General features: G+C 56.4%; 44 protein-coding genes and 1 tRNA gene (1 of these 45 only partly in view). 25 read left to right on the forward strand and 20 right to left on the reverse strand.

Annotation, left to right across the window (positions count from 1 at the left end; genetic code table 11):
• Positions 1 to 708, reverse strand: the beginning of a protein-coding gene (locus ACR0AH_RS16285; protein ID WP_170392843.1) for an ABC transporter substrate-binding protein. 1,032 nt of this gene lie to the left of the window's left edge; only the first 708 of its 1,740 coding nucleotides appear in the window; it begins with the start codon at positions 706 to 708; its stop codon lies beyond the left edge, outside the window.
• Positions 709 to 2,018: 1,310 nt separating this feature from the next.
• Here ACR0AH_RS16285 and ACR0AH_RS16290 point away from each other — a divergent pair.
• Positions 2,019 to 4,931, forward strand: coding sequence for a VWA domain-containing protein (locus ACR0AH_RS16290; protein ID WP_480592798.1), 2,913 nt, complete (start codon positions 2,019 to 2,021; stop codon positions 4,929 to 4,931).
• Positions 4,932 to 5,283: 352 nt separating this feature from the next.
• Here the strand turns inward: ACR0AH_RS16290 and ACR0AH_RS16295 are convergent, their stop codons facing one another.
• Positions 5,284 to 6,219 (reverse strand): LysR family transcriptional regulator, encoded by a 936-nt coding sequence (locus ACR0AH_RS16295; protein ID WP_480592800.1) that lies wholly within the window; start codon positions 6,217 to 6,219, stop codon positions 5,284 to 5,286.
• 319 nt (positions 6,220 to 6,538) lie between these two features.
• On the opposite strand from ACR0AH_RS16295, the gene ACR0AH_RS16300 reads away from it, so the two are divergent.
• The gene (locus tag ACR0AH_RS16300) at positions 6,539 to 7,396 is read left to right on the forward strand and encodes an alpha/beta hydrolase (RefSeq protein ID WP_170733038.1); all 858 of its coding nucleotides are present in this window, start codon (positions 6,539 to 6,541) and stop codon (positions 7,394 to 7,396) included.
• Between the two features lie 98 nt (positions 7,397 to 7,494).
• On the forward strand, positions 7,495 to 8,370 hold the full coding sequence (locus ACR0AH_RS16305; protein ID WP_480592802.1) for a hypothetical protein: 876 nt from the start codon (positions 7,495 to 7,497) through the stop codon (positions 8,368 to 8,370).
• A 101-nt stretch (positions 8,371 to 8,471) separates the two neighbouring features.
• On the opposite strand, the gene ACR0AH_RS16310 is transcribed toward ACR0AH_RS16305, so the two are convergent.
• Both ACR0AH_RS16310 and ACR0AH_RS16315 read right to left on the reverse strand, forming a co-directional pair.
• Positions 8,472 to 8,846 (reverse strand): hypothetical protein, encoded by a 375-nt coding sequence (locus tag ACR0AH_RS16310; RefSeq protein ID WP_480592804.1) that lies wholly within the window; start codon positions 8,844 to 8,846, stop codon positions 8,472 to 8,474.
• Positions 8,847 to 9,435: 589 nt separating this feature from the next.
• A complete protein-coding gene (locus ACR0AH_RS16315; RefSeq protein WP_480592806.1) occupies positions 9,436 to 9,732 on the reverse strand; it encodes a hypothetical protein in 297 nt (98 codons plus the stop codon).
• Positions 9,733 to 9,881: 149 nt separating this feature from the next.
• Between ACR0AH_RS16315 and ACR0AH_RS16320 the strand changes: the two genes are divergently transcribed.
• From ACR0AH_RS16320 to ACR0AH_RS16355, 8 genes are all read left to right on the forward strand, one after another.
• The gene (locus ACR0AH_RS16320) at positions 9,882 to 13,148 is read left to right on the forward strand and encodes an autotransporter domain-containing protein (RefSeq protein ID WP_480592808.1); all 3,267 of its coding nucleotides are present in this window, start codon (positions 9,882 to 9,884) and stop codon (positions 13,146 to 13,148) included.
• Between the two features lie 411 nt (positions 13,149 to 13,559).
• A complete protein-coding gene (locus ACR0AH_RS16325) occupies positions 13,560 to 13,919 on the forward strand; it encodes a DUF3489 domain-containing protein (protein WP_480592830.1) in 360 nt (119 codons plus the stop codon).
• On the forward strand, positions 13,916 to 14,197 hold the full coding sequence (locus ACR0AH_RS16330) for a DUF2924 domain-containing protein (protein WP_480439117.1): 282 nt from the start codon (positions 13,916 to 13,918) through the stop codon (positions 14,195 to 14,197). Before ACR0AH_RS16325 ends, ACR0AH_RS16330 begins: the two co-directional genes overlap by 4 nt.
• Before the next feature lie 283 nt (positions 14,198 to 14,480).
• A complete protein-coding gene (locus ACR0AH_RS16335) occupies positions 14,481 to 14,618 on the forward strand; it encodes a recombinase family protein (protein ID WP_480439213.1) in 138 nt (45 codons plus the stop codon).
• Positions 14,615 to 14,740, forward strand: a complete 126-nt coding sequence (locus ACR0AH_RS16340) for a hypothetical protein (RefSeq protein WP_480439119.1) — start codon at positions 14,615 to 14,617, stop codon at positions 14,738 to 14,740. Before ACR0AH_RS16335 ends, ACR0AH_RS16340 begins: the two co-directional genes overlap by 4 nt.
• 45 nt (positions 14,741 to 14,785) lie before the next feature.
• Positions 14,786 to 14,992: a recombinase family protein gene (locus ACR0AH_RS16345; protein WP_480592832.1), complete on the forward strand. Its 207-nt coding sequence runs from the start codon at positions 14,786 to 14,788 to the stop codon at positions 14,990 to 14,992.
• Between the two features lie 6 nt (positions 14,993 to 14,998).
• On the forward strand, positions 14,999 to 15,259 hold the full coding sequence (locus ACR0AH_RS16350; RefSeq protein WP_480439121.1) for a hypothetical protein: 261 nt from the start codon (positions 14,999 to 15,001) through the stop codon (positions 15,257 to 15,259).
• A 146-nt stretch (positions 15,260 to 15,405) separates the two neighbouring features.
• Complete coding sequence (locus tag ACR0AH_RS16355; protein ID WP_480592811.1) at positions 15,406 to 15,822, forward strand: hypothetical protein; 417 nt, start codon at positions 15,406 to 15,408, stop codon at positions 15,820 to 15,822.
• A gap of 182 nt (positions 15,823 to 16,004) precedes the next feature.
• On the opposite strand, the gene ACR0AH_RS16360 is transcribed toward ACR0AH_RS16355, so the two are convergent.
• Positions 16,005 to 16,079 (reverse strand) — tRNA-Gln (locus ACR0AH_RS16360).
• A gap of 370 nt (positions 16,080 to 16,449) precedes the next feature.
• On the opposite strand from ACR0AH_RS16360, the gene ACR0AH_RS16365 reads away from it, so the two are divergent.
• Positions 16,450 to 16,959: a ferritin gene (locus tag ACR0AH_RS16365; protein ID WP_170401952.1), complete on the forward strand. Its 510-nt coding sequence runs from the start codon at positions 16,450 to 16,452 to the stop codon at positions 16,957 to 16,959.
• Positions 16,960 to 16,986: 27 nt separating this feature from the next.
• On the opposite strand, the gene ACR0AH_RS16370 is transcribed toward ACR0AH_RS16365, so the two are convergent.
• Positions 16,987 to 17,475: an SH3 domain-containing protein gene (locus ACR0AH_RS16370; RefSeq protein ID WP_480439217.1), complete on the reverse strand. Its 489-nt coding sequence runs from the start codon at positions 17,473 to 17,475 to the stop codon at positions 16,987 to 16,989.
• A gap of 169 nt (positions 17,476 to 17,644) precedes the next feature.
• On the opposite strand from ACR0AH_RS16370, the gene ACR0AH_RS16375 reads away from it, so the two are divergent.
• From ACR0AH_RS16375 to ACR0AH_RS16390, 4 genes are all read left to right on the forward strand, one after another.
• On the forward strand, positions 17,645 to 18,631 hold the full coding sequence (locus ACR0AH_RS16375) for a 2-hydroxyacid dehydrogenase (protein ID WP_170392503.1): 987 nt from the start codon (positions 17,645 to 17,647) through the stop codon (positions 18,629 to 18,631).
• 27 nt (positions 18,632 to 18,658) lie between these two features.
• On the forward strand, positions 18,659 to 20,056 hold the full coding sequence (locus ACR0AH_RS16380) for an FAD-linked oxidase C-terminal domain-containing protein (protein WP_170733023.1): 1,398 nt from the start codon (positions 18,659 to 18,661) through the stop codon (positions 20,054 to 20,056).
• Between the two features lie 86 nt (positions 20,057 to 20,142).
• Positions 20,143 to 21,471: a hypothetical protein gene (locus ACR0AH_RS16385; protein ID WP_170609527.1), complete on the forward strand. Its 1,329-nt coding sequence runs from the start codon at positions 20,143 to 20,145 to the stop codon at positions 21,469 to 21,471.
• Positions 21,472 to 21,611: 140 nt separating this feature from the next.
• Entirely contained in the window at positions 21,612 to 24,119 is a 2,508-nt protein-coding gene (locus ACR0AH_RS16390; protein ID WP_170733021.1) for a GcvT family protein, read from the forward strand.
• Positions 24,120 to 24,188: 69 nt separating this feature from the next.
• Here the strand turns inward: ACR0AH_RS16390 and ACR0AH_RS16395 are convergent, their stop codons facing one another.
• The 3 genes from ACR0AH_RS16395 to ACR0AH_RS16405 all read right to left on the reverse strand — a co-directional run bounded on the left by ACR0AH_RS16395 (position 24,189) and on the right by ACR0AH_RS16405 (position 26,314).
• Positions 24,189 to 24,524 carry a carboxymuconolactone decarboxylase family protein gene (locus tag ACR0AH_RS16395; protein ID WP_170594396.1) on the reverse strand — a complete coding sequence of 112 codons (336 nt, stop codon included), beginning with the start codon at positions 24,522 to 24,524 and terminating at the stop codon, positions 24,189 to 24,191.
• 72 nt (positions 24,525 to 24,596) lie between these two features.
• Complete coding sequence (locus tag ACR0AH_RS16400; protein ID WP_170594397.1) at positions 24,597 to 25,250, reverse strand: DUF938 domain-containing protein; 654 nt, start codon at positions 25,248 to 25,250, stop codon at positions 24,597 to 24,599.
• 2 nt (positions 25,251 to 25,252) lie between these two features.
• The gene (locus ACR0AH_RS16405; RefSeq protein ID WP_170733019.1) at positions 25,253 to 26,314 is read right to left on the reverse strand and encodes an NAD(P)/FAD-dependent oxidoreductase; all 1,062 of its coding nucleotides are present in this window, start codon (positions 26,312 to 26,314) and stop codon (positions 25,253 to 25,255) included.
• A 203-nt stretch (positions 26,315 to 26,517) separates the two neighbouring features.
• On the opposite strand from ACR0AH_RS16405, the gene ACR0AH_RS16410 reads away from it, so the two are divergent.
• The gene (locus tag ACR0AH_RS16410; RefSeq protein WP_170595262.1) at positions 26,518 to 26,928 is read left to right on the forward strand and encodes a hypothetical protein; all 411 of its coding nucleotides are present in this window, start codon (positions 26,518 to 26,520) and stop codon (positions 26,926 to 26,928) included.
• Positions 26,929 to 26,931: 3 nt separating this feature from the next.
• A complete protein-coding gene (locus ACR0AH_RS16415; RefSeq protein WP_170392496.1) occupies positions 26,932 to 28,164 on the forward strand; it encodes an HlyD family secretion protein in 1,233 nt (410 codons plus the stop codon).
• 195 nt (positions 28,165 to 28,359) lie between these two features.
• Here ACR0AH_RS16415 and ACR0AH_RS16420 read toward each other — a convergent pair whose 3' ends face one another.
• From ACR0AH_RS16420 to xdhA, 8 genes are all read right to left on the reverse strand, one after another.
• Positions 28,360 to 29,550: a S41 family peptidase gene (locus ACR0AH_RS16420; protein WP_480592814.1), complete on the reverse strand. Its 1,191-nt coding sequence runs from the start codon at positions 29,548 to 29,550 to the stop codon at positions 28,360 to 28,362.
• A gap of 107 nt (positions 29,551 to 29,657) precedes the next feature.
• Entirely contained in the window at positions 29,658 to 30,731 is a 1,074-nt protein-coding gene (locus tag ACR0AH_RS16425; RefSeq protein WP_170733016.1) for a BMP family ABC transporter substrate-binding protein, read from the reverse strand.
• Positions 30,732 to 30,765: 34 nt separating this feature from the next.
• Positions 30,766 to 31,686 carry an ABC transporter permease gene (locus tag ACR0AH_RS16430; RefSeq protein WP_170392493.1) on the reverse strand — a complete coding sequence of 307 codons (921 nt, stop codon included), beginning with the start codon at positions 31,684 to 31,686 and terminating at the stop codon, positions 30,766 to 30,768.
• 1 nt (position 31,687) lies between these two features.
• Positions 31,688 to 32,770: an ABC transporter permease gene (locus tag ACR0AH_RS16435; RefSeq protein ID WP_170392492.1), complete on the reverse strand. Its 1,083-nt coding sequence runs from the start codon at positions 32,768 to 32,770 to the stop codon at positions 31,688 to 31,690.
• 38 nt (positions 32,771 to 32,808) lie between these two features.
• Positions 32,809 to 34,326, reverse strand: a complete 1,518-nt coding sequence (locus ACR0AH_RS16440; protein ID WP_170420509.1) for an ABC transporter ATP-binding protein — start codon at positions 34,324 to 34,326, stop codon at positions 32,809 to 32,811.
• On the reverse strand, positions 34,323 to 35,258 hold the full coding sequence (gene xdhC / locus ACR0AH_RS16445) for a xanthine dehydrogenase accessory protein XdhC (RefSeq protein ID WP_170802012.1): 936 nt from the start codon (positions 35,256 to 35,258) through the stop codon (positions 34,323 to 34,325). Before xdhC ends, ACR0AH_RS16440 begins: the two co-directional genes overlap by 4 nt.
• Positions 35,258 to 37,660, reverse strand: coding sequence for a xanthine dehydrogenase molybdopterin binding subunit (gene xdhB / locus ACR0AH_RS16450; RefSeq protein WP_480592817.1), 2,403 nt, complete (start codon positions 37,658 to 37,660; stop codon positions 35,258 to 35,260). The genes xdhC and xdhB overlap by 1 nt, the downstream gene beginning before the upstream one ends.
• Positions 37,657 to 39,018 carry a xanthine dehydrogenase small subunit gene (gene xdhA, locus ACR0AH_RS16455; RefSeq protein WP_480592819.1) on the reverse strand — a complete coding sequence of 454 codons (1,362 nt, stop codon included), beginning with the start codon at positions 39,016 to 39,018 and terminating at the stop codon, positions 37,657 to 37,659. The genes xdhB and xdhA overlap by 4 nt, the downstream gene beginning before the upstream one ends.
• Positions 39,019 to 39,360: 342 nt before the next feature.
• Between xdhA and dnaE the strand changes: the two genes are divergently transcribed.
• From dnaE to ACR0AH_RS16470, 3 genes are all read left to right on the forward strand, one after another.
• Complete coding sequence (gene dnaE, locus ACR0AH_RS16460; protein ID WP_480592821.1) at positions 39,361 to 42,861, forward strand: DNA polymerase III subunit alpha; 3,501 nt, start codon at positions 39,361 to 39,363, stop codon at positions 42,859 to 42,861.
• Positions 42,862 to 42,947: 86 nt separating this feature from the next.
• Positions 42,948 to 43,160, forward strand: a complete 213-nt coding sequence (locus tag ACR0AH_RS16465) for a YMGG-like glycine zipper-containing protein (RefSeq protein ID WP_170392486.1) — start codon at positions 42,948 to 42,950, stop codon at positions 43,158 to 43,160.
• Positions 43,161 to 43,162: 2 nt separating this feature from the next.
• The gene (locus tag ACR0AH_RS16470) at positions 43,163 to 43,534 is read left to right on the forward strand and encodes a YmgD family protein (RefSeq protein ID WP_170625174.1); all 372 of its coding nucleotides are present in this window, start codon (positions 43,163 to 43,165) and stop codon (positions 43,532 to 43,534) included.
• A 23-nt stretch (positions 43,535 to 43,557) separates the two neighbouring features.
• Here ACR0AH_RS16470 and ACR0AH_RS16475 read toward each other — a convergent pair whose 3' ends face one another.
• Together ACR0AH_RS16475 and ACR0AH_RS16480 are read right to left on the reverse strand one after the other, a co-directional pair.
• Positions 43,558 to 44,244, reverse strand: coding sequence for an imm11 family protein (locus ACR0AH_RS16475; RefSeq protein ID WP_170625175.1), 687 nt, complete (start codon positions 44,242 to 44,244; stop codon positions 43,558 to 43,560).
• Between the two features lie 10 nt (positions 44,245 to 44,254).
• Entirely contained in the window at positions 44,255 to 44,449 is a 195-nt protein-coding gene (locus ACR0AH_RS16480) for a SlyX family protein (protein ID WP_170392484.1), read from the reverse strand.
• Positions 44,450 to 44,574: 125 nt separating this feature from the next.
• Between ACR0AH_RS16480 and hisS the strand changes: the two genes are divergently transcribed.
• From hisS to hisG, 3 genes are read left to right on the forward strand one after another with little or no spacing between them, the layout of a single operon-like run.
• Positions 44,575 to 46,062, forward strand: a complete 1,488-nt coding sequence (hisS, locus tag ACR0AH_RS16485; protein WP_480592823.1) for a histidine--tRNA ligase — start codon at positions 44,575 to 44,577, stop codon at positions 46,060 to 46,062.
• A gap of 3 nt (positions 46,063 to 46,065) precedes the next feature.
• The gene (locus ACR0AH_RS16490) at positions 46,066 to 47,154 is read left to right on the forward strand and encodes an ATP phosphoribosyltransferase regulatory subunit (protein ID WP_480587988.1); all 1,089 of its coding nucleotides are present in this window, start codon (positions 46,066 to 46,068) and stop codon (positions 47,152 to 47,154) included.
• Positions 47,151 to 47,840, forward strand: coding sequence for an ATP phosphoribosyltransferase (gene hisG / locus ACR0AH_RS16495; RefSeq protein WP_170401909.1), 690 nt, complete (start codon positions 47,151 to 47,153; stop codon positions 47,838 to 47,840). Before ACR0AH_RS16490 ends, hisG begins: the two co-directional genes overlap by 4 nt.
• Here the strand turns inward: hisG and ACR0AH_RS16500 are convergent.
• Positions 47,837 to 48,268: a DUF1489 family protein gene (locus ACR0AH_RS16500; RefSeq protein WP_170392480.1), complete on the reverse strand. Its 432-nt coding sequence runs from the start codon at positions 48,266 to 48,268 to the stop codon at positions 47,837 to 47,839. The two genes, hisG and ACR0AH_RS16500, sit on opposite strands and share 4 nt — an antisense overlap.
• 129 nt (positions 48,269 to 48,397) lie before the next feature.
• Between ACR0AH_RS16500 and ACR0AH_RS16505 the strand changes: the two genes are divergently transcribed.
• Positions 48,398 to 50,680: an adenosylcobalamin-dependent ribonucleoside-diphosphate reductase gene (locus ACR0AH_RS16505; RefSeq protein WP_170733008.1), complete on the forward strand. Its 2,283-nt coding sequence runs from the start codon at positions 48,398 to 48,400 to the stop codon at positions 50,678 to 50,680.
• Positions 50,681 to 51,079 lie beyond the last annotated feature (399 nt).

Consider the following 51,079-nt stretch of genomic DNA (forward strand, 5'->3'; position numbering starts at 1 on the left):
GCCATCGACTTCTTTCACGTCATTGGTGAAGAACTCGGCGATGTCTTCGTAGGCCGACCAATTGACCGGAACGCCTAGATCATAGCCGTATTTCTCTTTGAACGCGGCCTTGTTGGCTTCGTCATCGAACCAGTCCTTGCGGAACCAATATAGGTTCGCAAACTGCTGGTCAGGCAATTGATAAAGCTTGCCATCAGGGCCGGTGGTGAACTGAATGCCCATGAAGTCATCCAGATCCAGCGTTGGCGAGGTTGTCGCCGCCCAATCACCTTCCATCATATCGGTCAGCGGATAGGCCAACTGCAGGCGCGAATGTGTCCCGATCAGGTCGCTGTCGTTGACATAGCCATCATACAGATTCCGTCCGGTTTGTAGCTGAGTCTGTACGGCCTGAACCACTTCGCCTTCGCCGAGAATCTGGTGATTGACCTTGATCCCGGTTATTTCCTCGAACGCCTTGGTCAGAACCTCGGATTCATAGGAATGCGTCGGGATACCCTCGGACAGGACATTGATTTCCATGCCCGAGTACGGTTGTGCAGCTTCGATGAACCACTTCATTTCGGACAACTGTTCATCCTTCGACAAGGTCGATGGCTGGAATTCGTCGTCGATCCAACGTTGTGCTGCGGCTTCGTCGGCCCAAGCAGGACCATGCCCCGCAATGACGGCCGCTGCCGCCACGGCGGAAAGTAGATGTCTCCGCATCTGTCTCCTCCCAAAGATTATGTGATCCGGTGCAGACCGGATGGCAAACAGCATCGATGATATTCGGCGCTGCTGTCAAACTAAAATTTTAGTAATAAGAGATAACAAATTTAAGCTCTTGATAAATAATAATAATACCTGCTTGCGGCGTGTTGGAAGTAGAATATACGCTCAAACAAATGGTGTCCGTAGGTGCTGAAAGCATCGCGAAACACCCAATTCTGAAGTGAGCTTAGCGCTTGCTGTTCCAATGCAAATTGGGTGGAACCCAACGCTGAACCAACCATAGCAGTGCTATACCGGATGCGCCGGAAAGGCGTGGAAATGAAACTGCATCTTGGCGATGAGCCGCCCCAGATTGATCAAATACCTGTTCACAGTGTCATCAAAGTGCGTCAGTGGCTGGTGATGATCGTCGATGGCTAACGTTTTCTGAGATTGCAGAAGAAAAAGGCACCTCCAAACGCCGGGTGCGGCATCGTCGACGCCGTCATTGTCAGTCATCACAAACGCCTCGCTTCAAGGCGGGATGGCCAGACCTTCGATCTTGTTCAGAACTACCTCTCGTCGAGGCCAAGTCGGGCAGCATGTCGAGGATCTTTTGCTTGCTGACAACGGGCAGGGGACCGTCCAGCGGGGCCGAAGTTAATTCCGACAGCGGGATGCGGCAAATATTCCTGGTCACTGTACTGTGATCGTGCTGGTAGTCGCGCTTGATCAAATAGACTTAATCGTCAACCTGCGCGTAGCTCAGCTCTTGCTCAGTCATATAAAGGTGGATAACACCTTTCGGTATCTTGGAGTTGAGCTCGAGGAAGCCTTAGCCGTAGTGGAGGCAATTGAAATCTGACGCCTCTGGGTCGCCCTTACAGACGGCCCAAACCTGCCATTGAACACGGCACTCTCGTTACAGTGCGGAATTTCATAAAGCTGACATAGGTCAAGCGTTTGATTGAATCGTCAATGGAAAAGCTCATTGAGCATTTGGGTAGTTTGACAGCGACAGTTAGGACTTGGTTTGAATTCTGCTCACCTGTAGCGAGGCGAGATCGGATTAGGCGGTAAGCCGCCTCGAAAAAGGCCTGAAAAGCATAATAGTAAATGATTGTGCTGCTGCCTCCGTTGAGCGAGTAAGTATCATCTGGTACTATGCCCCATTGTTTTATTTTTTTTGACCGCAGCTGCGCGGGTGAAGTGAAGCTGATTTTCGAAGGTGCATGTCATTTCATATGCACCGGGCCATCTGTGGATTTTGAGTATCAGAGACTTCTTCAGTCCTGCCGCGGCGGCGAAAGCTGACGGAGGACAATATGACTCATGACCTTGGCCGCGTTGTGCCTGTATCCCAGGCCGTAACGGATGCATCCCCCCTCAATCTTGTGCTTGATCCAAGCCCGATCGGAAGTCCGCGATTTGCAATGCTGCATTTCGACAATGTCTCGCTCTCTGGCGGCGCCCGGCTCGAGGTGAACCTTGGCTATACGACGGATGTGTTCTCGTCCGGCGCGCCCAGCGATTTCTGGACACGCCCTGCCGATGCGGCGACGGCTCCGATCGAAATCAGGATCGTCGGTGGCAGCGGTTCGGCGCGCCTGTTGGAATACGGCAGCGGCGAACCGACCCAAACAGTCAATCCGCCGGGAACCTTCACCGGCAGCCTGTCGAACCCCGATCCGTTTCTGCACACAAATCCCTTCGATGAACCGATCTATGAGACGCGGCTGATGTGCACGTCCGGGTTCGCCTGGCAGAATGCCGATTGCGCACCGCCCGCGGGCATTTCCCCAGCCGTCAAAGCGCAGGTCGAGAACGCCAGCGGCATCATTTTCTTGGTGCACGCTGGGCATGTCAGCAGTTGCTCGGGCACGCTGATCGTCGGCGATCTTTTTCTGACCTCGCGCCATTGCCTGACCGACGCCAGCGGCGAGGACGTTCGTAGCGCATCGGTGACTTTCGATTATGCGCCCAATTGCGACGGCTCGCGCCCAGGCGGCCATGCTCCGCGTTTCTTCAAGGTTATCGAAGAGGTGGCGTCCGGCACCGCACCGGGCCCTTCGACGGTCAACTCCGATTGGGTCGTCGTACGGCTCGACGCTGCACCCGGCAGCTTACCCGCGCCAATCCCCATCAGGACCAGCAACCTGATGGCCGGCGAAACGCTGTTGTCGATGCACCACCCAGGCGGTTCGGTGAAGAAAACACAGTCGGTTGTCTATGATGGCGACACCTCGACCATCAACGGGTTCGATTTCGCCGGCGGCAGTTCGGGCTCGGGTCTGTTCGACGCCGCCGGGCAACTTGTCGGCGGGCCGCTCAGCCAGGGGCCTATACCGGGTCCGTGCAATGTGAGGTTTACACCGGTCGCGGGCATTATCAATACACTCGAGAACCCGTCGCCGCCTCCGAACCCGCTCGATGTCATGCTGGTCTTCGACAAATCCGGCAGCATGAACAGCAACGCGCCGCCAGCAGGCCGCTCGAAACTGGAAGAGGCACAGGATGCGGCCAGCCTCTTTGTGCAATTGGTGCAAAACGGCGGTGGTAACCGGCTTGGGCTGGTGGCTTTTAACCATAGCCCTAACCTGGAACTCGGCCCCACAGCGACGGCCGCTGCCAAGAACACACTCGTCGGCAACACTCCACCGTTTGACGAGGGGCTGGTCGGAGACATCGCCGCAGGCGGCAACACCTCGATCGGTGGTGGCCTCAGCGAAGCGCTGTCGGCGATGTCCGGCACCAGCAACGATAGGACGATCCTGCTGCTGTCCGACGGTTTGCAGAACACCGATCCAATGGTCGAGGCGGTTGAGGACAGTTTGGGAGACACCCGCCTGTGCATCATCGGGTTCGGCTCCGATGCACAGATTGACGGCTCGCTTCTGGGTCGTTTGGCCGCCGAACATGGCGGACAATTCACCCGGGCTGTCGACGGTCTGGCGCTACGCAAATTCTTCGGCGTCTGCTTCGGCGACATCTTCCAGAGCGGTGCTCTGAACGACCCCGAACACGTGTTGCGTGCCAGTCAGACCGTTTCCGCGCCGCACACTTTCAAAGTCTGCGGCGAAGAGGAAATCACCGTGGCCATCGGCTGGGACGAGGTTTCGACGCCGCTGCGGCTGCACGTGAAAACACCAAAAGGCAAGTCCGTCGGTGGCAAAGGCTTCACCGAAGTGCGAGGTCGCACCTGGGCATTCATCCGCATTCCGCTGCCGTTCCGTGGCGAACGCGACGGTACCTGGAGCTTCACCGTAGACCGGGTGCCAACCGGGGGCGAATTCCCGCCGCCACCAACCGACGTCCAGTATTTCTCGCTGGTCGTGTGCGAAGGTGGGCCAAAGATGCGCTACCTTGGAAACCAGCAGCGCATTTATACCGGCGACCGGATCGATCCGCTGGTCGGTTTGCACTACCCGAACGGAACCGTGCCCCACGGGACAACTGTGCACGTGACGGCGACCTCTCCCACCCGCTCGCTTGGGGCCTTGGTCCAAGAGCGCGGCATCTCCAAACCGGTCATCACCGGTGACGCGCTCGGTGGATTCCGCGCAACGTTGCAAACCATCGAACGCGAGGAAGGCGCACTGCCGGTTGTTGCCGACAGCATGACATTCGCACTCCACGACGATGGGGCACATGACGATGGTGCCATGGCCCCGGACGGCGTCTTCAACTTGCCGCTGAAGGACTTTTCGGTTGTCGAAGGCACCTATGATTTCCGCGCGACGGCCCGCTATGGCGACGATTGCCAGTCCACCCGCGAGGTCATGTGGTCGGTCCATGTCGAGATAGGCATCGACCCCGAGAAGACCGATGTAGTGATTGAAGGTTCCGATGGCAAAGGCACGCTGGTCCTGACGCCGCGTGACAAATACGGCAATCCCCTCGGACCCGGACGTCCGGGCAGTTTCGAGGTTCACCCCATTCCGGGTGTCTCGATCGACGGGCGCGTCAAGGACAGGGGCAACGGCAGCTATGGTGTCGACATCTCTTGGGACGCAGACATCGATCGCCCCGGCATCGTGGTGCAGCAACCCGACCGGGCCCCTGGCGTCTATCAGCCGCCCGCAGGTGCGGTGCCTTGCGACGACAATGAAGACAAGGATTGCTTCGACAAGGCCGAGAAACTGCTGGATTGCATCGGCTTGCCCGACTCCGATGTACGCAAGATCCGCATCAAAAGCGTCTGCGTCGAGTTCTTGATCGACAATGACAAAGAGTGCTAGGTCTAGCGCCTAAAGGTCAATCTCCGAAGCAGAGTAACATCCGCATGATCCGGGGTGCTTGGCGAGGCAAGGTGGGCCCATTGCTGCCGTTTGACCCTGGTCACCTTCTCGCGGTGCGGACCGTCAAAGCTGTCGTTCGCTGCAATCGCGAAGCTGGAAAGTAGACGATGATCTGGGGAACGGCTCTGAGCGGAGATGTAACTTTAACGGACGATGTTGCAGCTTAACCCAACAGACCTGCCATCTATGGATTGTGGTTTCGTCAGGACCCAAGGGCGGGTGCTGATTTGGATGGCCTTTGTGTACTTCGAAGATCTCACGTGCAAACTATCATCCCAGCTCGAACATCTGATCAGTCGGATTTGGCGATCTCTAATGCTTGTTCCCTTAGCCAATTGATCGCTGGATTGAAGCGGCTACGCTCGTGGCGGACAAGAAAATAAGGGAAGCCACAACTCGGCCGAAACGGAGATGAACAAAGAGAGGTCAATTTCTGGACTTGCTTTGCCAGCCGCTTGGGGACAGCTGCAACTGCATCCGTCTGTCCTACCAAAAAAGGTAATGTGGTGAAGTAAGGCTGCTGGAACACAGCATTCGAACCATCTCCTTTTTCCCTCATGATCGTATCGGGTTTCAGACCCGAAGTGCCCGGAAAACTGAACTCGATTAACCGGTAAGCCGAAACGTCTTGCGGAGTAAGTGCCCGTTTTGATGACGCATGTTCTTCAAGCGGATGGCCTTGTCGGAACAGGATTTCGTAGGTTTCATCAAATAGCTTCTGAACAAGCAAATCGTTCCTCGCATCCAAATCCGCGTATAGCAGCAGATCAAATGCTCCTTTTTCCAAATCGGTAAAGCTTTGCGGCACCAGTGGCGAGACATTGAACCTTAATGCTGGTGCGGTAACGGCAAAGACTTCCATCATGGGTCCCAGGACAGCCGCGACGCCGTAATCTGTCGAGGCAATGCGATAGCAATGGTTGGACTGTGCCGGATCAAAGGCGGACGGCTGGAAGACGTCAGCTATCGCCGACAGGGCAGCATCGACCGGTTCATTCAAGCCCAGAGCATGATCCGTTAATTGGTATCCGGACTGCGTTCGGATCAGCACCGGATCTCCAATAAGGTCGCGTACCCGGGCGAGGATTCGACTGGCGGCGGGCTGGCTGATCCCCAGATGTATTGCCGTGCGTGTCACGCTGCTTGTGCGAAGCAGGAGCTGTAGGAACCGTAGAGTCCTAACATCCAGAGAAGTTAAGATGTCATTCATTTTTTGCATGCTCATCATGCTATTTGCGTCATCCCAATTATGTCCGTCGCGAGTTAACTGACAAGTGAAGCCTAACCGGGCGCCCCCCCAGATCGGGGCGCTCGATCCAAGATCGTTTGGTTGTCGAGACCATCAAACTGTATACGAAAGGGCAGCAGCAGTGATTACACGACGCATGTTCAACTCAATCGCGATTGCAACATCCTTGAGCGGAGCTTTCGCCGCCCGCGCTAGCACAGCGGAGGCATCCGGTGACCCAGATCAATCGGCATTTGGCTCTTATGATGTTGAAACAGTGTCCTTTGACAGCTCTGGGGAAACCCTTGTTGGAAAGTTGTTGAGACCTGCTTCGGAAGGACTTCACCCGGCAGTTGTGATCATCGGCCCTGTTGCATTCGTCAAGGAACAGTCACCGGTGCAATATGCAACCCGCCTGGCATCGCGCGGGCTGGCAGTTCTGATATTCGATCCACGCTATCACGGAGAAAGCTCGGGCTCACCCCGACGCTACGAGTCTGGTGAAGCCAAGGTTGAAGACTGCCAAGCCGCCCTCGGTTTTCTCGCAAACCAAGAAGGCATCGACGCAAACCGGCTTCATCTTCTCGGGATCTGTCAGGGTGTCAACTGGGCGATTGAAACAGCGGTGACAGACGGTCGCGTGGCCTCTCTCGGGGTTGTCGCGGGCCACTATCTAACTGAGGAAACCGCCAGAATGTACCTTGGCAGTGATGCCGAGGTTGAAGCACGCATAGATCGCGCGGCCAAAGCAGCCACCGAATTCGAAAAAACGGGGGAAGCAAGCTACATCCCGATCGTCGGCTCTGAGGATGCCCTTCTGACCGCAACTGCCATCGCAGACTGGTACCTACCATGGGATAACAGGGCCCCTTGGCTGACTTTCAAAGGGGGTTGGGAAAACCGCATCACCGCGATGAGCGAAGCTGGCATTTGGGGCTGGCGGATCGACGAAACAGCCCCTCAACTGAACCTGCCTGTATTGATGATCCATGGCGACAGAGCGGCAAGCGGTCAGGTCATTCCCCGCCGCATTTTTGAAGAAATCGCGTCAGAAAAGAAGACGCTGTATTGGATCGACGGCGCCAACCAGCTTCAGTTTTACGAAGACCCGTTGATCATTGATGCCGCCGTCAATGCTCTGGCTCCGCACTTTCTTGCCTCCAATCGAACCCTTTGATGCAAACCGCTCGGTTCATTGACGCCGCCCCGGAACAATCATTGCCGGAAAAACGGGCGGCAACATCAAGGCACAGATACACCGGAGAAATATTTGAGATGAGAGTTCTTTCGCTATTGTTCACTTGCACCACGTCCTTACCTGTTGTCGCCGAACAGGAGCTGCCGCCCTTTACCGAAGCCGTTTTGCCGATGGGAAATGATGTCTATACCGTATCGATTGGACCGGGTGGGCCAGATGAAGAGTTCAGCTCAGACGCCACTAACGGCGGGCTCTACAAGCTCACTCCTGATGGCGCGACCGAAGAAATCAAACTCTCGGATGGGCAAGGTCTGCGCAACCCAACAGGGATGGTGCGTTCCGGCAACCAGATTGTCATTGTGGATGGCAATGAGGTCATTTCTACCGCTTCGGATGGCACGGTAAACTGGCGTCAGGCTCTCGATGACGATGGTGTTTTTCTCTACGATATCGAAGCCCTCGACGACGACACCCTTCTTGTGAGTGATTTTGGGCGCGGCGCATTCCTATCGGTCGCAGCCCAAACCGGACAAATTCAACCTCACCTCGGCGATTTGCGCATCAGTGGTCTCGCCGGCTTTGCAATCGCAGAGACAGGTATTTACGCTGTGTCCTGGGGCAGCGACGACGCCTGGGACAGCGCTTTGTATTGGGTTCCGCATTCAGGCAACGGAGATACTGCTGTAGCTGTTTCAACCGGCTTTGGTAACTTGGAATCCGTTGAAGTCGTGAACGGCACAATTGTTGTCGGGGGTTACCGGGGTCACGAGAAGTACCCGAATGCGAGGCTCTTGCGCGTTGAAACTGATGGGTCCGTAGATCCGCTGAGCGTCGGGTCTCATTCGCGTGGGATTTCCGATATACTCTTCGATGGGTGGTCGATTTGGCTGACCTATTTCTATGACGCATCCTATGCGGAGTTGCCGTCTCAGGCGATACAGAACTTTGACTAAAAGACGCGCGTACTCTCGCTTCTGTGGTGTGGGGCTTCCGCCTGTACCATATGCTCCGAGAGCTATTTTACGGCCCTAGTCCCGGTTCCCAGAAGGCATATTTAGTCGCTGTCTTCAGTGAAATCCTCAGGCTTTAGTACCATGATTTCAAGGTATCTAGCGTTCGAAATTGGATCAATCCGATTGGCCTCTTCGCTAACGAATTCCACCCAAGCAGTTGTGTGATCATTAGTTTCGTGGCACCTTAACTTCAGCACGTCTTGGACCAATTGGCACAATATCCTCGCATCTTCGAGGTCGCGGGCATGGCCAAGCAGCATGCTGCGTTTCGCTTTCTCAAATTTTTTGTTCCTAACACGGAGCGCTTCAAGCCTTGCCGACTCGGCTTCTTTCGTTCTTCGCTCATGGTCTTGTTTGCGTTCAATTAACCACTCATGCTGGCGCTCGGCATGTTCCCGGTGAATGGTCTCGGCCAATACAACCAATTCGATTGCAAGCTCGGTAAGACGCGTTTCAAGTTTGACGTCCGGCTCATCCGCCCAAGATAACCGGACATCTTGCCCACGAAAGTGGTTTGGAACGATCAGAGTTATTAGTTCTTTAGCTGGCCTGTGGCCACCGGGGTTCCGATAGTAGTTGCTCTGCCTCAAATCCGCCGTCGCGAGAAGCTAAAGTGGTACATGCCGTTGATGAATGGAAATTGAGATTTCGATGGTCTCTTCTCCCTTAATTCTCGGTTTGCCACCGCATTTTGCGACGCCCAGGAAAGCCGCAGCAAGCCCCTATCTCGCCAAAGATCTAACCACGCTGACGGCCCGTTGCAGACATTCGACGCGTATCCGAAGTTTTGCGCTAAGAGCGCTCGGCAGAAATTCGAGTGGGCACGAGTTCTAAACCCGTTTGGCATTCATGCAGACAGATGGAGGTTATTTGAATAATTCTATCATTCCACCGGATCCAAGTAGGGAGCTGCCGCTGGCCGGTTTTTTCAGAGCATGCATGTGATCAAATTGCATCATACAAAAGACCAGTCAGAAATTCGTTAATATATCGTTAATCGGAACATCAAAAAGCCATCTTTTTTTTGCTGCTAACAAATACGCGGAGGTTTTCGCGCAAAAAAGTTGCGGTGGTTTCCAGACCACTCTTAAGGGGTGAACAAGATGTTACGAGTAAGCGGTTTGAACCGCAAAGCGCGCCGTCGTACAGCGGCACTTTCCAAAGCGCAGACGAGCAAATACCATCAAGGAAAATCCGCTGCATATCGCGCTTTCGCTGCTCCAGTTGCTGCCGGTGCGATAGGTTTGGGTGCATCGATTGGAGTGGCAACTCCTTCGATCGCGCAAACGGTTGTTCCTCCATCAAACGGTCCGTGCAGTGTTGCGGGTGACCTCGCCACCTGTACGGGAGATGTTTCAACGGGTGTTCAGGCAAACGGGCCAGCAATCGAAACGCTCAATATCAATAACGTGACTGCTCCGGGAATTGCACCAGGCGGTAGAACAGACGGAGTGGCTTTCAGCACACCAACAGGTAACGTAACCCTTAACATCCAGACGAATGGAACCGACGGCATTGTCACGACGGGGAACGGCGCGGATGGGATTGTTGTGGATGCGGACGGCGACGGGGATGTTTCGATCACTTCGACGGGCGACATTGCAACCGACGGACGTCGGTCCTTTGGCATTCGGTCCGATCTTGAGGGTGACGGTGCCATTTCGGTTAACTCGACCGGCAATATCACGACATCCGGACCCAGCAGAAGCGCCGGTATCGGCGCTACTCAACAAGGTGGTGATGGCGATGTGTCAGTGGTTTCAGCGGGTCGTATAAGCACATCGGGCAGCCGTTCAGACGGAATTTACGCCAATCAGGACGGTGGAGACGGCACGGTATCGGTCAACTCAGCGGGCGATATCAGCACAATTCGAAATCGATCAACAGGCATCACCGCTCTTCAGAGTGGCGGCGAAGGGGATGTCTCGGTGGTGTCGAATGGCAATATCTCAACGGCTGGAAACAACTCTGGCGGTATACTTGGACAGCAAAGCGATGACGATGGCGATGTCGCGATCCAATCAACCGGAAACATCACAACAGAAGGAAACAACGCGAACGCCGTCTTGGCGCGTCAAAATGGCGGCGATGGGGATATCACAGTTGAATCCGAGGGCAACCTCTCGACTTCTGGAAATAACGCCCGCGGGATCTTTGCACGGCAAGACGACGGTGATGGCGATATCACGATCCGCTCGACCGGAAATATCACAACAGCTAGCAACAACGCTGATGGCATCTTTGCCCGCCAAAGGGGTGGAGACGGAGATATCAACGTCACTTCGTCGGGCAATATTTCGTCCGCAAGGGACGGCATCCGCGCGCTTCTGACCAATGATGGCGACATTACAATTTCGAACCGGGGCGATGTCAGCGGCGCAGCAGCGGGCGACGGTATCAACGCCACGGTGAATGGCGCTGGTGATGTCGTCGTCGACAGCATCGGGGATATTACTGGCAGAGAATACGGGATTTACGGCGTAGCAAATGGAACAGGCAACGTAACGGTCAATTCTAACGGCAACATTTCTGCTGAAGAAGAACATGCGATCTTTGCTGACGCGGAGGACGGGAATGTGACCGTCAATGTGACGGGCGACGTCCAATCCCTCGATAGCGATGCAATTGATGTGGAAACCGGCAGCCCCGGAGGTGTGATTGACGTCACTGTGGTGGGCAATATCACTGGCGATGCGATCGGCATTGACGCTGATGCCGAGGACTCCGGTGATATCAACATTCAGGTCACAGGTGATATCCGCGCCGGTTCGGATGACGGCATCGAAGCCGAAGTTGATGGTGACGGCGACATCTCGATCACGATGAACGGTGATATCGAAGCAAGCGAACACGGGATCCGCAGCTTTGTTGCTGGCGACGGAAACATCTCGGTTGAAGCGTCGGGTGAAATTGCGGCGGAAAATATTGATGGCATTAACGCTGAAATAGACGGAAACGGCGATGTTACTATTTCGGCATCCGGTACCATCGATGCCGAAGTTGACGGAATCTTCGCCCATGTGACCGAGAACGGCAACATAAGCATTACAAACGCTGCATCCATAACCGCCAGAAACGACGAGGGAATTGACGCCGAAATCTTCGGAGATGGCGATGTCTTCATTAGAAACTCGGGGCGGATAACCTCTCGCGAAGACGATGCGATCGAAGTGGATATCGAGGGAAGCGGCGATGTCAGCATTGTGAACTCTGCCCAGCTCACCGCCGATTCCGACGCGATCGATATCGAACTAAACGGTGACGGCGATGCCCGTGTGACCAACAGCGGGGCGTTGCGTTCGCTGGACAATAACGGGATCGAAGTGGACGTGGACGGAGCCGGTTCAATCACCATTGTGAACACCGGAAATATTGATGCGTTCGAATACGGTATCGAGATCGAAGATCGCGACAACAACGCCGCTGCAATAATCACAAATTCCGCCCGCATCACCGGTCGAGAAGGCTTTTCCATCGTATATGGCGGCGATGGGAACGACACGTTGAATCTCGAGCCCGGCTCGATTCTGAACGGATCGGTCGATTTCGGCAATGGCAACGATGGCATGGGGGGCACGAACCCGAATGACATTGACACGTTGAACTTTGCGCGCGGGATGAATTCGGTTGTAAATTTTGCTGATGCATCGGGTGACGATAATGACCTCGCATCCGCCCCCGAAGTCGTCAATTTTGAAGGGGCCGGCGTTGTGGCCAACAATGGCCTCACTGCGGTTTCGGTGGATACGACGGGATTCGCGGCCCAAGGTACCTTTATCAGCGATCTCACCGACGCGGTGTTCAATACGATTGACACCGCCAGCCCCTATGCGTCCGGCTCGTCCGGTGGCCAGGTTAGCAGAAACCTGGGTCCTTTCGGGTATGTTGAACAGGATAACGGCCCATATGTCTGGGGTTCAGCCTTCGGAGGAGATCGCGATGTTGAAGAAGACGGTTCAAATCTTGGATTCAGCCATCGTATGTACGGTTTCGTAGTTGGTGCCGAGACGAATGAATTCATCGATAACAGCGATTTTGGTGTTCTTGTCGGATATGACGACAGCCATGTCTCGCTGGATCAAGACGCAGGAGATACCGATATCACGTCATATTTTGGGGGCGTCTACCTCGAAAGGGACTACGGACGATACAGCCTCAACGCAGCGCTTCTTGCTGGCGTAACCGACAATGAAGCGACCCGAAACGTTGATGGCGGCGAAGCGAAAGGCGATTTTGACGGCACGTTCGTTTCGCCATCGCTCTCGATCTCGGCACCCATCAACGCCTTTCCAATTCCTGCCTTCTTCAGTGCACGCGCAAGCTATGTCTTTCTGAAACTTGATGAATATACCGAAACAGGAACCGCGTATCCGCTGACTGTCGAAGATCGGAACGTTTCGCTGTTCAACACGCGGGCTCAATTGAACTTGCCCCGCCTCTACGAGGCCGCAAATGGATCGAGTACCTACCTGAACTGGGCCGTTGGAGTAGATGCAACTTTTGATGCAGGATCCGACGATGTGGACGCAATCGTAGCAGCGACACCCTTTTCTTTCGTAGCTTCAACAGAAGATGCAGCTGCAGGGTTTCTTGGCTTTACGCTTGAACATACCTCTGCAGATGGAAACCGATCGATAGGCTTCAGCGGCGAGTTTCAATCAACCTTTGGTGGTGGATCCAGTGTTGTCGGAGAACTCACGGCTTCCATAAGGTTCTAAACCAACGAATTGCCGTATTGTTTGGTCAAATGTTGGTTCTTAACAGCCTCTTCAAACTGACTGCCTTAACATGGGAGCGTCTGTTTAGTTTCGTCACGCACGTCCAAGCCATCTACGCCTACGAAATCACAGGGGCTTTTTTGTATTTTCGAATCTAGCCGTAGGCGTCGACCGCGAAGGTCGGATTTCGCCTCCGCTACCGGATAGGTTTGCAACCGCAGAGAATGTCAGCTTCCCGCCCATTTTAATGTTAACAACTGGACTTTAGGCTGTTCGCAAGCGGTACTAACGACGGTCAAGACTCGCCCGAGGTGCCCGGGCTCCGCTCTGTTCAGGGCGCGGACTTAGCCTGTGCCCATAGAGTGGAGAATAAAATGTCAAATGCATCCAACCTGGAAATAAAATCACCACCTGCCAAAAAGCCCGGAGCAGCCGACGCGTCAACAAAGTCTACAGATACTGCTGTCCCTTAAGGCCGGTGCAACGATTGTGCAGATTCAAAACGTCTTTGGCTGGCAGCCGCATTCTGCGCTCGCAGCGATTTCGATGATGCGCAAGGCGGGACATACCGTTGAGCGATCAGGGTCTGAAAAAAGTACTGTCTATCGGATTGTGAAGGAGGCGTCAGCATTACGGATGCAAACTTCAAGTTTTGCGACCTTACGCACGTACTCGCTGACATCGAAAATCTGGACCGCTCTAGCTGCCTTGATCAGTGGCAGAAAATGTTCGGTCGGCCGCCGCCGAAGTAACTGTCCTCGCAGTTCATGAAGCCGGTGTTGACCTGGGAGCTACAGATACAAGAACTAGGCGGGTTGTCTGTGAAGACAGAACTCCGACTGCAACAAATCGCGTTGGGAAAAGCGCTGCCACCTAGTCTGAAACCAGGATCACATCTGGTGCGGGAGTGGAACGGACGCACCTATCAGATTGAAGTAATCGCGGGCGGATCCTTCTTGGACGGCAAAACGTGGCGCTCCCTGTCGGCCATCGCAAAGCACACCACCGGACCGCACTGGTCAGGCCCGCGCTTCTTCGGGGTTCAGTGATGCAACTTATCCGCTGCGCCATCTACACTCGAAAAAATTCGGAGGAGGGGCTAGAGCAGGAATTCAATTCGCTGGATACCCAGCGGGAAGCCTGCGAAGCATACATGCGAGCCAGAAGCACGAGGGCTGGGAATTGTTGCCGGATCACTATGATGATGGCGGTATCTCGGGCGGTCATCTTGACGGCCCTGCTCTGCAGCGGTTGATGCAGGCTGTAGATAATAATCACGTAGATCAGATTGTTGTTTGAAAGGTCGACCGGTTGACACGATCGCTGACTCACTTGGCAAAGCTGATCGACCATCTCGACGCAGCCGACGTATCGTTTGTGTCCGTTACCCAGTCCTTTAATTTGTCCACCAGCATGGGGCGCTTTACACTCAACGTGTTGCTCAGTTTCGCTCAGTTGAACGTGAAATGACCGCTGAACTTATCAGGGAAAAAATTGCGGCCTCTAAACACAAGGGCCTATGGATGGGCGGGAATGTTCCGTTTGGATATCAGGCGGACGGCCTGACGCTTAGAATCGACGAAGAGGAATAGGCAACAATTAGGGCGCTCCACGATCTCTATCTGGAGCATCAGACCATTTTTTGTTTCAAAGAGCGGGCGGAGGCACTGGAGCTCCGGATCCGGCGCCCGGAACGCCCGGGTGGGCGCGTGAGGGGCGGGACGTTCTTCGATCGCGGGCATATCCATCAACTTCTCAGCAACCCTATCTATGCTGGCCGCATACGACACAAGGGTCAGGTTGATGATGGGCAGTACCCCGCTATCATTGACCCGGCGGTATAGCAGCTGGTGCAGCAGTGGTTGATAGATGGCGCGGCAAGGGAGCGTGGATTAAAGCAGAAGGCCAAGCGATCAGTGCTGGCCGGGAAGCTCTTTGATGAGACCGGAGATCGGCTGACAACTAGCCATAGCCGCAAAAACGGCAAGCGTTTGCGTTACCACATCTCTAGAAGTCTGTTGACCGATCGAATTCAGAAGCATCCGGATGCCTGGCGGCTGTCGGCAGAGCAGCTCGAAAACCTTCTGGTCGAATGGTCAGACAACACTTGAACCGACCGAACGCTGTGACTTCAATGGTGCGGAATATGTCTGCAGCCGAAAGCGCTTCGGCAACAGAGTTTCTCAGAGACTGCCAGTCTGCCAGGAACTGCCTTGGCATGATTGCGCGGGCGGAGCTGTGATAGGGCTCTCTGAGGGTGCAACTGGATATCCAGGCGCGGGCCCAGATGATTGGTTGCAGGGTCGACCTGGTCGATGCCGAGGAACTAGCGATCGAAGCGCCATTCCGGATGCGCCGCAGAGGCTTGGAACTGAAATTGCACTTAGGCGATCAGCCCCCTGAAATCGATCAAACACTTATCCGCAACGTCGTTAAGGCCCGCCGGTGGTTGGCGATGATCAATGATGGCAGAGCTTTCTCAGAAATCGTTCAAGAAGAAGGCACCTCCAAACGCTGGGTGCTGGATGTGGTCGATCTGGCCATGCTGGTGCCTGATGCTCTGGATGCCATCGATTCAGGCGAACAAACTGATGGCCTGACAATGGACTACCTGATCAGGTCGGGTTTCCCGGCGATCTGGTCAGATCAACACAAGGGCTTCTCTGCCCTCTGATCTGCCGCCTCTCCGAAACACACCAAACTCGTACCGTCGGAATCGCGACCTGGGACTGTGGTCGGAAATCGACCACTGTTGCGCACACGCTCGGGTCTCAGTTGAAATTACTGGATCTTAAGTCGCTGAAAACACGCTATAATCGGCGTGCAACTTCTCGGTATGTGATTTCCGGGAAATCATGGCTGGGGTGGTAGGATTCGAACCTACGATACACGGTACCAAAAACCGCTGCCTTACCACTTGGCTACACCCCAACGGTGAGCGGCTATCTACGACTGTTGCTTTCAGGGTTCAAGGGCTTTTTTGGACAATTTTGATGTGGATATGCAATTTAGTTTGATGGCGGTTGGATCGTCGGGATGGTCGAGTAGGGGGCAGGCGATTGTTTGAGGCGAAGCTAGATCTCTAAAACGAAAATCCAACTGGCAATCCTTGGTTTTGCGGTCTCGAGATACAATCCGCAATGCGCCACAACGCTCGTTCCTGCGACTGCGTTTCAATAGCGCAAGAATTGGATTAAATTATTGATTAATAGCGATAAAAATTACCTTTATCAGTTGAATGTCTTTGGCTTCGGACCTAGCTAGATAAAGTCCGCTAACCAGCACGAAAAAGGAGCGAGCAATGAAATTGAACCCGCAAGTTGCAGAAGCATTGAATAAGCAGATCAACAATGAGCTCCACGCTTCGTACACCTACTTGGCGATGTCGGCTTATTTTGAGGCGCAGGATCTGCCAGGATTCGCCAGTTGGTTTCGGGGGCATTCTGCCGAAGAGGAAACCCATGCAATGCGTATATTCGACTTTATCGCCAAGCGGGGTGGGAGGGTAAATCTCGACGGCATCGCAAAACCGCAAACGGACTATGAATCACCCGTTGATGTACTGGAGCAGGCGTTGGCGCAGGAGCAAACCGTGACGGGCCAGATCAACGCGTTGTTTGAGCTGGCGCATGAGGTCAAAGAATACAGCACACAGAATATGCTGAACTGGTTCCTGGCCGAACAGATAGAGGAAGAAGACCTGTTCACATCGATCCTGGACAAGGCCAAGGCGGCCAGCGGGGACCGATGGAACCTGCTGTTGTTGGATCAGGAACTGGCCAAACGCGGCAGCGCTGCAGGCGCGGAGTAGCTCAGTCGGCGCTGTTGCGCACGTACGTCATTCCCGAATCTCGGCGGGGTCGACCCCCCAAAGATTGCTTTTCAGGGTCCAGCCCCGATAGCCGCCTGCCGAGATGCGGCACCAATCGGGTGAGCACTTTTCAAGCCGGGCGACGACGCCGGTTTCAAATTGCGCGTTCACCTGCGATTTGGGATCAGGCATCGCGTAAACCGGCAGCAAGTCGGCTTCGATAAGGACTGTCCGCACACCTGAAAGCAGCGCGTAATGCACCCAACCCCCGGCACCGTCTCGATCCTGAACCTTGCGCCAGTTTCCATATTCGGCCGTGATCTGCAGCGGCATGCCACGCCGTTTGAACACCCAATCGATTCGGTGAGTCAGCGAAGGGCCGCGACGGACATTACCCTCGGCGGCTTTCATCGAGACATATCGCGGAAGCGGTAGATTCGTCACTGGACCGCGTTTTTCCTGCGCGGACACGGCCACTGCGCCGAGCACGAGCAGGAAAACCGATATCAACACCACAAAATGGCGGTTCACTGAAAAACTAGCACTCACTGCCTGTCTGCTCTTATGCCTGTGGATCGTATGCAAAAAAGGTTGAGACGATGCCCAAGGGGTTCTTGTGCCCCGTGTAATCCTGCGCCACGATGCCATGGCGCGCGGCAGTTTGCAAAGCGGTAGGAGGGTCAAGGTGCCAAGAGAACGTCTGAGTGTTGTCGTTACGCGACGGTTGCCCGAAGCGGTGGAAACACGGCTAAGCGAGCTTTTCGATGTAAAACTGCGTGACACCGACGATCCCATGACTCGCGAAGAGCTGGTGGCGGCAGTGAACACAGCAGATGTGTTGGTTCCGACGATAACCGATACAATTGATGGCGGTATCCTGGGGCAGGCTGGTGAGAAATTGCGACTGATCGCCAATTATGGTGCCGGTGTCGACAACATTGATGTGGCGACGGCGAGGCAGCGCGGGATCCTTGTCTCGAACACACCAGGAGTACTGACTGACGATACTGCAGATATGACTATGGCTCTGATCCTGGCGGTTACACGACGTATCCCCGAGGGGTTAGGTGTGATGCAAAAGGGCGATTGGGCCGGTTGGGCCCCGACGGCCTTGCTGGGTGGCCGGGTCGGTGGTCGCCGCTTGGGTGTTCTTGGGATGGGCCGGATAGGGCAGGCCGTTGCGCGACGTGCCAGCGCGTTTGGAATGCAGGTCCACTATCACAACCGCCGCCGGTTGCGCCCCGAGATTGAACAGGAACTTGAGGCGACCTATTGGGATAGTCTTGATCAGATGGTGGCGCGGATGGACGTCATCTCGATCAACTGCCCGTCGACCCCTTCGACCTTTCATTTGATGAATGCGCGGCGTTTGAAATTGATGAAACCCACGGCGGTGATCGTGAATACATCACGCGGTGAAGTCGTTGATGAGAACGCCCTGACACGCATGATCCGCGCCGGTGAGATCGCGGGCGCTGGTCTGGATGTTTATGAACAGGGCACGGATGTGAACCCACGCCTCCGGCAATTGCCGAATGTGGTGCTGCTGCCCCATATGGGCTCGGCGACGCTTGAGGGTCGGATCGAGATGGGTGAGAAAGTCATTATCAACATCAAGACCTTCGAAGACGGTCATCGCCCGCCAGATCAGGTTGTGCCTGCAATGCTTTAGGCTGTGGCCTGAGAAAAGGGGAACGCAATGGTGCAGGCAACTGCTTTGCCGCGAAACGAGGCCGGGATCGACACGGCGCTGGGAATTTTGAAGCAGAGGTTCGCAGACCGGCTGCAATCTGGTGCTGCGATCTGCGAGCAGCACGGGCACACGACAACGTGGATTGAAAACCAGAGTCCGGACGCAGTCGTCTTCCCGCATTCAACCGAAGAAGTGGCCGATATCGTCAGGACCTGTGCCGAGCACAAGGTGCCAGTCATCCCATTCGGAACAGGCACCTCGCTCGAAGGTCATGTGAACGCTCCTGCTGGTGGCATATCCGTCGATCTGAGTCAGATGAACAAGATATTGGCGGTTAATGTCGGTGATCTAGATTGCGTTGTCCAACCGGGTGTCACCCGAGCCGAATTGAACACCCATCTGCGGGATCAGGGGTTGTTCTTTCCGATTGATCCGGGCGCGAATGCGTCGCTAGGTGGCATGGCCGCGACACGCGCGTCTGGCACCAATGCTGTGCGTTATGGGACAATGAAAGACAATGTGCTTAGCCTTGAGGCCGTGATGCCGGACGGGCAAGTGATCCGCACGGGGCATCGTGCGCGAAAATCTTCGGCGGGTTTTGATCTGACCCGCTTGCTAATCGGTGCCGAAGGCACACTGGGAATAATCACCGAAATCACATTGCGATTGCAGGGTATCCCCGAGGCCATCAGTTCAGCCCGCTGTTCTTTTCCATCGGTGGATGCTGCCTGTCAGGCTGTGATGATGACTATTCAGTATGGTATCCCGGTTGCGCGGATCGAATTGCTGGACCAGATGTCGGTCAAAGCGGCAAACGCATATTCGGGACTGGATTTGCCAGAAACGCCACTGCTGCTGCTGGAATTTCACGGTTCGGACAGCGGTGCAGCGGAACAGGCAGAGACCTTTGGTCAAATCGCGGAAGAATTTGGTGGCAGCGATATTACCACCACCACGACAACCGAAGAGCGCAACAAGCTGTGGCAGGCCCGGCACGATATGTATTGGGCCAGCCTACAACTGCGCCCAGGCGCGCGGGGCATTTCTACGGATGTATGTGTTCCGATCTCGCGTTTGGCCGAATGTGTGACCGCCGCACAGGATAAGGCCGCTGAATTGGGTTTGCTGGCCCCAATCGTGGGTCATGTTGGTGACGGTAACTTCCATACACTTCTGTTAATCGACATGGATGACGCAAAAGAGGTCGCAAGTGCAGAGGAATTCGTCGGTTGGCTAAATGATCTTGCAATTGCGATGGAGGGCACCTGTACCGGAGAACACGGAATCGGGCAGGGTAAACGCCCCTATCTGGTGAAAGAACTTGGTGCGGCGACAAATTATATGGCGGCGATCAAAGCAGCGCTGGATCCCGATAACATCATGAATCCGGGCAAGGTACTCTGACCGCGATTGTTGGGCTCGGCCATAACAGCGCCTCAATTTTAGGTGAATGATCTAGGAAAGAGCAGTATTTGATTCCGAGGTTATTCATGGGCGCGTTGCGTTTCATTGGGTTTTTGCTGATTGCCGTCGTGGTTGTCGTAGGTCTGGATTATTATCAGCAGGATAAGAAAGTCGAAGGCAGGTTGTCCTTCAACGGATATGTCGACACGATTAATCAGCGGTTCAACTTATATCAGGCGGAGCTAGCCGCGGAAGAAGTTGAACGCGAAAGGCAGAAGCGTTGGCGAGAGGGGGCCAAGCCGTACCTGCCGGATTCGGGCGAAGGCTGGGTGCGTCGTTCGATCGTGGATGCAGATTTTACACGCGATGCCCGAGAAGGTGTTTTGCAGGACGGAATAAGTGAAGCTGCTCGTCCAATTGCAAAAAGAGTTGCTGTGCAAGAGACCGAACAACTGGCCAGAAAACTCGATAATTCTAGTTGGGTCTACGAAAGCGGCGAGCATACGGTCTGGCTACAGGCGAAACTCAGGAAAGACGCTAAATCCAATACACTGACTGGCAACATCGTCAGGTCTGTCGAAGGGTTGGGCGCAGGATCGAGTGGCTACACTCCATTCGGCATAATTGGTGGTGCTGCGTATTTCAGGTTTGAAAACAGCCGATACAAACCCGTCACAGTGAAAGATCGAAAGTTTTGGTCAATGATCACGGCGAGCCTGACGGACCTTGAGGTCGAACCTCGGTTTGAAATCTACAAGGCTACAATCGGACTGGGCGAAGAAATTCGTTTGCAAGTCTATTCCGATGCACCAGCGCCTATGCTGCGAGCGTTTCTGGATCGACTGGATTATGACGGATTGAACGCACTGCTTCAAAAGCAAGTGCCTGGCGTCGGCAACGATACCGTTTTTGATGCTGAACGAGAAAGTGAACTGGCGACAAACATGGCCGCCTTGCGCGGCGAGTTTGTCAAGCTTCGCAGCGAGCTGGCGCGTTTGAAGCTAGAAAACATTGATGGGTTGTCTCTTGTCGCAAATACTTTGGCCGCGCAATACGGTTTGCCGGCAGACACCTTCGACTTAACCGCGAACAGAATCGAATCTGCGGATGATTTGGTCCAGGTCGGATACCGCAAAGGACTGACAGATTTGCTTGAAGACGAGATGCAGCAGGCAGACAGAGATGACGAGGGTTTCTTTGGAAATTTGTTCGCCAAATTCAAAGATCAGGAAACCTCTGAAGAAGTCGCATCTGTAAACGAAAATGAAGGCTTCCTGTCCGGACTGTTGTCAGCCTTTGGTAGCTCTGATTCCGAAGCAGAAACTGCCGTGCGGGTAAACCGAGGCGGTTCCGGAACGGGCATTGATTGCGCAACCACCGGAACGTTCAAAAGGTGCAAATTGGGGGGCGGATAACACGTCAGATCGACTGTTGGAAAGCGACCTGGTGCAACGCTCAGGTCGCTTTTCTTATATCACTGGTCGGATGAATGTCGCGTCGAGCCCCTCAAATGCGCCATATGGTGTCAACTGAATTCAAGGGGAGACACCCGGCTATGAAAACCCAAGTCAAAGCACTGGTCGTTGGCGGCGGCGCCGTCGGGACCTCGATTGCCTATCACCTTGCCAAAGCGGGCTGGGATGATGTGATGCTGATCGAGCGGGACGAACTGACATCCGGTTCCACCTGGCACGCAGCGGGCCTATTGCCGTTGTTCAACATGTCGTATGCCACGACCCACATCCACAAGTACTCAGTCGATTTCTACAAGACACTAGAGGAAGAAACCGGCCTGAATGCAGGCTTCGCCGTAGTCGGAAACCTGCGTATGGCACAGACGCAAGAGCGTATGGATGAATACATGCTCTATGCATCCACAGCGGAAACTTGTGATGTTGCATATGAGTGGCTGACGCCCGAGCAAATCAAGGAACGTTGGCCTCTGATCGAAACTTCGGACTTGAAAGGCGCGATCTATCACACTGAAGACGGCTACATTAACCCTGCAGATGTGACCCAGGCGATGGCCAAAGGTGCGCGTCAGCGCGGTGTCGACATCGTTCGCAAGATGCAGGCCGATGCGTTCCACTGGAACGGTACTCACTGGGAAGTCACCTGCACTAAGATGGTCGAAAAGGGCGGCAACCTCATTCCGTCAGATGAGCAGGTTGTGATCACCGCCGAACATGTTGTGACCGCGTCAGGCAACCACGCACAGCGGACCGCGAAAATGCTGGGTATCAAGATGCCCGCGATCCCGGTCGAGCATACCTTCATCGTCATGGACAAAGACCCCGAGCTGGTCAAATGGCGTGAAGCGGGCAACCCCGAGCATCCAGTTGTGCGTGATGCCGACAACGAGTCGTATGCGCGCGAAGAACGTGGCGGCTGGATTCTGGGTATCTACGAACATGGCGCTCCTGCGCAGTTCGAACACGGCGTGCCGGACAGCTTCCGCGCTGACCTATTTCCGCTGGATCTGGATCGGATCGCCGATCAGTACATGGCGATGGCCGAACGCGTGCCTTCCTGCGCTGAGTCCGGTCTGAAAGACGATTTCAACGGCCCGATCTGCTACACACCTGATGGCAACCCGCTGGTTGGTCCGGCGCCGGGCCTGCGCAACATGTGGCTGGCCGAGGGCTTCAGTTTCGGCATCACCGCTGCAGGCGGCACCGGCTATTATCTGGCTCAGATGATGGTCGATGGCGAAGCCGAGATCGACATGGCTTCGCTGGACCCCAAGCGGTATTCGTCGAACTGGATGACCACCGAGTTCGCGGCGCGCAAGAACGAAGAGTGCTATGAGCACGTCTACATCCTGCACCACCCGGATGAAGAGCGTGAAGCCTGCCGTCCGCTGCGCACCGTTCCGGCCTACGACCGTCAGAAAGCGCGTGGCGCACAGTTTGGCTGGGTCAACGGCTGGGAGCGTCCGAACTATTTCGGCCCGCTGGATGCGCCTGATAACTTCGACAAAGAAAGCCGCAGCTTCCGCCGCGGTGGTTGGTGGCAGTATGCCGTCGAAGAAGCCAAAGCGATCCGAGAAGGCGTTGGCCTGATCGATGCGTCGGCCTTCACCAAGCATGTCGTCAAAGGCCCCGGTGCGACCCAGTTCCTGGATTGGTTCACCTGCAACAAGCTGCCCAAGGTCGGTCGCATCAACCTGACCTACGCGCTGACCGCGCACGGCACCACCCGCACCGAATACACCATCGTCCGCAATGGCGAGAACAATTACTACATCGTCTCTGCCGGTGCCTGGACCGAGTACGACGCCGACTACCTTCGCAAGGCGGCCGAGGACAAGATGGAGGAGTTCGGCTACATCGAAATCCAGGACGTGACCACCCAGTGGGGCGTCTTCGCGATCGCCGGACCCAAGTCGCGTGATGTTCTGAAAGAGGTCATCAAGGACGCCGATCCGGAAACCGCGCTGTCCAACAAGCGCTTCCCTTGGTTGTCGGCCCGTCAGATCGAACTGGGCATGTGCCCGGTCAACGCGATCCGCGTGGCCTATACGGGTGAGCTGGGCTGGGAACTGCACCACCCGATCGAGATGCAGAACTATCTGTTCGACCTGCTGGAGAAGGCCGGTGAAAAGCACGGCATGAAACTGGTTGGTGCCCGCGCCCAAAACTGGCTGCGCCAGGAGAAATCCTATCGCGCCTTCGGCACCGAACTGGGCCGCGACGCGACCCCGCTGGAAGCTGACCTGCCGCGCTTTATTGATCTGTCGAAAGACTTCTACGGCAAAGCCAAGCTCGAAGAGACCGGCGTGCGCGTGAAGTGCTGCACTCTGCTGATCGACGGACCGGACGATGCCGACCCCTGGGGCCGCGAGGCGCTGTACACGCCGGAAGGTGAGCGCGTGGGTCGTTTGACCTCGGGCGGGTACTCGGTGGCGTTCGAGAAATCCATCGGCATGGGGTATGTGAAGCCTGAGCTGGCGGTCGAAGGCACCAAGCTGCAGGTCAAAATTCAGGATAAGCTGTGGGATGCGGTCGTCACTTGTGACAGCCCGTATGATCCGAAGAACGAGGTCATCCGCAAGGACGGCTGACGCTTTTTAGAAATAAGGCGGTACTCACGTAGCACCGCCTACCAAAAGCCCGCTCTCGGTGGGCTTTTTTCATGCGCTCAATTCATCAAAGCAGTCTAGTGACTTGGCGGCGTACATCATGGACGGCCCACCGCCCATCTGGATGGCCATTGCCAGAACGTCCGAAACCTCATCGCGGGTGGCTCCCGCCTTGGCCAACGCCTCGGAATGCAGGGTAATGCAAGGCTCACACCGTACTGCGATTGACATGCCTAACGCGATGAACTCTTTGGTTTTGTAGTCCAGCGTCCCGCCTTCCTTGACAGATTTTCCCAGCGCCCCGAAGGCACGCGCCGTATCAGGAATGGCTCCGTTAAGGTTACGCAAGCTTTTGCGCGTTTCGTTCAGTGAATCCTGCCAGCTCATTATAACGTCCTTCTTGATACATATGATAATCTGCATATGAATGATGAAGAGCAAAGCAGACTTTGATCCTGATCAGATTCCAGTTTTTTGGGCGACAAATGCCAAGTTGTTCGCAGGCATCTTTACGATTTCGACCAATTCGAGGGCGTTGTCCTTTAACATAGACAATATATGTGTGTCGTCTTTGTACCCGATCTCAGGGTCTTGTTGGACCAGTGCGTCGTGAAATCGCTGGTCGCCATCGCTTGTCAGGTGTCCGTCACGTTTGAAAGGGCCATAAAGCACCAAACGCCCATCCGTTTTCAGAGCGCACGCTGCTTCGGCAATGAGGGTTTCAGCCTCGGGCAAACTGATCAGGTGCAAGAGGTTGACCAGTAAAACCAAATCTTGCTGCGCCATTGTTTTGTGCCAACCCTCCGCAGTTGCATCCAGATGAACGGCTGCGGCGGTATTTGGTAAACCCTTGGTGTACGCATCGATGCTGGCGCGCCGTTCGGAGGTGACTTCGCTGGGTTGCCAATGCAACCCGGGCATCCGCTGGGCAAAGGCCGAAATGTGTTGTCCGGTTCCACTGGCCAGTTCCAGGGCCTGTCCTGATGACGGAGCGACCCGTGCCAGAAGATCGCACAGCACAACCGTGTTTCGGCTGGCGGCTGGGGCGACGAGTTTGCTGCCGTCGCTCTCGGTGGCGACGCTGGCATTTGAGGGCAGTTTGCGTTTTGTCATCGTTACAGCCTACCGGGTGTCAGCGCTTTCACAATCGCCGCATCAAGGCGCGGCGACGCGCCAGTCACAAGATCCGCCACAAGTTGCGAGGCAGCAGGAGCGGTCTGAAACCCATACCCTCCCTGTGCTGCCGACCAGATAAACGATGGATCGGTTGGATCAGGTCCGAGGACCAGCGTGCCATCGGCAACAAAACTACGTAACCCCGCCCAATTGGTTTCTACCCGAGTTACAGTTTCAGTAACCATCGCTTCGTATCGTGCCAGTCCTTCTGCGAGAATCATGTCATCGGCGTAAGCGTCATGGGGTGTGGTTGGGTCCGCCTCGCAAGGCGAGACCAGTAGCTTGCCCGCATCAGGTTTGGCGTACCAGCTCTCGCCTGCGCCCAGCATCATTGGCCAGTTTCGCAGGTCATGTCCGCCCGGTGCGGGGATGCGCGCAATCGATCGACGGTAAGGTGTGATCCCGATGGGGGAGATTCCTGCCATCTGCGCCACCTCATCGACCCAGGCTCCGGCGGCATTTACCAGATTGCGTGCCTCAAAGGATTCTGAGGTTTCGACGGTCCAATGAACCGATTTGCGGATGCTGCTGACCCTCTGACGGGTCAGGACTGAACCGCCATTCTTGCGGACGGTTCGCGCAAAGTCCTGCAGGACGCGATCTGTATCGATATCATATGCGCTATTACTTATGGCTGCATAACCGACAGTTTCAGCATTCAGGACAGGAATGTGTCCGATGGCATCTTCCGGCGAAATCTCTTGCACACCAAGATCTTGGGCGTCTTTTTGAAACAGCGCCTGTTGATCCCTTCCGCCAATCAGCATCAGGCCGCGTGGTGTGAGGTACGCATTTGTTTCAAAGAACGCAGCACTTGCCTCGTTCAATGCCTTGACCGAGTTTGGACCGTAACCCTTTTCGAACAGGGCAGCTGAACGACCCGAAGTATGATATCCTAATCCGTCCTCGGCCTCTAACACCGTGACTGTGCCGTGCTCTGACAGGCGCGCACCTGCGCTTAGCCCGGCGACACCGCCACCGATTATCAGAAAATCAATCATGCGTTTTGTTCCGTTTCCGGCCGCCAAGTGATCGAGGCGGTGGTAAGTTGACTGGCGACATTGGCGGACCATGGCACGCGTACTGCCAAACGAAAAGACACAAGCCCACCGCAATGGAAACTTGATCGTAGGCGGCCAGCCTGCTTTTAGTGCAAACAACAAAAGATTCGGAGGCGGACGTGAACGCGGCAGATATTCACCCGATGGCAACGGGGCACATTCCGTCATATGTGACACAGGCAGATGGTAGCGACTTCCTCTTCACCTTCATGTTGTTTTTTACCGTCGGGATGGTCGTGCTGATCGGGGTTGCCTACTTCACGTTGCATTCGATCCCGGAAAAAATGGCGCATGAAACCAATCACCCGCAATTCCAATTGGTTGGGATTCTGGCGCTTTTGGCTTTGTTTACGCATAACGGCCTTTTCTGGGTTGCCGCCATCCTTGTGGCTGGGTTCCAGTTCCCTGATTTCGCGGCACCGCTGCGCTCGATTGCCGATGCCATCCGATCTTTGGCGCCTGGGCAGGACAAAGAACACGCTTCACCCCCTCCTGAGCTGGAAATTGAGCCCGAACAATCCAAACCCTCCGAACCGGCAGCACAGGGGCACTGAACAATGATCGAGACGATGCTGTGCGCCCTGATTACCGTGCTTCCTGACTATCTGTTTCGCCGCTTTGTGCAGGGCAAACGGATCGGACACGAGATCACGCTGTTCACCATGTGGTACGAGTTGCGCTGGGGGCTGACGACTTGCGCTATTTTGGCGCTAACCGTTATCACAACGCTGTTCTATTTTCACCCGTCCAGCAAAACAGCGGCTTCCTACTTCCGGACGGTAACGATTCTTCCGCAGCTAGGGGGGCGCGTTTCCGAAGTCTACGTGCGCAACAATGAGCAGGTGACAGCTGGACAGCCGATTTTCCGGATCGAAGACTTCACGCAAACCGCGCAGGTCGAAGCAGCGCATGCCCAGATTGCTCAGGTTCAAGCCTCGTTGAAGGTGGCGGAAACCGATCTGGCCGAGGCTGAGGCCGGGATTGCAGGCGCGCGCGCAGCTCTGGATCAGTCGCTCGAGGATCTGGAACGCAATACCACCCTACGTGACGAGGGATCCAGCGCGGTGCGCTTGGCCGAGATTGATCGGTTGGAAAATCTGGTTGCCGAGCGTGAAGCGCAGGTCAAAGCAGCCGTCTCAAAACGCGCAGCGGTTGTACAACAGATCGAAGAGCTGATCCCGGCCCAACTTGCCAGTGCCAATGCGCAGCTGGATGCGGCATTGACCGAGTTGGACAAGACTGTGGTCAACGCTGGAGTGACGGGCAGGGTTGAACAATTCGGGCTTCAGGTCGGCGACTATGTCAGCCCTTTGCTGCGCCCGGCGGGTATTCTGGTGCCATCCTCCTCCGGACATGACCGATTCCAGGCGGCGTTCAGTCAGCTTTCGGCCCAGGTGGTCAAACCGGGTATGATTGGCGAATTGGGCTGCATGACCAAGCCCTTTACCGTTATCCCGGTGGTTGTCGTCGAGGTGCAGGATGTGATCCCATCAGGGCAGATCAGGCCATCTGATGAGTTGCGGGACGTGCAGAGCAACACCAATCCGGGTTCGATCCTTGTCTACCTTGAACCGCTCTACAAAAGCATGGCCGATGATGTGCCTCCAGGCAGCAACTGTCTGGCGAATATCTATACGGATAATCATGCAAAGCTGGAGGATGAGAGCCTCGGCTTCTGGGAAAAATCGTTCCTGCATGTGGTAGACACGATTGGCGTCGTTCATGCGGCAGGCCTGCGCCTGCGACTGATCCTGATGCCAGTGAACACTCTGGTGCTGGGCGGACACTAATTTCACGCCCTAGAACCTAACCATTGCGGCGATTCAATCGCTTGAAGTCCTGACCCGACGACAGCTGGGTATCAAAACGCTCGTGGCTAATATTGCCCACGGGCCGATGGTGTTGGGTCTCCAATAAGACTGGCCACCAAGTAGACCTTCGCCGTGCGTGCAGCATTTGCTTTCTTTGAATGCAGCTATGCGGACTTAGCGGCTGTTTAGCGATTTGCTCATGCTTTTGAGAACTCGTTGATGGAGATCGGTTGGTGCATCCTCACCTGCAGGTCTTTCGACCCATTCCAAATCCAAGTTCAGTGATCCCGCAGGTACGATTTTTCTTGCGATTTCGGGCGGCGTGGTATCGTCAGTCGTTCCATTCTTCCAGTCGTGAAAGGCTGATGAGTATCGAACGACCGCTCCACTGGTCGACAATTCGAGCAATCCGCCCTCGGCAAAGAACGTCAGCGCATCACCCATTTCCTCACCAATGAGTTTGAGCCTGTTTCCCAATCGATGTTTGAGGATGGCTACAAACACTATCGCTGCGGAAAACGTGAATTTATCGACAAGCATAACAACCTGCTTGTTTGCACTTTCTGAGATCGCGTCGATCAAGGGCATCGTTAGAAGAAAGTCGCCACCAGTGTTTCCGCGAACATCAATTAGTAGTGTTTTGTTCGAGGATGCGCGCACGCATTCCACCGCGGCTGAGATGGCTTTAGGCAGCGCATTTTCCTTCGGATCAAAGAAGCTTGGTAACGCTATTGATAGCCCTAGCTCTTGCCAGTCCTTTATTTCTACAAATATCTCGGGTTCCCAGGCTGGATCAGCCTTGCCGTGCTCGTTTCTCGGGTAGAGCATCGATCCAGGAACTGTATGTTCATTGGCCACTTTCAGATTGGCTATCCGCCCATTTTCGTCCTGCACACGGAACTCGGTCGTGCCGCCGTTTGACGAAAAACCCAAACGTGCCAAAGCGTACGGCCAAGCCAGTAGAATCGGGCCGATGACCCGTTTCCTTTGGCACGTTCCCGCCAGAAATTTCTCTGCAGTGGCTTCAATCTGGCTCAAAGCTGAGCCGTTGACCGCTATCAACTCTCCTCGCGGTGCGGCTATCTCTGGCGCCGCGTCGATGAATTGAACGGAACGTCCAACGCTCACGAATCTCAGCGGTAGCACCGCGATCGCATCATTCGGGATCAGCCGTGTGTGCCCATTGCCGGGAAGTGCCAATAAACGCATCGCTGACAACAGAAAGGCTTCGACAGAGCCCTCTGAGGCATATTGCCGGGTTTCACCAATACAGTCGTCAATCACGGCCTTTTCGATCTGTCGAAAACTGGGATCGGTCGGCAGGGCAGTTTCTAAAATTTGGTTCAGGTCTTCCGTGAGCGACATGTTTCACGATGCGCATAGCCACTCGTCAATGTCCAGATTGGGCTCAGGGCGACTAAAAAGGCCCGCAAAAAACATGCGGGCCTTGTTGTTAGTTTCCGGCTCAGTTTCTACTGCGGGATTTCGCCTTCCAGCCCCTCAACGTAGAAATTCATGCCCGCCAGCGTACCGTCATCGGCGGTCTCGCCTTCGGCCAGCCAGTCACTGCCGTCCTGCTTTTTCAGCGGGCCAGTAAAGGGGTGGTATTCACCGGCTGCCATCGCGGCTTTCAGCGCCAGTGCTTCTTCTTTAACATCAGCCGGAACGGCGTCCGAAATCTCACCAATTGCTACCATGCCTTCCCGGATGCCATCCCAAGTGTTGGCACTTTCCCATGTTCCGTCCATCACGGCCTGGGTCCGCGCGATGTAGTAGGGAGCCCAATCGTCGATGATTGAAGACACACGCGGGAAGGGTGCGTATTCGCTCATGTCGGAGGCTTGGCCAAAGGTGACAACGTTTCCTGCCTCTTGCGCGGCTGCCTGCGGTGCAGTCGAGTCAGTGTGCTGCAGGATCACGTCCGCGCCCTGTTCGATCAGAACTGTGGCGGCGTCAGCTTCTTTCGCAGGATCGAACCAAGTGTAGGCCCAGACGATCTTGAACTCGACATCCGGATTCACCTTCTTGGCGTGGATATAGGCTGAGTTGATACCACGGATCACTTCAGGGATCGGGTAGGACCCGATGTAGCCGATGATATTCGATTCCGTCATTTTACCGGCGATGTGGCCTTGGACTGCGCGACCTTCATAAAAACGGGCCGAGTAGACCGAGACGTTGTCGGCGGTCTTGTAGCCGGTTGCGTGCTCGAATTTCACATCCGGGAATTTCTTCGCGACATTGATGGTCGGATCCATGTAGCCGAACGAGGTGGTGAAGATCAGGTCCGCGCCTTCCAGCGCCATCTGGGTCATCACGCGTTCTGCATCTGGGCCCTCAGGCACCGACTCGACGAACACGGTTTCGACCTTGTCGCCAAAGTGCTCTTCCACGGCCAGACGGCCCTTGTTGTGCTCATAGGTCCAGCCGCCATCGCCCACTGGGCCGACATAGACGAAGCCGACTTTGGTCTTGTCTTGGGCCACGGCCCCCGAGGCCAGACCCAGCGCCATTGCGGCGCTTGCCAAAAGTGTAGTGAATTTCATGTGTTACTCCCCAAGTTGGTTCAGTTGGCCTCGCCTAGTGCGAGGCATGGAAGGTCCGGCCCAATGCGGCAGGTGCGCTGCTCTTGTCGGCCGAAAGGATCACAAGCACAAGGATCGTGATGATGTAGGGCGACATTGCCAGATACTCGACAGGAATGGCAACGCCCGCTGCCTGCAAATTAAGCTGCAACACAGTGATGCCGCCGAACAAATAGGCGCCCAGCAAGACACGCCATGGTTTCCAGCTGGCAAAAACCACCAGCGCCAAGGCAATCCAGCCGACACCGGCAGTCATGCCCTCGGTCCACTGCGGCACGCGGATCAGGCTGATGTAGGCGCCGCCCAAGCCAGCGCAAGCACCACCAAACAGGATCGCCATGATGCGAATTTTGATGACTTTGTAGCCCAGCGCATGCGCCGCATCGTGGTTCTCGCCAACCGCGCGCAATATCAGGCCGATGCGTGTGTATTTCAGCGTGGCCCAGACGGCGGCCGTCAGGGCAATTCCGACGTAGAGGATCGGGTCGTGCTGAAACAGGATTGGTCCAATAACGGGGATATCGCTGATCACCGGGATATGGATTTCACCCATGCTGGGCGGCTTGATTCCTACGTAGCTCTGCCCCATCAGCGCGCTGAACCCGAGGCCGAACAATGTTAGGGCCAGGCCACTGGCAACTTGATTGGCCAGCGCCACCTGCGTCAGCAGCACAAACAACAGCGATAGCACCGCGCCACCGATTGCTGCCGCAATAAAGCCCAGCCAGGGCGAACCGGTCTCGACCGAGATTGCGAAGCCGCTGATTGCGCCCACGATCATCATGCCCTCGACACCGAGGTTCAGGACGCCTGCTTTTTCGACCACCAATTCTCCGATTGCGGCCAACAAAAGTGGGGTTGCGGCCACCATTAGCGAGGCGACCAGAAGGACGGGGTTAATTTCACCAAGGTCCATATCACGCTACCTCGCTACGGGCCGCACGGATGCGGTAGTTTGTCAGAAGATCGAATGCCAGCAGGAAGAACAGAAGCATCCCCTGGAATACCTGAATGGCTGCGGCGGGCAGACCCAGCTGAGATTGGGCGATTTCACCGCCAATATAAGTCAACGCCATCAGGCCTCCGGCCAGCAGGATGCCCACCGGATGCAAACGGCCAAGGAAAGCCACGATGATCGCGGTAAAGCCGTAACCGACGTTGAAATCGATGCTGACCACGCCAGCAGGGCCCGAGACTTCGAACATCCCCGCAAGACCGGCCAGCGCGCCGGCCAGACCCAGACAGAACAAGATCAGGCGGGCAGGGTTTACACCTGCGAACTTCGCCGCACGCGGGGCCTCACCTGTCAGGCGGATGTGGAAGCCCAGCATGTGCCGGTTCAGCAAGACATATGCAAAGATAACAGCGATCAGGGCAGTGACTACGCCCCAGTGCATGCCTGAACCCGCAATCAGCTCGGCATTATACGCGCTGTCGTAGGATTGCAGATTGCGCGAACCGGGAAAGCCGAACCCTTCGGGATTCTTCAGCAGGCCTAGCGAGACCGAGGCCAGCATCTGTTCGGCCACATAGACCAACATCAGCGACACAAGGATTTCATTGGTACCGAAGCGCACTTTCAGGAAGGCTGGGATCATTGCCCATAGCCAGCCGCCAAACGCGCCTGCAATCACCATGATCGGAAAGATGTAGAATGCATCCAGCGGATAGAATGCCAGACCAGCGCCCGCACCGAAAATGGCCCCCATAATGTACTGACCTTCGGCCCCGATATTCCAGATACCGGCGCGGAAGCCTAAAGACAGGCCGATGGCGATCAAAACCAGGGGCGCGCCCTTAACCAGCAATTGCGGCCGATAATAGAAGGCGAACTCGCCAAACAGGGGTTCCCAGAAAATGGTTCCAATAGCCTCGACCGGGTTTTTGCCCAGAATGGCGAACAGTATGCCACCAAAAACCATCGTCGCCAGGACCGCGACCAGAGGGGTGGCATAAGACCACGCCTTGGACGGCTGAGGCCGTTTCTCCAACACAATCATTTGCTCATACCCCCGCGTTTCTCTTTTCTTTTAACTGTTTAGACATGGGCCACCTCCATGCCATGCGCGCCGCCCATCATCAGGCCGATCTCATCGACCGTCAGACCCGTGGTTTCACGCGGGGCGCTTAGTCGCCCTTCGTTCAAGGCGGCAAAGCTGTCTGAGATTTCCATCAGTTCATCGAGGTCTTGCGAGATACAGATGACCGCAGTTCCCTTGGCCGCCAGATCCAGAATGGCCTGCCGGATCGAAGCCGCCGCCGCCGCATCCACGCCCCAAGTCGGCTGGTTCACGACCAGAACATCCGGGTTTTGCAGCACTTCGCGACCAATCACGAACTTCTGCAGGTTCCCGCCCGACAGCGACCGGGCGGCATTTTCAGGACCCGGCGTACGCACGTCAAAGGCGCTAATGATCTTTTCGGCAAAGCTCTTGGTCTCGGACCACTTCAGAAAGCCGTTATTCTCCAGCCCCTCGCGGACCGACCCGGTCAGCAGAGCGTTTTCGGTCAGGCTCATATCAGGGGCAGCCGCGTGGCCCAGCCGTTCTTCGGGCGCGGTCAACACGCCGAGCTTACGCCGCGCGGTCGGGCCGAGTTTGCCGATGGGTTGACCGTTGAATTTGATCGCATCTGCGGTGGTCGGAATTTCGCCAGAAAGCACACCCAGCAATTCATCCTGACCGTTCCCCGCGACACCCCCGATCCCCAGAACCTCGCCCTTGCGGACGGTCATGTGGACGTTGCGAAGCGCGGTTCCGAATTCCGACGGCGACGGCACTGACAATCCGCTGACATCCAGCGCAACGTCACCGAATTCCCGGCCGGAACGTTCAGGTGTCTGCAGGGTTGACCCCACCATCATCTCAGCCATATCGCGCGCTGAGGTTTCGGCTGGTACACATTCGCCCACATTCTTACCCAGCCGCAGAATCGTGGCGTGGTCGCATAGCGTTCGAATCTCTTCCAGCTTGTGCGAGATATACAGGATCGATGTCCCTTCCGAGCGCAATTTGTTCAGCGTTTCGAAAAGGATTTCAACCTCTTGCGGCGTCAGAACCGAGGTCGGCTCGTCCATGATCAGCAACTTCGGGTCCTGCAGCAGGCAGCGGATGATTTCGACCCGCTGACGCTCACCCGCAGACAGATCACCTACCGTACGGAAAGGATCCAAGGGCAGGCCGTAGGTTTCGGATACTTCGCGGATACGCGACGCCAGATCTCCCATCGGGGGTGGGTTCTCCATCCCCAGAGCGATATTCTCGGCGACGTTCAACGCATCGAACAGCGAAAAATGCTGGAACACCATCGCGATCCCGTCCGCACGGGCGGCGCGCGGTTCAGGCGGTGCATAGGGCTGCCCACGCAGCAGCATCGTGCCGCTGTCGGGTTTCACCAGCCCATAGATCATTTTGACAAGCGTGGATTTGCCCGCGCCGTTCTCGCCCAGCAGTGCGTGAACTTCGCCTTCACCGATGTCAAAGGACACCTGATCATTGGCCACGACGCCGGGATAGGCTTTGGTCAGCCCTTGCAAGCTCAGAAGTGGAGTGGTCACGCGCTCAGGTCCTTCTTCAATTCGTTCTGTCGGGCGGGGCGTAACAGTTGCGCTGCCACCCCAACGGCGATCATCTGCGGGTGTTTGCCCAAGCCCGGATCGCCGATCGGACAGGTGATCCGGCTGATCCGCTCGGGCGGATGTCCAAGGGCCGCAAGCCGCGACCGGAATCGCGCCCATTTCGTAGCGGAGCCGATAAGCCCCGCAAAGAGGAAATTGTGCGAAAGCAGCCGGTTGCACAGTTCCAGATCCAGATTGTGCGAATAGGTAAGCACCAGATGCTCGGCGTCGGTTGGCGCGTGGCGAACCAGCTCGGCGGGTTTTGCGGTCGGAACCGGGGTTACACCGGTTGGAACCACATCGGGAAACCGCTCGGGTCCGGTATCGACCCAGGTGATTGCCAGATCGGGTAGGGGGGACAAAACGTCCACCAGCGCCCGGCCTACATGGCCTGCGCCCCAGATCCACAGAATACGCGTCGGTTTGTGAACGGGTTCGACCATCCAACCTTCGATCAGTTGTGGCTCGGGCGCGGCACCTTGTCCTCGCGCTGCCGCCAGCAGACGTTTGACCGATAGCGGCATCTCTCCGCCCGAGGCCGAACGCGCGATGACGGTATCGTCCAGTGCATTCAGCGTTTCATGATCAAATACTTCACTCAGCAATGAAACTGCACCGCCGCAGCATTGCCCCATGTCGGGGCCAAGAGCGTGATGCGTTAGTCGGGTGGCGGTGGTTTGGGATCGCGCAGCTTCAGTTGCCTGATACTCCAACGTGCCTCCACCGATGGTGCCGCTTTGCCCGTCCTTCCAAACAAGCATCGCGGCCCCCACTTCACGTGGAGACGACCCTTTGATGCCGGCGATGACCACCCGGACCACTGTTCCGTGGGTTTTGACCGCCTCCCTCAAAGCCTCCAAGTCAAATCCCATCAGATGCCTCCCTTCATCTTTTGGACGCCGCGCCAAACTTCTTCAGCCGTGGCTGGTGCATCAAGAGCGGGGTAGACCTCTCCACAGGCCGCGACCGCATTCGACAGGGCCAGCCATGCTGAAATACCCAGCATGAACGGCGGTTCGCCCACCGCTTTCGAACGATAGATCGTGTCCTCACGGTTTTCGGCATCCCAGAGTGCGACGTTGAATACGTCGGGTCGATCTGAGCAGGCGGGGATCTTGTAGGTCGAGGGTGCGTGTGTGCGCAGGTTGCCCGTGCCGTCCCAGACCAGTTCCTCGGTCGTTAGCCAGCCCGCGCCTTGCACATAACCTCCTTCGACCTGCCCGATATCCAACGCCGGGTTCAACGAAGCACCGGCATCATGCAGGATATCGGTGCGCAAAATGCGGTTCTCACCAGTCAGAGTGTCGACGGCCACTTCGGTGACCGACGCTCCGTAGGCGAAGTAGAAGAACGGACGGCCACGTCCGGCGATCCGGTCCCATTCGATTTTGGGTGTCTTGTAGAAACCGGTCGCCGACAGGCTGATCCGACCCTGATAGACCAGCGCCGCAGCTTCAGCGAAGGTGTAGCGTTCTGCGCCAACCGAAACATGGCCATCAGAGAAGGTGACAGTCGACGGATCGGCCTGATGCCGCTCGGCCAGATAGTCCGCCATTCGATCGCGGATCGTATCGCAGGCCGCCTTCACTGCCATGCCATTCAGGTCACTGCCCGAGGATGCTGCCGTGGCCGAAGTGTTCGGCACCTTGGCCGTATCCGTGGCGGTGATTTTGACCATCTCCAGCGGGATGCCAAAGCGCGAAGCCGCCACCTGCGCCACCTTTTGGAACAGGCCCTGACCCATCTCGGTACCGCCGTGGTTCAGATGGACCGAGCCATCCTGATACACATGCACCAAAGCGCCTGCCTGATTCAGGTGGGTCAGCGTGAAGGAAATCCCGAACTTGACCGGAGAAAAGGCAATGCCCTTCTTGATCACGCTGTTCTCGGCGTTCCATTTCGCAATGGCGGCCTTGCGCGTTTCGTAATCGCTGGATTTCAGTAGCGCCTGAGTCATCCCGTGTAATTCGAAATCGCTGACCTCCATTCCGTAGGGCGTGGTATTGCCGCCAGCGGGCAGAGGGCGCACGGGGGCGTCCCCGGTTTCGACCGCGCCGCGGCTTGTTAGGTCCTCATGCGGGTCGGGATGACCCAAAGGCTTCTCGGACGGCGTGATCTCGGCAATCGCATGGGCCGGTTCGTAATAGTTTCGGCGGCGCAGTTCCACCGGGTCCAGACCCAGCTCATACGCGGCGTGGTCCATCACGCGTTCGATGCCAACCATGCCCTGCGGGCCGCCGAAGCCGCGATAAGCGGTGGCGGATTGGGTATTGGTCTTCAGCCGGTGGCTTTCGATCCGTGCATTTGGCAACAGATAGGCATTGTCCGAATGCAGCATCGCGCGGTCGGCGACGGGCAGGGACAGATCCTGCGCCCAACCGCAGATGGCGTGGTGTAAGAACGAAACGCCCTGAATGTGGCCATTCTCATCGAACCCAGCCTTGTAGGAAATCCGGAAGGCGTGGCGTTTGCCGGTGATGATCATGTCATCGTCGCGGTCATAGCGCATCTTGCAGGCCTTGCCGGTTGCACGTGCGGCTATAGCACAAGCCACAGCCAAAGCGTTGCCCTGGCTTTCCTTGCCGCCAAAACCTCCGCCCATACGGCGGGTTTCAACGCGGACCGCGTGCATCGGAACGCCCAAAGCGTCCGCCACCTTGTGCTGGATCTCGGTCGGGTGCTGGGTCGAGCTGTGCACTAGCATATCCGCGCCTTCATTCGGCACGGCCAGCGCCGCCTGACCTTCGAGATAGAAATGTTCCTGCCCGCCAAGTTCGAAAGACCCTTCGATCACGTGTGTCGCGCCAGAGATAGCCGCATCTGCATCACCCTTGGCGTAAACGCGCGGGCCGTCCTCGAACCGGCTGTCGGCGGCCAGAGCCTCTTCGACCGTCAGGATTGGCGTTTCCTCGGCATAGTCGATCTTGCCCAGACGTGCGGCCTTGCGGGCGGCCAGATGGCTGGTGGCGATGACCAGAAACACCGGCTGGCCGATATAGTGGACTGTTCCGTCCGACAGCAGCGGTTCATCATGGATCGAAGGCGATACGTCGTTGGCGAAGGGCAGATCATCCGCAGCCATAACCATCACGACGCCCTCGGCAGCCTTCACCGCAGACAGGTCCATTGCGGTGATCTTGCCTTTGGCAATCGGGCTGAGGCCAAAAGCCAGATGCAAACTGTCCCTGGGTGTCGGGATATCGTCCACATACCGCGCGGTTCCTGAAACGTGCAGCGGTGCTGCGTCGTGGGGGAGGGGTTTGGTCACGCTCATGCCGATACCTCCAGCACATTGGTCACTTCGCCCTGATCTTCCAAGAAGTATCTTTCGAGCATCGCTTTGGCGGTTTCCAGTCGATAGGTGGCCGAGGCGCGCATGTCCGTGAGTGGTGAATAATCGTCGGCAAAGGCAGGCAGCGCGGCGTCAATCGTCTCGCGCGCCCAAGGTTTACCGACCAATGCGGCCTCGACATGGGTTGCCCGTTTCGGGATGCCGGCCATGCCGCCGAACGCGATGCGCGCCTGCGTGACGATGCCGCCCGAGACGGTGATGTTGAAACACCCGCAGACGGCCGAGATGTCCTGATCGAACCGCTTGCTGAGTTTATAGGCCTTCAGGCGATCCAGCTGACGGGGGAAACTGACAGCTTCGACGAATTCACCGGGAACGCGGTCCTGTTTGCCATAGTCGATAAAGAACTCTTCCAGCGGAAGGGACCGGCGGGTGTCGCCTTTGCGCAGATGAAGGGTTGCGTCCAGAGCAATCAGCGCAGGCGGGTTGTCACCAATGGGCGAGCCATTGGCGATGTTGCCGCCCACCGTTGCAGCATGGCGCACCTGAACACTGGCATAGCGACGGATCATTTCGGCGTAAGAGGGGTGAAGATCGGCCAGAGCCTCACCCATCCGATTCATGTCGACCATTGCGCCAAAGCGAATTTCATCGTCGGTGATGGTGATTTGATTGAGATCATCGCAACGGTTGAGGAAGATTACTGGATCCAGGTCGCGCAGTTGCTTTGTCACCCACAGGCCGACATCTGTTGCTCCGGCAACCAGCGTGGCATCCGGGTTTTCAACATATACAGCTGCCAGTTCATCGGAAGATTCAGGCAGCATGCGCGACGCAGCAGAAGATGCGAGTGGCTTGTCTTTGACCCAGACTGGCACGGGACGGTCCTCGACCGCTTTCGCGGCGCGAATAATCGGTGCATAGCCAGTGCAGCGGCACAGGTTTCCGGCAAGCTGGGTGTCATGATCCGTGGCGCCCGTCGCATGACTGGCGACCATCGACATGACAAAACCCGGAGTGCAAAAACCGCATTGCGAACCGTGCAGGTCAACCATTGCCTGTTGAACGGGATGTGCTTCGCCATCCGGGCCGCTTGCCCCTTCGACTGTACGAACCGCTTTGCCATGCAGCTGGGGCAAGAACAGGATGCAGGAGTTCAGAGCTTTTGCACCGTCTTCGTCCGTCACCATGACCGTGCACGCGCCGCAATCGCCTTCGTTGCAGCCTTCTTTGGTGCCTGTCAGACCGCGATCTTCACGCAGCCAGTCCAGTAGGGTGGCCGTCGGATCGACATCCGGCAGCTCCACTGTCTCTCCGTTCAGAAGAAACGTGATGTTCATTCGAGAAACCCGTCGCGTTACCCGGTTGCGCCCGTTCGGCCCTCCTTCGATGCGACGTAGAAAGAGTGGCGGGCGGTAGCTTGCCGTCAGATGTTAGAAACAGCGTACCTTATCTGGCAAGAAAAACTGCCTATATGATACACCATTGCACCCGAGCGGCCCATGATTGTCGTGTATGTGTGAAGCTTAACAAATTGAAAATAAACACTTTTTGGGAAGGTGTGCGTTCCTGCGCCCGAAGCACCTTCTGAAAAAGCCGAATAATCACCGATGATTTTTTCGGCATTCGATGGTGCCGGTTCCCGCTTTTGCAACGTCGCTGGCTGAGATAGCTTAGCCTGTATGAGCAGTTCCCCCCGATTCATTCACCTCCGCGTTCACACTGAATATTCGTTGCTGGAAGGTGCCGTGCGGCTGAAGAAGCTGCCGGACCTGTGCCAGAAGATGGAGATGCCCGCCGTCGCAGTGACGGATACCAATTCAATGTTCTCGGCCTTAGAGTTTTCGGTCACCGCCAGCGGGGCGGGTGTGCAACCGATCATGGGCTGTCAGGTCGATCTCAGTTACGTTCAGGCGCAGCCGGGAGAAAAGCCAAAATCACCCGCGCCGCTGGTGCTGCTGGCACAATCCGAGGTGGGATATGAGAATCTGATGAAGCTCAGTTCCTGCCTGTATGTAGACAAAAGCGGGCAGTTGCCGCAGGTCACTTTGGACGAATTGGCGGAACGATCAGATGATTTGATCTGCTTAACCGGCGGTCCAGACGGGCCCGTAGGGTTGCTGTTACAGCAAGGTCAGCGCCCTGCTGCCGAGGCTTTGGTGGATCGTTTGTCCGCGATTTTCCCGGATCGCCTTTATGTTGAGTTGCAGCGTCACCCAGGCGAAGGAGGCCAACCTGAGGCCGAGCGCTTGACCGAGCGCGGTCATGTCGAGATGGCCTATGAAAAGAACTTGCCGCTGGTGGCCACCAATGACGTCTATTTTCCGACTTCGGACATGTACGAGGCCCACGACGCGCTGATCTGTATCGCCGAGGGGGCTTATGTCGACCAGCAGGACGGTCGCCGACGTCTGACCGCGCAGCACTATTTCAAGTCTCAGCAGGAGATGGTGACGCTGTTCGCCGATCTGCCCGAAGCCGTCGAGAATACGGTTGAAATCGCGCAACGCTGCGCCTTCATGGCTTATCGCCGCGACCCGATCCTGCCGAAGTTTGCAGATGATGAGGTCGCCGAACTGCGTCGCATCGCCAACGAGGGTCTGCAAAAACGTCTGGCCGTGATCCCGCATGCCGTGACTTCCGAAGAATATCAAGAACGGCTGGATTTCGAACTTGGCATTATCGAAGGGATGGGTTTCCCTGGCTATTTCCTGATCGTTGCCGACTTTATCCAATGGGCCAAGGATCATGACATTCCGGTGGGTCCGGGGCGAGGCTCGGGTGCGGGATCACTGGTGGCTTATGCGTTGACGATTACCGACCTTGATCCGCTGCGGTATTCGCTTCTGTTTGAACGGTTTCTGAACCCCGAGCGGGTTTCTATGCCCGACTTCGATATCGACTTCTGCATGGATCGCCGTGAAGAGGTTATCCGCTACGTGCAGCAGAAATACGGGCGCGACAAAGTGGGGCAGATCATCACCTTCGGTGCCTTGCTGTCGAAGGCGGCTGTGCGCGATATTGGGCGTGTATTGCAGATGCCATACGGGCAGGTTGATCGCCTGTCCAAGATGATCCCAGTCGAAGGCGTCAAACCCGTTTCCATCGAAAAGGCACTGAAGGATGAGCCGCGCCTGAGGGAAGAGGCACGCAATGAAGAGGTCGTTGACCGTCTGCTCACATATGGCCAGCAAGTCGAGGGGCTGCTGCGCAACGCCTCGACACACGCTGCCGGCGTGGTGATCGGAGACCGGCCGCTGGATGCACTGGTTCCAATATACCAAGACCCGCGTTCGGACATGCCTGCGACCCAATTCAATATGAAATGGGTAGAACAGGCCGGGCTTGTAAAGTTCGATTTTCTGGGTCTGAAAACACTGACCGTGATCCAGAACGCGATGGATTTGATCTTTAAGTCAGGGCGTGACCTTCACATAGCTCCCGATGGCACGGAACTCTATGAACCCGCCGAAGGGGCAATAAATCAGATCAACGCCATCCCGCTGGATGACGAGGCGACGTACAAACTCTATTCGGCGGCCAAGACGGTGGCGGTGTTCCAGGTTGAATCCTCTGGCATGATGGATGCGCTCAAGCGGATGAAGCCGGATTGTATCGAGGATATCATCGCCCTCGTCGCGCTTTATCGACCCGGCCCGATGGAGAACATCCCCAAGTTCTGCGAGGTCAAGAACAAGCTTAGCGAACGCGACACGCTGCACCCGTCCATCGACCATATCTTGGATGAGACGCAGGGCATCATCGTCTATCAGGAACAGGTGATGCAGATCGCGCAGGAGATGGCGGGTTACAGCCTTGGGGGCGCGGACTTGCTGCGCCGCGCGATGGGTAAGAAAATTCAGGAGGCGATGGATGCAGAGCGGCCCAAGTTCCTCAAAGGTGCTGCCGAAAACAATGTGGATGAGGCCAAGGCGACCGAAGTCTGGAACCTGCTGGACAAGTTCGCCAACTATGGCTTCAACAAATCCCACGCCGCCGCCTATGCGGTGGTCAGCTATCAAACCGGCTGGCTAAAGGCGAACCACCCGGTCGAGTTCATGGCAGGTGTCATGAACTGCGATATCCATTTGACCGACAAGCTCGCGATCTATTTTGAGGAAGTCCGCAAGGGGCTGCAGCTGCCCTATGTTCCGCCGTGCGTGAATCGATCCCAAGCGACCTTTGATGTGGCCGATGGGCATTTGGTCTATGCGCTGGGCGCGCTCAAGAACGTAGGCGTCGAGGCAATGAATCTTGTGGTTGAGGGGCGTGGCGAAAAGCCTTTCGTAAACCTGTTCGACTTCGCCCGCCGTGTTGACCTGAAGAAGGTCGGCAAACGCCCGCTTGAGATGCTGGCTCGCGCCGGTGCCTTTGACGAGCTCGATAAAAATCGTCGCCGTGTGTTTGAAAGCCTTGATCCGTTGGTTCAGTATTCGGCGGCGATTCACGAGCAGAAGAATTCCAACCAAGTTTCCCTGTTTGGCGAGGCAGGCGATGACCTGCCCGAACCGCGTCTGTCCCCTTCGCCTGATTGGCTACCTGCCGAACGCCTGAGCGAGGAATTCAAGGCCATCGGATTCTACCTGTCTGGCCATCCGCTGGATGACTATATGCCGGCCCTGAAGCGCAAACAGGTACTGACACTGGATCAGGTGACTGAAAAGGCGCGCTCTGGCCCATTTATTGCCAAGATGGCAGGCGTCGTTGCCGGACGGCAAGAAAGGAAATCAGCGCGCGGCAATCGGTTCGCTTTTGCCCAGCTCTCTGACCCCACCGGAGCATTCGAGGTCACGTTATTCTCGGAAACACTGGAGAAATCCCGAGAGTTTCTGGAAACCGGCGCACAGGTGGTACTGACGGCCGAAGCGACCATGGAGGCCGATCAGCTGAAATTGCTGGGCCGTTCCGTTGGTCCGGTTGATACAGTTGTGGCCGATGCGGGTGCAACGGGTTTGCGTGTGTTTGTCGAGGATTCGAAGGTTTTGCCGAACATGGCCACGGTACTGGAAGGCGCAGAGGCTTCAGCCAAAAGGGTTGCCAAGGGACCTGTCTATGTTTGTCTGTTCGATCCCGGACTGCCAGGCGAGGTCGAGATGGATCTGGGCCGGGAATTTCCGATCAACCCAGAAATCAAAGGCGCGCTGAAGTCGCTCGAGGGGATATCGGAGATCGAAGAAATCTGATCCCGAACCGTAATGTTGCCACACGCGATGGACCCCGCTAGGCTGGGTGAACATCCTCAAAGGTCATTTCACAGGAGGGTTCCGAAATGGCAAGTTCAGGCAATGTTTTCAGGATATTTACACTCGCCGCAGCATGTTCACTGGCATTGGCCACTGCGGTACATGCAGACGACAAAAAGAAGAAGAACACTCTTACCGGGGCCTTGGTCGGCGCGGGCGTTGGCGCGCTGGTAGGCGATGGTAAAGGGGCTGCGGTCGGTGGGGTGGCCGGTGCCATAATCGGACATAACTGGAAGTGATCATGATGTTGAAAAATCCCATCAAATCTTCCTTCTGCGCCACGCTGTTTGTTATTCCGACGTTTGCTTTCGCGGATGAGGCTGCTGAGCAGATGGTGCAAGACGTCCTGCCTATGATGCACTATACATGCGCCTCGATCGCCGAAGCGGCCGACGGGGACGAAGCCTTTGTTGTCGAAGTCGTAGGAAAGATGACGGCCTTGTCACTCTATAATCGGCAGATCAATATCGAAGATCACGCGGCCACTGACGAGGAAAAGGCCCAACTGCGCGAAGCCTTCATCGCCGCTCTGTCCGAGGGCTGTGCCGCCGACAAGAACGCCCTTCTGGGCGGTGTGGTCGATAACGCGGTGAAATCGACGTTGGGGATGTAAGCGAGCGCTGGTTATTGCGGGCGCTAAAGTCTGCCAACCGGGCAACGAATGAGGCCCCAGCCGTTGTCCATCTGGGCCGCTTTCAGGCCTGAGACGAGACGGTCGGACAAAAAGAAGAGTTTTGGAACTTTCGGGTCCAGCCAGATGTCCGGTCCGCCCAACGCTTCGGGTATGACTACCAGTTTGGTTTCTTGACTGCTTCTAGGAAGGTAGGTTCGACCATAGCGATTGCTAAGTGGTGACCGAACATCCCCCTCCGGGCCCAGCACATCATAATTACCCATGGGTCGTTTGTTGCACACGTTCAGAAAGTAATACCGCTCGGACGTGGTCAGATGGTTTTCAGTTGAATCCATCAGCGTCAACGGATGAAATACCGTGTCCCCCAGATCGAACTGTTCCAGAACGGATTTGGCGGATTGGGAAACCATAGGCTTGCCACCGCCATTGATGAATGGAGCCGTATAATACTCGGCTTTAGAATTGTAATGATAAACGCTACCAACCTGTTCTTTGGTCAGCAGATCACCGCGTTTCCAGCTTTGAGAGGCTTGACGGAGGATGCTCTTCGACCATTCGACGTCTTCGGCAGATTGTTTTTTCCGCCAATTGTCTGTGTATTCTCTGCGCGATACACCCTCTATGACGTTGATATTGTTCACCGTCGTAGCAATCCACACGCATTGCGCGTTGCTGTCCTCACTCGCCATCAGCTTGCCCTCAGTAATGCGGCGGGCGTTCGTCTCCGAACACAACTCCGCCTGAACCTTCCTGCGCGCGTTCTGCTTCACGCTGCAGCAACATCTCGACGCGGCGGGTCAGGCGGTCGATCTCGTTCTGTTGGTTTGTGACGACCGAGTTCAGCTCTTCGACCGTGCGGGTCAGATGGGCGATCTGCTCTTCCAGATGCTGCATGGGGCTCTCCTTATAGGCGTCTCATAGCGACCCTGTGACGCCCTGGCCAGAGAAACCCCGCCTTGCTCCGATGCGGGCCATGGGATAGACCGCGCGCGGAACACTAAATCCCAAGGACGCCCCACATGGCCAAGCCCAAGAAACAGCCCCGCCCCAAGGCCGTAACGCCGAAAGGGTTCCGCGACTATTTCGGCGAGGAAGTCACGCAGCGCACCGAGATGCTGCGGACGATTGCGGGTGTCTATCATCGATACGGGTTCGATGCCTTGGAAAGCAGCGCGGTTGAAACGGTTGAGGCGTTGGGCAAGTTCCTGCCCGACGTGGACCGCCCGAACGAGGGCGTATTTGCATGGCAGGAATTTGACGAAGGCGGCAATGGCGACTGGATGGCCCTGCGCTATGACCTGACTGCTCCTTTGGCCCGTGTCTATGCGCAGCACCGCAACGATCTGCCGACACCTTATCGCCGCTATGCGATGGGTCCGGTCTGGCGGAACGAGAAGCCGGGGCCGGGGCGGTATCGTCAGTTTTATCAGTGCGATGCGGATACGGTGGGCACGGCCTCAATGGCTGCGGATGCCGAGATTTGCTCTATGCTGTCGGACACGCTGGAAACCGTTGGAATCCCGCGCGGTGACTATTTGGTGCGGGTCAACAACCGTAAGGTTCTGAATGGTGTGCTCGAAGCGATGGGTTTGGGTGAAGACGCCGCCGCCCGAGATAATGTTCTGCGCACGATCGACAAGTTCGACAAGGTGGGCGAGGCTGGTGTGCGTGAGCTTTTGACCAAAGGCCGATTGGATGCCTCTGGCGCTTTTATCGATGGTGTTGGTCTTTGCGGTGATCAGGCCGAGCCGGTGATTGCCTTCCTGACTTCTAAAGCTGCAGATACCGCCGGAACGCTGGCCAACCTGCGTGCCGCCGTGGGTGACAGCGAGATCGGTGCGGATGGGATCGCTGAGTTGGAGCAGATTGGTGCGCTGCTGGATGCAGGCGGGTATGGTTCGGACCGGATCGAGATTGATCCTTCGGTCGTGCGTGGCCTCGGCTATTACACTGGGCCGGTCTATGAGGCCGAACTGACCTTCGAAATATACGACGAGAAGGGCCGCAAGCGGCAATTCGGGTCGGTCTCGGGTGGTGGTCGCTATGATGATCTGGTCAAGCGGTTTACCGGACAGGAAGTACCCGCGACCGGCATCTCCATCGGTGTTGACCGATTGTTGGCCGCTTTGCGTGAAAAGGGGCGGATCGCGGCGCAAGCGACTGGCCCGGTGGTTGTGACAGTCATGGATCGCGACCGCATGGCGGATTACCAGACGATGGTCGCTGAACTGAGGAATGCAGGGGTCCGGGCCGAGGTCTACTTGGGCAACCCTAAGAACTTTGGAAATCAGCTGAAATATGCGGACAAGCGGAACTCTCCGATTGCGGTGATCGAAGGCGGTGACGAAAAGGCAAATGGGATCGTGCAGATCAAGGACCTGATTCTTGGCGCCAAGATTGCCGAAAGCGCCACGCTTGAGGAATGGAAAGAACGGCCCAGCCAGTTCGAAGTGCCCCGCGGCGATCTGGTCGCTAAGGTGCGCGAGATTCTGGACAATCAGGACTGACCCATGCCGAACCGTTCCCAAATACAGGCCCGCGCCGCCATGATGCGTGTCCGGTTCGAGGCGGCGGGCGCGCAGGTGGTTGATACGCCTCTGCTGCAGCCAGCCGGGACGCTGCTGGACCTCTATGGAGAAGATATCCGCGCCCGTGCGTACGTAACCTCGGACGCGCTGCGGGGTGAGCAGATGCTGCGCCCGGATTTCACCCTGCCGGTGGTGCAGATGCACATGTCCGACGGGGCTGAACCAGCAAGATACACCTATTCCGGCGAAGTGTTCCGCCGTCAGGAACACGATCCGGATCGTGCTAATGAGTATATCCAAGTCGGCTACGAAGTATTTGATCGCGAAGACCCCGCCGGAGCCGATGCCGAGGTGTTTTCGTTATTTGCCCTGCAATTGCGCGGGCTGCCCTTGCGGGCAGCGACAGGTGATATCGGTATTCTGATCGCCGCTGTTGAGGGTCTCAAGACCACTAGTCGTCGTAAGGCTGCACTGATGCGGCATCTCTGGCGGCCTCGCCGGTTCCGCGTTTTGCTGGACCGATATGCCGGACGCAAAGCTAGTCTCGAGGGGCGCGATGCTCTGCTTGACGCGGTCGATCCATTGGCGATTGACGTGCCCATGATAGGCAAGCGCCGCACGCCCGAAATTCTCGAACGGATTGATGCCCTGCGCGAAGACCGCGCTGCGCCGCCGATCTCGGACAATGAACTGGCCGGTTTGGAGACGCTGCTTAATGTGCGCGAAACCATGCCTTTCGCGCTGGAACAACTGCGTGACATTGCGGTTGATCTGCCACAGATCACATCTGCTTTGGATCGTTTGGAAGCTCGTATCGCAGCCCTGCAGGCGCGTGGCGTGGATGTGGATACACTGGATTTTGAGGCGTCTTATGGCAGGACCTCGATGGAGTACTACGACGGGTTTGTGTTCGGCTTTTACGCCGAAGGCCGCCCTGATCTGCCACCGGTTGCGACCGGTGGGCGCTATGATGCGCTGACTAGGCAATTGGGTGGTGGGGCCGAGATTCCGGCAATTGGCGGCGTGATCCGCCCGGACCTGATGCTCGAAATCGAGGAGGCTGCGCAATGAGCCTGAAACTCGGGGTGCCTTCGAAGGGCCGGTTGATGGACAAGACCTTTGCATGGTTTGAAAAGCGCGGCATTACACTGTCGCGCAGCGGATCAGACCGGGAATACGCGGGCAAGGTTGATGGGATTGGTGGCGTCTCGCTGATCCTATTGTCTGCAGGAGAGATTCCGCGCGAGCTGGCGGCGGGACGCATTCATTTGGGCGTGACCGGCATCGATCTTGTGCATGAAAAGCTGCCGCGCTGGGAACAGCAGGTGGAAGAGGTTGCACCTTTGGGGTTCGGCAAGGCGGACCTTATCATCGCAACCCCAGCCTGCTGGGTCGACGTGGACACTCTGGATGATTTGGATGCAGCGGCGGCAGGTTTTCGCAGGGCGCATGGCCATCGGCTTCGGATCGCTACCAAGTACCACCGTCTGGTCCGCGAATTCCTGACCGAAGCGGGAGTGGCCGATTATACGCTGGTCGACAGCCAGGGCGCAACCGAGGGGACGGTGGTGAATGAGACAGCCGAGGCGATTGCCGATATCACCTCGACCGGGGAAACACTGCGGGCGAACCACCTGAAAATCCTGTCGGATGGGTTGATCCTGCAATCGCAGGCCACGCTGTGGCGCAGCCGCGTGGCCAAATACGATGCGGCTGAAAAGACGGCTTTGAATGAGCTGCTGGACAGGTTGGCCTAAAGCACCCCAATTTCCGCTAATGCGCGGTTCAGGTCGTCGGGCAAGGCATCGTCCTGCTCGCGATTTTTAGGCAAGTCGGCAGGGGTGTCCTCAGGCTTGAGATACCGCCAGCCCTGGAATGGACGCTTCAGAGCGTTCTGCGTTCTGTGTACCTCGGGGTCCAGGACGATGGCGCAGCGGCGGATGCCATCCTCGCCTCGGACTTCATCCAGCCGCAGGATGCGCTGGCGGCACTGGACCACACCTTTGATCACCCAATAGATCGACCCGCCATTCAGAATTTCAGCGTCGCGCTTGGGCCACATGCGGGTGACGTGGCGCGGGTATCCGTCCTCATAGAGTGGTTTGCGGCTGTCTTGCCACGCCATCAGCGTGTCGACGCTTTCTGACCCAACCGAAAGTTTGATGAGGTTTACGTACTTATCCACAGCTTTCCCACAGAGTCGTCCCAAGGGTGATCCCTATATTGTAGCCCTCATGCGCTTGTCATCAAGGTGTTGTGGTTTAGATGTGATCTGGGCTAATCTGAATGCCTCTTTCAGCACAGGGAATCACCAATGAGCCGCTTTGCCGCCCCCATCGCCGAGCAGATCTGGGATATGAAATACCGCTTTAAACAGGCGGATGGTACGCCCATCGATCAGACAGTCGAGGACAGCTGGCGGCGCATAGCTCGTGATCTGGCGCGTGTAGAAGAAGACCCGGCGCATTGGGAAGAAAAATTCTATGAGGCGCTAGAGGATTTCAAATACCTTCCTGCTGGCCGCATCACCGCCGGGGCGGGCACCGCGCGACAGGTAACCCTGTTCAACTGCTTTGTGATGGGGACGATCCCCGACAGCATGGGCGGTATCTTCGACATGCTGAAAGAGGCCGCGCTGACCATGCAGCAGGGCGGGGGGATCGGTTACGATTTCTCAACCATCCGTCCGCGCGGTGCCGATGTGAAAGGGGTCGCAGCGGATGCCTCGGGCCCGCTAAGCTTTATGGACGTCTGGGACGCCATGTGCCGCACGATCATGTCTGCAGGCTCGCGTCGTGGTGCGATGATGGCGACCATGCGCTGCGACCATCCAGATATCGAACAGTTCATCACCGCGAAATCCGACCCGGCGCGTTTGCGCATGTTCAACATGTCGGTTCTGGTCACCGATCCATTCATGGAGGCCGTTAAGGCCGATGGACCGTGGGATCTGGTATTTGACGGAAAGGTCTATCACACCGTTCAGGCGCGGGATCTTTGGAACAAGATCATGCAGGCCACCTATGATTATGCCGAGCCGGGCGTGATCTTTATCGACCGGATCAACCAGGCGAACAACCTGAATTACGTCGAGACGATCTCGGCGACCAACCCGTGTGGAGAACAACCTCTACCGCCTTATGGTGCCTGTCTGCTGGGTTCGATCAATCTGGCACGGTTGGTTGCCGAGCCGTTCGAGGATGCCGCGCATCTGGACGAGGAGGCCTTGCAAGAGCTGGTGGCCACCGCCGTTCGCATGATGGACAACGTGGTGGACGCGTCGAAATTCCCGCTGGCCGAACAAGAAGCCGAGGCGCAGGACAAGCGCCGTATCGGGCTGGGCGTGACTGGTCTGGCCGATGCGCTGTTGATGTTGGGTTTGCGCTACGGCTCGGACGAGGCGGCGCGTCAGACCGAACGCTGGTTGCACGCAATCGCGCGCGCCGCGTATCTGGCGTCGGTCGATTTGGCGAGGGAAAAGGGCGCTTTCCCACTGTTTGACGCCGAGAAATATCTGGCCAGCGGCACCATGCAACTGATGGATGACGATGTGCGCGACGCAATCCGCGAACACGGCATCCGCAACGCGCTGCTGACCTCGATCGCGCCGACGGGTACGATTTCGCTGTATGCGGGCAACGTGTCTTCGGGGATCGAGCCGGTTTTCGCCTATGCCTACACGCGCAAGGTGCTGCAAAAGGACGGTTCGCGCACCGAAGAAGAGGTTGTGGACTATGCGGTGCAGATGTGGCGCGACAAGTTTGGCGACGCCGAATTGCCCAAGTATTTCGTGAATGCGCAAACACTAAGCCCGTCCCATCACGTAAAAATGCAGGCGGCGGCGCAAAAGTGGATCGATAGTTCGATATCGAAGACGATCAACTGTCCCGAAGATATCAGCTTTGACGCCTTCAAAGACGTCTATATGCAGGCCTGGGATCAGGGATGCAAAGGCTGCACTACCTATAGGCCAAACGATGTGACCGGCTCGGTTCTGAGCGTATCGGAAAGCGACGACAAAGCGCCGGGTGAAAGCGCGGATGCCCCGCATGAGGTTGACGGGGGCGAGGTCGTTTATATGTCCGAACCGCTGGATCGCCCACAATCGCTTGAAGGGTCGACTTACAAGCTGAAATGGCCGGACAGCGAGCACGCAATCTATCTGACAATTAACGATATCGTCATTGCCGGACGCCGTCGTCCCTTCGAGGTGTTCATTAACTCGAAGAATATGGAGCATTATGCTTGGACGCTGGCTTTGACCCGGATGATATCGGCCGTGTTCCGACGCGGTGGCGATGTGTCCTTTGTGGTCGAGGAACTGAAAGCTGTGTTTGACCCGCGCGGCGGGGCCTGGGTCAAAGGCAAGTACATTCCGTCCATCCTGGCCGCGATTGGCGGCGTGATCGAGCAACACATGGTCAATATCGGCTTCCTTGAGGGCGAAGGCATGGGCCTGAAATCCGATCCTCAGGCGCAGGTGGTCAACATGGACGCCCCGCGTGGCAAGGCTTGCCCATCCTGTGGTCAGTTCGACATGGTGATGATCGAAGGCTGCATGACCTGCCGCAGCTGCGGTTATTCTAAGTGTGGCTGATTTGGCGTAAAAGCTATCTGCAATCATGAACCGCCAGGCAATACGAACCCATTTCGGCGGTTTTGGCGCCCATAAACAAGGTCATTAGCGCCCACAACTCGCAAACCTAAGGATTTATAGGGAAACAAGGCGCCGGATCATTGATCAACGGCGCCTTGATTTTTTGCGAGATTGGGAATGAACGCAGAAGTCTTACGAGAATTGATGGCAACAAGCTTCAGAAAGCGATGACAACCGCGACTGCCGTCAATGTCCGAGTTGTGCAGAAAGCAGACTTTGCAAACCTCAACGAACGATCATAGCGAACGTTTGCCGAGAGCTTTTGGAGCAGCAGTTATGAGGAACCGGCTGGACAGGCTATTGATCATAACTTGCTGTTCTGTCGAAATCTCGCGCCAG

The organism is Ruegeria sp. AM5, assembly GCF_056540645.1.

Bases quoted from the DNA above. Each gene is read 5' to 3' on its own strand.
- ACR0AH_RS16290 (WP_480592798.1), top strand. From the start codon at position 2,019: ATGACTCATGACCTTGGCCGCGTTGTGCCTGTATCCCAGGCCGTAACG.
- ACR0AH_RS16295 (WP_480592800.1), bottom strand. From the start codon at position 6,219: ATGATGAGCATGCAAAAAATGAATGACATCTTAACTTCTCTGGATGTT.
- ACR0AH_RS16305 (WP_480592802.1), top strand. From the start codon at position 7,495: ATGAGAGTTCTTTCGCTATTGTTCACTTGCACCACGTCCTTACCTGTT.
- ACR0AH_RS16315 (WP_480592806.1), bottom strand. From the start codon at position 9,732: ATGGAGGAACAACCGTTTGCGCGATCGAAGGAGTTGCCACTCCAATCG.
- ACR0AH_RS16330 (WP_480439117.1), top strand. From the start codon at position 13,916: ATGAAGCCGGTGTTGACCTGGGAGCTACAGATACAAGAACTAGGCGGG.
- ACR0AH_RS16340 (WP_480439119.1), top strand. From the start codon at position 14,615: ATGACCGCTGAACTTATCAGGGAAAAAATTGCGGCCTCTAAACACAAG.
- ACR0AH_RS16365 (WP_170401952.1), top strand. From the start codon at position 16,450: ATGAAATTGAACCCGCAAGTTGCAGAAGCATTGAATAAGCAGATCAAC.
- ACR0AH_RS16380 (WP_170733023.1), top strand. From the start codon at position 18,659: ATGGTGCAGGCAACTGCTTTGCCGCGAAACGAGGCCGGGATCGACACG.
- ACR0AH_RS16385 (WP_170609527.1), top strand. From the start codon at position 20,143: ATGGGCGCGTTGCGTTTCATTGGGTTTTTGCTGATTGCCGTCGTGGTT.
- ACR0AH_RS16390 (WP_170733021.1), top strand. From the start codon at position 21,612: ATGAAAACCCAAGTCAAAGCACTGGTCGTTGGCGGCGGCGCCGTCGGG.
- ACR0AH_RS16395 (WP_170594396.1), bottom strand. From the start codon at position 24,524: ATGAGCTGGCAGGATTCACTGAACGAAACGCGCAAAAGCTTGCGTAAC.
- ACR0AH_RS16400 (WP_170594397.1), bottom strand. From the start codon at position 25,250: ATGACAAAACGCAAACTGCCCTCAAATGCCAGCGTCGCCACCGAGAGC.
- ACR0AH_RS16405 (WP_170733019.1), bottom strand. From the start codon at position 26,314: ATGATTGATTTTCTGATAATCGGTGGCGGTGTCGCCGGGCTAAGCGCA.
- ACR0AH_RS16410 (WP_170595262.1), top strand. From the start codon at position 26,518: ATGGCAACGGGGCACATTCCGTCATATGTGACACAGGCAGATGGTAGC.
- ACR0AH_RS16415 (WP_170392496.1), top strand. From the start codon at position 26,932: ATGATCGAGACGATGCTGTGCGCCCTGATTACCGTGCTTCCTGACTAT.
- ACR0AH_RS16420 (WP_480592814.1), bottom strand. From the start codon at position 29,550: ATGTCGCTCACGGAAGACCTGAACCAAATTTTAGAAACTGCCCTGCCG.
- ACR0AH_RS16425 (WP_170733016.1), bottom strand. From the start codon at position 30,731: ATGAAATTCACTACACTTTTGGCAAGCGCCGCAATGGCGCTGGGTCTG.
- ACR0AH_RS16430 (WP_170392493.1), bottom strand. From the start codon at position 31,686: ATGGACCTTGGTGAAATTAACCCCGTCCTTCTGGTCGCCTCGCTAATG.
- ACR0AH_RS16435 (WP_170392492.1), bottom strand. From the start codon at position 32,770: ATGATTGTGTTGGAGAAACGGCCTCAGCCGTCCAAGGCGTGGTCTTAT.
- xdhC (WP_170802012.1), bottom strand. From the start codon at position 35,258: ATGGGATTTGACTTGGAGGCTTTGAGGGAGGCGGTCAAAACCCACGGA.
- xdhB (WP_480592817.1), bottom strand. From the start codon at position 37,660: ATGAGCGTGACCAAACCCCTCCCCCACGACGCAGCACCGCTGCACGTT.
- xdhA (WP_480592819.1), bottom strand. From the start codon at position 39,018: ATGAACATCACGTTTCTTCTGAACGGAGAGACAGTGGAGCTGCCGGAT.
- dnaE (WP_480592821.1), top strand. From the start codon at position 39,361: ATGAGCAGTTCCCCCCGATTCATTCACCTCCGCGTTCACACTGAATAT.
- ACR0AH_RS16465 (WP_170392486.1), top strand. From the start codon at position 42,948: ATGGCAAGTTCAGGCAATGTTTTCAGGATATTTACACTCGCCGCAGCA.
- ACR0AH_RS16470 (WP_170625174.1), top strand. From the start codon at position 43,163: ATGATGTTGAAAAATCCCATCAAATCTTCCTTCTGCGCCACGCTGTTT.
- ACR0AH_RS16475 (WP_170625175.1), bottom strand. From the start codon at position 44,244: ATGGCGAGTGAGGACAGCAACGCGCAATGCGTGTGGATTGCTACGACG.
- ACR0AH_RS16480 (WP_170392484.1), bottom strand. From the start codon at position 44,449: ATGCAGCATCTGGAAGAGCAGATCGCCCATCTGACCCGCACGGTCGAA.
- hisS (WP_480592823.1), top strand. From the start codon at position 44,575: ATGGCCAAGCCCAAGAAACAGCCCCGCCCCAAGGCCGTAACGCCGAAA.
- ACR0AH_RS16490 (WP_480587988.1), top strand. From the start codon at position 46,066: ATGCCGAACCGTTCCCAAATACAGGCCCGCGCCGCCATGATGCGTGTC.
- hisG (WP_170401909.1), top strand. From the start codon at position 47,151: ATGAGCCTGAAACTCGGGGTGCCTTCGAAGGGCCGGTTGATGGACAAG.
- ACR0AH_RS16505 (WP_170733008.1), top strand. From the start codon at position 48,398: ATGAGCCGCTTTGCCGCCCCCATCGCCGAGCAGATCTGGGATATGAAA.